Annotated in this window: 55 protein-coding genes, 3 rRNA genes and 1 riboswitch (2 of these 59 running past the window's edge); of the genes, 46 read left to right on the forward strand and 12 right to left on the reverse strand. The window is 47.4% G+C overall.

Annotated features, from left to right (window positions below):
• The 3 genes from guaA to ACYCS5_RS18855 all read left to right on the forward strand — a co-directional run.
• Window positions 1-948, forward strand: the 3' portion of a protein-coding gene (gene guaA, locus ACYCS5_RS18845) for a glutamine-hydrolyzing GMP synthase (protein ID WP_459759942.1). It extends 591 nt beyond the left edge of the window; 948 of the gene's 1539 nt are visible here — the last part of the coding sequence; the start codon falls outside the window, past its left edge; it ends in the stop codon at window positions 946-948.
• Between the two features lie 25 nt (window positions 949-973).
• Window positions 974-1144 carry a hypothetical protein gene (locus ACYCS5_RS18850; protein WP_459759943.1) on the forward strand — a complete coding sequence of 57 codons (171 nt, stop codon included), beginning with the start codon at window positions 974-976 and terminating at the stop codon, window positions 1142-1144.
• Window positions 1145-1341: 197 nt separating this feature from the next.
• Window positions 1342-1959, forward strand: coding sequence for a Type 1 glutamine amidotransferase-like domain-containing protein (locus tag ACYCS5_RS18855; RefSeq protein ID WP_459759944.1), 618 nt, complete (start codon window positions 1342-1344; stop codon window positions 1957-1959).
• 69 nt (window positions 1960-2028) lie between these two features.
• Here ACYCS5_RS18855 and ACYCS5_RS18860 read toward each other — a convergent pair whose 3' ends face one another.
• Complete coding sequence (locus tag ACYCS5_RS18860; RefSeq protein ID WP_459759945.1) at window positions 2029-3159, reverse strand: Gfo/Idh/MocA family protein; 1131 nt, start codon at window positions 3157-3159, stop codon at window positions 2029-2031.
• A 130-nt stretch (window positions 3160-3289) separates the two neighbouring features.
• Here ACYCS5_RS18860 and ACYCS5_RS18865 point away from each other — a divergent pair, with 130 nt between their 5' ends.
• From ACYCS5_RS18865 to ACYCS5_RS18915, 11 genes are all read left to right on the forward strand, one after another.
• On the forward strand, window positions 3290-4135 hold the full coding sequence (locus ACYCS5_RS18865) for a LysR family transcriptional regulator (RefSeq protein ID WP_459759946.1): 846 nt from the start codon (window positions 3290-3292) through the stop codon (window positions 4133-4135).
• Window positions 4136-4249: 114 nt separating this feature from the next.
• On the forward strand, window positions 4250-4720 hold the full coding sequence (locus tag ACYCS5_RS18870) for a MarR family winged helix-turn-helix transcriptional regulator (RefSeq protein ID WP_341038743.1): 471 nt from the start codon (window positions 4250-4252) through the stop codon (window positions 4718-4720).
• A 19-nt stretch (window positions 4721-4739) separates the two neighbouring features.
• A complete protein-coding gene (locus tag ACYCS5_RS18875; RefSeq protein WP_459759947.1) occupies window positions 4740-5678 on the forward strand; it encodes an NADP-dependent oxidoreductase in 939 nt (312 codons plus the stop codon).
• 40 nt (window positions 5679-5718) lie between these two features.
• The gene (locus tag ACYCS5_RS18880; RefSeq protein ID WP_220027006.1) at window positions 5719-6108 is read left to right on the forward strand and encodes a nuclear transport factor 2 family protein; all 390 of its coding nucleotides are present in this window, start codon (window positions 5719-5721) and stop codon (window positions 6106-6108) included.
• Between the two features lie 222 nt (window positions 6109-6330).
• Window positions 6331-7701: an NCS2 family permease gene (locus ACYCS5_RS18885; RefSeq protein WP_023987039.1), complete on the forward strand. Its 1371-nt coding sequence runs from the start codon at window positions 6331-6333 to the stop codon at window positions 7699-7701.
• Window positions 7702-8150: 449 nt separating this feature from the next.
• Window positions 8151-9706: ribosomal RNA gene (locus ACYCS5_RS18890) — 16S ribosomal RNA — on the forward strand.
• Window positions 9707-10109: 403 nt separating this feature from the next.
• Window positions 10110-13038: ribosomal RNA gene (locus ACYCS5_RS18895) — 23S ribosomal RNA — on the forward strand.
• A gap of 144 nt (window positions 13039-13182) precedes the next feature.
• A 5S ribosomal RNA gene (rrf, locus tag ACYCS5_RS18900) occupies window positions 13183-13299 on the forward strand.
• The 16S, 23S and 5S rRNA genes sit together here, the layout of an rRNA operon.
• 212 nt (window positions 13300-13511) lie before the next feature.
• A complete protein-coding gene (locus tag ACYCS5_RS18905; protein ID WP_459759948.1) occupies window positions 13512-14504 on the forward strand; it encodes a beta-ketoacyl-ACP synthase 3 in 993 nt (330 codons plus the stop codon).
• Between the two features lie 129 nt (window positions 14505-14633).
• Window positions 14634-16769, forward strand: coding sequence for a DNA topoisomerase III (locus ACYCS5_RS18910; RefSeq protein WP_459759949.1), 2136 nt, complete (start codon window positions 14634-14636; stop codon window positions 16767-16769).
• A gap of 98 nt (window positions 16770-16867) precedes the next feature.
• Window positions 16868-17005, forward strand: a complete 138-nt coding sequence (locus ACYCS5_RS18915) for a hypothetical protein (RefSeq protein ID WP_016819760.1) — start codon at window positions 16868-16870, stop codon at window positions 17003-17005.
• Window positions 17006-17186: 181 nt separating this feature from the next.
• On the opposite strand, the gene ACYCS5_RS18920 is transcribed toward ACYCS5_RS18915, so the two are convergent.
• Together ACYCS5_RS18920 and ACYCS5_RS18925 are read right to left on the reverse strand one after the other, a co-directional pair.
• Window positions 17187-18347, reverse strand: coding sequence for a type II asparaginase (locus tag ACYCS5_RS18920; protein WP_459759950.1), 1161 nt, complete (start codon window positions 18345-18347; stop codon window positions 17187-17189).
• 414 nt (window positions 18348-18761) lie between these two features.
• Window positions 18762-18890, reverse strand: coding sequence for a DUF4023 family protein (locus ACYCS5_RS18925; protein ID WP_013369463.1), 129 nt, complete (start codon window positions 18888-18890; stop codon window positions 18762-18764).
• Window positions 18891-19083: 193 nt separating this feature from the next.
• On the opposite strand from ACYCS5_RS18925, the gene ACYCS5_RS18930 reads away from it, so the two are divergent.
• From ACYCS5_RS18930 to purF, 11 genes are all read left to right on the forward strand, one after another.
• Window positions 19084-19347 carry a DUF1294 domain-containing protein gene (locus ACYCS5_RS18930; RefSeq protein ID WP_025719814.1) on the forward strand — a complete coding sequence of 88 codons (264 nt, stop codon included), beginning with the start codon at window positions 19084-19086 and terminating at the stop codon, window positions 19345-19347.
• Between the two features lie 147 nt (window positions 19348-19494).
• Window positions 19495-19929, forward strand: coding sequence for a universal stress protein (locus ACYCS5_RS18935; RefSeq protein ID WP_039272354.1), 435 nt, complete (start codon window positions 19495-19497; stop codon window positions 19927-19929).
• Between the two features lie 350 nt (window positions 19930-20279).
• Window positions 20280-20381: riboswitch (purine riboswitch) on the forward strand.
• A gap of 148 nt (window positions 20382-20529) precedes the next feature.
• The gene (purE, locus tag ACYCS5_RS18940) at window positions 20530-21015 is read left to right on the forward strand and encodes a 5-(carboxyamino)imidazole ribonucleotide mutase (protein WP_014279837.1); all 486 of its coding nucleotides are present in this window, start codon (window positions 20530-20532) and stop codon (window positions 21013-21015) included.
• On the forward strand, window positions 21012-22187 hold the full coding sequence (purK, locus tag ACYCS5_RS18945; protein ID WP_459759951.1) for a 5-(carboxyamino)imidazole ribonucleotide synthase: 1176 nt from the start codon (window positions 21012-21014) through the stop codon (window positions 22185-22187). The genes purE and purK overlap by 4 nt, the downstream gene beginning before the upstream one ends.
• Window positions 22188-22189: 2 nt before the next feature.
• Complete coding sequence (gene purB, locus ACYCS5_RS18950) at window positions 22190-23488, forward strand: adenylosuccinate lyase (RefSeq protein WP_340884366.1); 1299 nt, start codon at window positions 22190-22192, stop codon at window positions 23486-23488.
• 16 nt (window positions 23489-23504) lie between these two features.
• Window positions 23505-23969, forward strand: coding sequence for a hypothetical protein (locus tag ACYCS5_RS18955; protein ID WP_459759952.1), 465 nt, complete (start codon window positions 23505-23507; stop codon window positions 23967-23969).
• 240 nt (window positions 23970-24209) lie between these two features.
• The gene (locus ACYCS5_RS18960) at window positions 24210-25091 is read left to right on the forward strand and encodes a phosphoribosylaminoimidazolesuccinocarboxamide synthase (protein ID WP_459759953.1); all 882 of its coding nucleotides are present in this window, start codon (window positions 24210-24212) and stop codon (window positions 25089-25091) included.
• 58 nt (window positions 25092-25149) lie between these two features.
• Window positions 25150-25395: a phosphoribosylformylglycinamidine synthase subunit PurS gene (purS, locus tag ACYCS5_RS18965; RefSeq protein ID WP_013308797.1), complete on the forward strand. Its 246-nt coding sequence runs from the start codon at window positions 25150-25152 to the stop codon at window positions 25393-25395.
• Between the two features lie 4 nt (window positions 25396-25399).
• Window positions 25400-26089, forward strand: coding sequence for a phosphoribosylformylglycinamidine synthase subunit PurQ (gene purQ, locus ACYCS5_RS18970; RefSeq protein ID WP_459759954.1), 690 nt, complete (start codon window positions 25400-25402; stop codon window positions 26087-26089).
• Complete coding sequence (purL, locus tag ACYCS5_RS18975) at window positions 26067-28310, forward strand: phosphoribosylformylglycinamidine synthase subunit PurL (RefSeq protein ID WP_069012415.1); 2244 nt, start codon at window positions 26067-26069, stop codon at window positions 28308-28310. Before purQ ends, purL begins: the two co-directional genes overlap by 23 nt.
• Complete coding sequence (purF, locus tag ACYCS5_RS18980; RefSeq protein ID WP_208332447.1) at window positions 28295-29776, forward strand: amidophosphoribosyltransferase; 1482 nt, start codon at window positions 28295-28297, stop codon at window positions 29774-29776. Before purL ends, purF begins: the two co-directional genes overlap by 16 nt.
• A gap of 300 nt (window positions 29777-30076) precedes the next feature.
• Here the strand turns inward: purF and ACYCS5_RS18985 are convergent, their stop codons facing one another.
• Window positions 30077-30355 carry a hypothetical protein gene (locus ACYCS5_RS18985; protein WP_459759955.1) on the reverse strand — a complete coding sequence of 93 codons (279 nt, stop codon included), beginning with the start codon at window positions 30353-30355 and terminating at the stop codon, window positions 30077-30079.
• Between the two features lie 138 nt (window positions 30356-30493).
• Between ACYCS5_RS18985 and purM the strand changes: the two genes are divergently transcribed.
• The 14 genes from purM (at window position 30494) to ACYCS5_RS19055 (ending at window position 43787) form a co-directional block, all read left to right on the forward strand.
• On the forward strand, window positions 30494-31534 hold the full coding sequence (gene purM / locus ACYCS5_RS18990) for a phosphoribosylformylglycinamidine cyclo-ligase (RefSeq protein ID WP_459759956.1): 1041 nt from the start codon (window positions 30494-30496) through the stop codon (window positions 31532-31534).
• Window positions 31534-32148, forward strand: a complete 615-nt coding sequence (gene purN / locus ACYCS5_RS18995) for a phosphoribosylglycinamide formyltransferase (RefSeq protein WP_209950367.1) — start codon at window positions 31534-31536, stop codon at window positions 32146-32148. The genes purM and purN overlap by 1 nt, the downstream gene beginning before the upstream one ends.
• A 130-nt stretch (window positions 32149-32278) precedes the next feature.
• Window positions 32279-33826, forward strand: coding sequence for a bifunctional phosphoribosylaminoimidazolecarboxamide formyltransferase/IMP cyclohydrolase (gene purH / locus ACYCS5_RS19000; protein ID WP_013308804.1), 1548 nt, complete (start codon window positions 32279-32281; stop codon window positions 33824-33826).
• A 71-nt stretch (window positions 33827-33897) separates the two neighbouring features.
• The gene (gene purD / locus ACYCS5_RS19005) at window positions 33898-35163 is read left to right on the forward strand and encodes a phosphoribosylamine--glycine ligase (RefSeq protein WP_459759957.1); all 1266 of its coding nucleotides are present in this window, start codon (window positions 33898-33900) and stop codon (window positions 35161-35163) included.
• A gap of 435 nt (window positions 35164-35598) precedes the next feature.
• Window positions 35599-36054: a DinB family protein gene (locus ACYCS5_RS19010; protein WP_165150840.1), complete on the forward strand. Its 456-nt coding sequence runs from the start codon at window positions 35599-35601 to the stop codon at window positions 36052-36054.
• A 345-nt stretch (window positions 36055-36399) separates the two neighbouring features.
• Window positions 36400-36810 (forward strand): HAD family hydrolase, encoded by a 411-nt coding sequence (locus ACYCS5_RS19015; protein ID WP_238437971.1) that lies wholly within the window; start codon window positions 36400-36402, stop codon window positions 36808-36810.
• A gap of 175 nt (window positions 36811-36985) precedes the next feature.
• Complete coding sequence (locus ACYCS5_RS19020) at window positions 36986-37732, forward strand: SDR family NAD(P)-dependent oxidoreductase (protein ID WP_165149917.1); 747 nt, start codon at window positions 36986-36988, stop codon at window positions 37730-37732.
• A 160-nt stretch (window positions 37733-37892) separates the two neighbouring features.
• Window positions 37893-38240, forward strand: coding sequence for a winged helix-turn-helix transcriptional regulator (locus ACYCS5_RS19025; RefSeq protein WP_019685981.1), 348 nt, complete (start codon window positions 37893-37895; stop codon window positions 38238-38240).
• A 513-nt stretch (window positions 38241-38753) separates the two neighbouring features.
• Window positions 38754-39431 (forward strand): TetR/AcrR family transcriptional regulator, encoded by a 678-nt coding sequence (locus ACYCS5_RS19030; protein ID WP_459759958.1) that lies wholly within the window; start codon window positions 38754-38756, stop codon window positions 39429-39431.
• 99 nt (window positions 39432-39530) lie between these two features.
• Window positions 39531-40388, forward strand: a complete 858-nt coding sequence (locus tag ACYCS5_RS19035) for a transporter substrate-binding domain-containing protein (protein WP_318628209.1) — start codon at window positions 39531-39533, stop codon at window positions 40386-40388.
• Window positions 40389-40473: 85 nt separating this feature from the next.
• Window positions 40474-41121, forward strand: coding sequence for an amino acid ABC transporter permease (locus ACYCS5_RS19040; RefSeq protein ID WP_459759959.1), 648 nt, complete (start codon window positions 40474-40476; stop codon window positions 41119-41121).
• Window positions 41122-41135: 14 nt separating this feature from the next.
• Window positions 41136-41885, forward strand: a complete 750-nt coding sequence (locus tag ACYCS5_RS19045) for an amino acid ABC transporter ATP-binding protein (RefSeq protein ID WP_459759960.1) — start codon at window positions 41136-41138, stop codon at window positions 41883-41885.
• 54 nt (window positions 41886-41939) lie between these two features.
• The gene (locus ACYCS5_RS19050) at window positions 41940-42365 is read left to right on the forward strand and encodes an OsmC family protein (RefSeq protein ID WP_029517152.1); all 426 of its coding nucleotides are present in this window, start codon (window positions 41940-41942) and stop codon (window positions 42363-42365) included.
• 183 nt (window positions 42366-42548) lie between these two features.
• A complete protein-coding gene (locus ACYCS5_RS19055) occupies window positions 42549-43787 on the forward strand; it encodes a serine hydrolase (RefSeq protein ID WP_069012863.1) in 1239 nt (412 codons plus the stop codon).
• Between the two features lie 64 nt (window positions 43788-43851).
• Here ACYCS5_RS19055 and ACYCS5_RS19060 read toward each other — a convergent pair whose 3' ends face one another.
• The 5 genes from ACYCS5_RS19060 to ACYCS5_RS19080 all read right to left on the reverse strand — a co-directional run bounded on the left by ACYCS5_RS19060 (window position 43852) and on the right by ACYCS5_RS19080 (window position 49406).
• Complete coding sequence (locus tag ACYCS5_RS19060) at window positions 43852-44832, reverse strand: FecCD family ABC transporter permease (RefSeq protein WP_459759961.1); 981 nt, start codon at window positions 44830-44832, stop codon at window positions 43852-43854.
• Entirely contained in the window at window positions 44829-45833 is a 1005-nt protein-coding gene (locus tag ACYCS5_RS19065; RefSeq protein WP_459759962.1) for a FecCD family ABC transporter permease, read from the reverse strand. The genes ACYCS5_RS19060 and ACYCS5_RS19065 overlap by 4 nt, the downstream gene beginning before the upstream one ends.
• Complete coding sequence (locus ACYCS5_RS19070; RefSeq protein WP_459759963.1) at window positions 45830-46810, reverse strand: ABC transporter substrate-binding protein; 981 nt, start codon at window positions 46808-46810, stop codon at window positions 45830-45832. Before ACYCS5_RS19070 ends, ACYCS5_RS19065 begins: the two co-directional genes overlap by 4 nt.
• A 201-nt stretch (window positions 46811-47011) precedes the next feature.
• Window positions 47012-47740, reverse strand: coding sequence for a response regulator (locus ACYCS5_RS19075; RefSeq protein WP_459759964.1), 729 nt, complete (start codon window positions 47738-47740; stop codon window positions 47012-47014).
• Entirely contained in the window at window positions 47733-49406 is a 1674-nt protein-coding gene (locus tag ACYCS5_RS19080) for an ATP-binding protein (protein WP_459759965.1), read from the reverse strand. The genes ACYCS5_RS19075 and ACYCS5_RS19080 overlap by 8 nt, the downstream gene beginning before the upstream one ends.
• Before the next feature lie 161 nt (window positions 49407-49567).
• Between ACYCS5_RS19080 and ACYCS5_RS19085 the strand changes: the two genes are divergently transcribed.
• Together ACYCS5_RS19085 and ACYCS5_RS19090 are read left to right on the forward strand one after the other, a co-directional pair.
• Window positions 49568-49861: a putative quinol monooxygenase gene (locus ACYCS5_RS19085; RefSeq protein WP_013308817.1), complete on the forward strand. Its 294-nt coding sequence runs from the start codon at window positions 49568-49570 to the stop codon at window positions 49859-49861.
• Between the two features lie 44 nt (window positions 49862-49905).
• Window positions 49906-50730: an aldo/keto reductase gene (locus tag ACYCS5_RS19090; RefSeq protein WP_459759966.1), complete on the forward strand. Its 825-nt coding sequence runs from the start codon at window positions 49906-49908 to the stop codon at window positions 50728-50730.
• Window positions 50731-50822: 92 nt separating this feature from the next.
• Here ACYCS5_RS19090 and ACYCS5_RS19095 read toward each other — a convergent pair whose 3' ends face one another.
• Both ACYCS5_RS19095 and ACYCS5_RS19100 read right to left on the reverse strand, forming a co-directional pair.
• Window positions 50823-51476, reverse strand: a complete 654-nt coding sequence (locus ACYCS5_RS19095; RefSeq protein ID WP_459759967.1) for an SdpI family protein — start codon at window positions 51474-51476, stop codon at window positions 50823-50825.
• Window positions 51473-51784, reverse strand: coding sequence for an autorepressor SdpR family transcription factor (locus tag ACYCS5_RS19100; protein WP_029517140.1), 312 nt, complete (start codon window positions 51782-51784; stop codon window positions 51473-51475). The genes ACYCS5_RS19095 and ACYCS5_RS19100 overlap by 4 nt, the downstream gene beginning before the upstream one ends.
• Before the next feature lie 213 nt (window positions 51785-51997).
• Between ACYCS5_RS19100 and ACYCS5_RS19105 the strand changes: the two genes are divergently transcribed.
• Window positions 51998-52624: an alpha/beta hydrolase gene (locus ACYCS5_RS19105; RefSeq protein WP_341038763.1), complete on the forward strand. Its 627-nt coding sequence runs from the start codon at window positions 51998-52000 to the stop codon at window positions 52622-52624.
• A gap of 91 nt (window positions 52625-52715) precedes the next feature.
• Here ACYCS5_RS19105 and ACYCS5_RS19110 read toward each other — a convergent pair whose 3' ends face one another.
• A complete protein-coding gene (locus tag ACYCS5_RS19110; protein WP_165149941.1) occupies window positions 52716-53912 on the reverse strand; it encodes a chromate transporter in 1197 nt (398 codons plus the stop codon).
• Between the two features lie 170 nt (window positions 53913-54082).
• Between ACYCS5_RS19110 and tlp the strand changes: the two genes are divergently transcribed.
• The 4 genes from tlp to ACYCS5_RS19130 all read left to right on the forward strand — a co-directional run.
• Window positions 54083-54307 carry a small acid-soluble spore protein Tlp gene (gene tlp, locus ACYCS5_RS19115; protein WP_250243226.1) on the forward strand — a complete coding sequence of 75 codons (225 nt, stop codon included), beginning with the start codon at window positions 54083-54085 and terminating at the stop codon, window positions 54305-54307.
• Window positions 54308-54547: 240 nt separating this feature from the next.
• Window positions 54548-55840, forward strand: coding sequence for an ABC transporter substrate-binding protein (locus tag ACYCS5_RS19120; protein WP_340931356.1), 1293 nt, complete (start codon window positions 54548-54550; stop codon window positions 55838-55840).
• Window positions 55841-55867: 27 nt separating this feature from the next.
• The gene (locus tag ACYCS5_RS19125; RefSeq protein ID WP_029517137.1) at window positions 55868-56830 is read left to right on the forward strand and encodes a carbohydrate ABC transporter permease; all 963 of its coding nucleotides are present in this window, start codon (window positions 55868-55870) and stop codon (window positions 56828-56830) included.
• 3 nt (window positions 56831-56833) lie between these two features.
• A protein-coding gene (locus ACYCS5_RS19130; protein WP_318628216.1) for a carbohydrate ABC transporter permease crosses the window boundary here: on the forward strand, window positions 56834-57671 show its 5' portion. The gene runs 2 nt beyond the window's last position; 838 of the gene's 840 nt are visible here — the first part of the coding sequence; it begins with the start codon at window positions 56834-56836; only part of the stop codon is in view: it crosses the right edge, with 1 base visible at window position 57671.

Consider the following 57671-nt stretch of genomic DNA (forward strand, 5'->3'; position numbering starts at 1 on the left):
TGGACGATGGAGTCGTTCATTGAAGATCAGATTCGCGAGATTCGTCAACAGGTAGGCGACAAAAAAGTATTGTGTGCTTTAAGTGGTGGCGTGGATTCTTCCGTTGTAGCGATGCTTATTCACAAAGCGATCGGTGACCAACTGACGTGTATGTTCATAGACCATGGATTGCTGCGCAAAGGTGAAGCCGAAAGTGTAATGGAGACGTTCGTTGGTAAATTTGATATGAAAGTTGTCAAAATTGACGCACGTGAGCGCTTCTTGTCCAAGCTGGCAGGAGTCGATGATCCGGAACAAAAACGTAAAATTATCGGTAACGAGTTTATCTATGTGTTCGAGGAAGAATCTTCTCAATTCGACGATTTTACTTTCCTGGCACAAGGTACGCTGTATACGGATATTGTAGAGAGCGGAACTGCAACGGCACAGACCATTAAATCCCATCATAATGTGGGTGGTTTGCCGGAGAACATGAAGTTCAAGCTGATCGAGCCGTTGAATGCCCTGTTCAAGGACGAAGTGCGTAAAGTCGGCGAAGAATGTGGACTGCCAGCTGAGATTGTATGGCGTCAACCATTCCCAGGTCCGGGTCTTGCCATTCGTGTACTGGGCGAAGTGACAGAGGACAAGCTAACCATTGTTCGTGAGTCGGATTACATTTTGCGTGAGGAGATTGCTAAAGCCGGTCTGGACCGGGAAATCTGGCAATACTTCACCGCTTTGCCGAATATGAAGAGTGTTGGCGTTATGGGCGATGCTCGTACGTATTCTTACACCGTAGGTATTCGTGCAGTAACCTCTATCGACGGTATGACCGCCGACTGGGCGCGTATCCCTTGGGATGTGCTGGAGAAAATCTCCGTTCGTATCGTAAACGAAGTGGATAACGTGAATCGTATCGTGTACGATATTACTTCCAAACCACCAGCAACGATTGAGTGGGAATAAGCGTGGAGACTTCCGCGCCGTAACCATGAATCCTTTAAGATTTACCAATACAACATCAGGACTCCTCCGTATCGGCGAAGTATCGCTATGCGGTTGGAGTCTTTTTTACGGGGGCAAGCAAGGACGGGATATGAAGTCATTTGTTGTTGCAAAACGGAATATGAAGTTGAAAAAAGGAGATATTATTCAATGGTAATGTATCTCCTTTTTTATATGGTTTTATTAGATTCAAGCTATAAATAGCTTAAATCAAGTATGAAATTAAACGTTCACCTCTTTTTCATGTCATGCTCTAATGGTGTCATGTTTTGATACTAATATATTTTATAATGTACCTAGATTAAAGTGTTACATATCTCGTTTCATTAAACGTTGTTCTAAGGAGAATAAAGAGTGAAAAAATTATTTCTATCGTCCTCATTTAAGGATGTTGCACCATGCTTAGTCCATTTCGCTGGTGAAAACTTAGAAGGAAAAAAAGTCACCTTCATCCCAACCGCGAGTATTCCAGAGAAAGTTAAGTTTTATGTGAATTCAGGGAAAAAAGCATTAGAGAATTTAGGATTAGTCGTGGATGAAATCGAAATCAGCACAGCACCATTGAATGAAATAGAGAGTAAAATTAGAGGAAATGACTATATTTATATTACCGGAGGCAGCACATTTTATTTACTTCAAGAGTTAAGAAGAACCGGGGCTGACAAAATCATTGCTGATGAAGTTAATGCAGGGAAGTTATACATAGGTGAATCGGCAGGTTCGATGATTTTATCACCGAATATCGAATATGCCCGACTTATGGACAATGTGCAGGAAGCGCCTGCTTTGGATTCCTTTGTTGCGCTCGGGACCATTGAATTCTATCCAGTCCCCCACCATACGAACATCCCGTTTAAAAAAGCGGTGGAGAACATCATTGAGGAATATGGCAGCCAATTAAATTTATATCCAATCAGCAACGCGGAAGTTATTTTGGTTGAAGGTGATAGGATAAAAGTCGAGAATGCATGATTTTAAAAGATCAAGAACATTCAATTCCACATCATCGTGGTACTGAATGTTCTTTTTTATAATTCTACCTTACCATACAATCTTTTTCCCGGTTGCAGCCGATTCCTCGATGCGATCCAGTAGCTGATGCAGCTTTAAGGCATGGTTGAAATCAGGAGCGAGACGGGTGCCCGTCAAAATATCCTCGGCAAATACATGATGAGCCTTGGCTACATTCAGGGTTACCCCTTGTTTTGGAAAATCCAGTCCGCCATCAGGCTCAGCAGTTACACTTATTTGTTCAAACGCCCCATTAGGACCATGACTCTGCGTACTGCTTGGATCGTACGCAAGTTTTTCGAGCGCCAGATTCCCAAATTGAACATGCCCAAGCGAAGGATTCTGTGTCAAACGCAAAATGCCCTTTTTCCCCTGAATCTCTATCTCAAACTTAGAATTCACTCCGCCCTGAATGTGAACGGATATCGGCGCCCCCTTTTCCAATAGTCCGTGAATCAGAATCTGATCGGCTGTATCCTTGGAAATGACTTCACCCGTTTCCTGAATAGTGGCTTCATTATAGCGAGATGATGTGATGGCTGATAGCTCGCGGAATTCGCCAACGATGTATTGCAGCGCATCCAGAGAATGCCCGCCGTTAATCGTTAGTAGATTAGCGCCATTGGCTCTGTTCAGCAAATAAGCAGTGTCCTGATTTACTTGTCCACCTTTGCCGGAAGTAGCTACTTGCATATGGCAGGATAGAATTTCACCAATCTCTCCGCTCTCCACCAACTTTTTCATCGTTTGCACTTCAAGATCTTGCCGTGCCTGCAAGCCGACGGTATGATGAATGCCTGCCAGTGCCGCCGCCTTGACCATTTCAGCAGCTTCTGCAGTGTTTGCCCCCAAGGGCCATTCACAAAAAATATGCTTTCTCTCATGAATTGCCGCCATCACCGCCTCATAATGATGGGGAACTTTTACGCTCACCACGACCATGTCCACATCCTCGGAAGCTGCGAGCTTTTTGACATCATCAAAAGCCAGTGCTGCCCCTACTTCTTCTGCACTTTGTCGTGCACTCTCCATACGGGAGGTACCGACGGCAGTGATATCCAGGTTTGAGTGCTTGAGCAACGCCGGAATATGCGTTTGACTAGCCCATTTATTATTCATCAAACCTCCTACGATACCTGCACGAATCTTCTTTATTACCATGTTGCCATACCTCCTAATTTTTAAATGAGGGTGGAAAGTAGCGTCCAAGGTCAATATAATACACTTAACTCATAAATAATAATGCTTGTTTATGATATAGGTATCATTTTATTTGATGGGAGGTGAAGGGATGGATATTGAAAATATGCAGGCGTTTGTTTCGGTGGCAGAGCTGAGAAGCCTGACAGAAGCTGCCCAAAAGCTGAATCATCTGCAATCGAATATGACGGCTAAAATAAAGAAGCTGGAGGCCCATTACGGCACAGCGCTATTTTACCGAAAGCCCCGGGGTATGGAGCTGACACCTGCAGGAGAAATCCTATATGCTCAGTTCAAGCAAATGTTGTTGCTGTGGCAAGACACGGAGATGAAAATGAGACCGCAGGAAGAAAAGCTGCGCATCGGTACGATGCAGTCCATTGTGGCGGGGGAAACAACGAGGGCGCTCACGAAGGTATATGAGCTGTATCCGCAGGCTTCGGTTACATTAAAAACCGGAACCACCACGGAAATGGAGCGATTGATCCTTGACGGCGAACTCGATATTGCTTTTGTTACAGGGTATCCCGCTAACCCGTATATTCATTATCAAAAAATATGCCGTGAAGATCTGGTACTGGTGGGGAAAGGCATACATGAAGGCTCGGATCTTAAACAGGTACTCCAAGGAGCGTCTATTATCATATTGTCGGATGGCTGCCTGTACCTCACGTATTTAGAGAAGATGTATCAGGACATGCAATTGACCCATGGCGAGGTTGTGGAGGTTGGTGTGTTTGAAACGATGGTACAATTTTCCTTGATGGGAATGGGAATCACCCTCATGTCCAAAAGGCTGGCGCGGCAATTCAAAGTAACATCCTATTTGCCCACTCCCCCAACCTTTGGCTACATGGATACATATTTAATAACCCGGCCAAATCACGAAATGACAGCGATTGAACATAAATTTATCGAAATCAATAATACGATCTAATACAATTCAAGAATGCTCAGGCTATTTGTTTAGCTTGAGTATTCTTGAATTGTAGGATTTGTCTATATAGACTTGTCTCAGGACTTGTTTATTTTTAGTGAGGGTGTATAATACTTGATGTATCAATTGATAGGTCAAGTATTAGGAGGATGGTTTGTCATCGAACATTGCTCTGAAAAAAGTCAGTTGTTTTATCGCATGCATCTTTTGTGTAAAGAAATGAATAACGCTTTTGAAGCACAGTTAAAAACCAGTTTTACCAAGGTTGAAATTTTGTATCATATTGACCATCGTCAGGAACTAAGCCAGCTAGAGCTCCAACATCTGCTCGTTCTGGATGGTGCAGCAGTGACTCGACATCTACGAAGGCTGGAAGAGGAAGGTCTGATTTTACGTAGTAAAAAAGAGCAGGATAAGCGTGTGACCTATATACGTTTGACCGAATTAGGGGTTCAAGAGCTGCAAGTTTTGTCAGAGCAAAGACAAGCCTTCCAGGAAAAGCTGCTATGTAAGTTTACAGATGAGGAAATTGTGGCTTTGACAGATGTACTACAGCGTATGTCTAACAATGTGAAGAATATATAAATGTGAGGAGGAAATGAATATGAAAGCCATCGTTATAGATCAGTATGGAAGCAAGGATGAATTGAAAGAAAGAGAAGTGCCTACTCCTACACCACTGGCTCATCAGGTTGTAGTCAAAGTGGCGGCTACCTCCATCAACCCAATTGACTGGAAGTTGCGTGAAGGTTACTTAAAACAAATGATGGATTGGGAGTTCCCGATTATTTTAGGCTGGGATGTAGCCGGCACTATTTCGGAAGTAGGCAGCGAGGTCACCGATTGGAAAGTGGGAGATGAAGTGTTTGCACGCCCGGACACCACACGGTTCGGTACTTATGCCGAGTATACCTTGGTGGATGATCACCTGTTGGCGCGTAAACCTGCCTCAATTTCTTGGGAGGAAGCCGCTTCTGTACCTTTGGCGGGGTTGACTGCTTGGCAGGCGCTTTTTACACATGGTCAACTGACCAAAGGGGAAAAAGTATTAATCCACGCAGGTGCAGGTGGCGTAGGCATGTTTGCTATCCAGTTTGCCAAACAAGCCGGAGCCTATGTCATTACTACAGCCAGTGAGCGTAATCATGAATTGCTTGCTTCATTGGGAGCCGACCAAATCATTGACTATCACACAACTCGTTTTGAGGAAGTTTTATCTGATGTGGACGTGGTGTTCGATACGATGGGCGGGGATGTTCAGAAGAATAGCTTTAAGGTAATGAAAAGGGGCACTGGACGGATCATATCCATTGTGAGCAATTTTGACGAAGAGCTGGTAAAGGAGTACAACGTAACGGCCAAAAATATATGGCTGGAGCCCAACGGACAGCAACTGCAGGAAATTGCCGACCTGTTGGAGCGAAAGAAAGTAAGATCGGTAGTGGGAGCGACGTTTCCTTTTTCGCAAAAAGGCTTATATGATGCACACGCTTTAAGCGAAACCCACCATGCTGTTGGAAAAATTGCAATAACCTTCTCATAAGGATGAATACACATATACAGCACGAATGGAATTGCGCACGATGAAGATTTTAGAAGATTATTTTCACTACTATGATTTAGCAAAAGATGACGAGAAGAGTAGAGAGCGATTAATTAGCCTTTTTTCTGAGAAGATTGAGTTTGTATTGAATGGTGATCGAAAACAAGGTATGAACAGTTGGAAAAGCTTCTTGAATATGTTCTTTGAGGGATCGCTCGAAATCAAGCATATGTATGAAGGTTGGAAACCTGTACCCAGAGAACCTGATACCTATCAAACCAAATGGGCAGTGTGTGGTAAAAAAGCAACAGGCGAAGTTTATACACTTACTGGAGTGGACAAGGCCCGGCTGGATGCGGAAGGTAAGATCGTTTATCTGGAGAATATCCCAGACACAGCGAATGCATTTGATAAGTACAAAAACATCTGATTCCCTTAAATGATAACCCGTTAGCTGCATAATAGCTTGCGGGTTTTCTGTTTTCCGAACAATACATATATGTTTAATTTGTAACATTCGCTTTTTCTGTTGACAAGCAGTAGGTGAGAGCCTAAAATAACGAATGTAATAATATAGCGCATTGAATGCGAATATTACTTCAAACGAACGACAACAATACGAGTATGCTTTGCGTAGGAGGAATTACGACTCATGGAGCGTTTCTTTAAATTAAAGGAACATGGCACGAACGTCCGCACAGAAATTATAGCGGGGATTACTACTTTTATGACCATGGCTTATATTTTGGTGGTCAACAATACCTTTTTAGGTCCGACTGGAGCAGGTATGCCCAGTGAAGCTGTCTTTTTTGCGACGGCCGTAGGTGCAGGTTTGGTTACCATCCTGATGGGGTTATTCGTTAATGTGCCGATCGGCATGGCGCCGGGTATGGGCTTGAATGCTTATTTTATGACTGTAGTCCTGAGTTCTAATGGCATGATTACTTGGCAAGCGGCACTTGGCGCTGTATTTATATCCGGTATCGTCTTTCTGATTTTAACCGTGACACGAGTAAGACAGATGCTGCTTGTTGCGGTTCCGGAAAATTTAAAGACAGCTATTACAGTGGGTATCGGCTTGTTTATTACGATTGTCGGCTTCAAGCTTTGTAATCTGGTTATGGTGAGTATCGTTCCAGGGACAGATGTTGGTCAACCGGTTCCGGGTCATGCTTTTAATTTGATTTTGGGAAGTCTGGTACATCAAAAGGATGCACTGCTGGCCCTAATCGGATTGCTTATTATCGCAGCACTGATGGTCGTTCGGGTTAAAGGTGCATTGCTGATTGGGATCGTAGCTACTACATTAATCGGTATTCCGATGGGAGTAACGAATCTGAGTAGCTTGACAACAGGCAACTGGATTCCTGATTTCAGTAATTTGGCTGTAGGCCAGTTAGACTTGAAAGCAGCTTTGCATATTGGTCTGTTTGATATCATTTTCATTTTCACATTTGTAGAGTTGTTTGATACGTTCGGTACTTTGGTAGGTACAGCTACTCGCGCGGGTATAATGAAAGATAAGAAAAAAGGCGAGAAAATTATCGGTAAAGCGATGCTGGTGGATGCTGTTGGCGTAAGTACCGGTGCTGTATTGGGTACAAGTACGATTACAGCATTCGTAGAAAGCTCCGCAGGGGTAGAAGAAGGCGGACGTACCGGACTGACTGCTGTAACGACAGGTGTTCTGTTCTTGTTGGCCCTGTTTATTGCACCGTTGGCTCTGGTTGTGCCTTCTGCTGCTACTGCTCCAGCTCTGATTATCGTTGGGGTCCTAATGATGAGTCAGGTTCGCAACATCGACTGGGATAACTTTCTGTTGGCGTTTCCTGCATTTTTGACTATCGTGCTGATGCCTTTCACAGGTGGAATCGCGAATGGTATTTCTGCTGGTATCCTGTCTTACGTTGTACTGGCTGTATTCAGTAATCTATTTACCAGCAATAAAGTTAAAATTCACTGGCTCATGTGGGTGCTTGCTATTATTGTAGTAATCCGCTTTGCCTTTATGGGCTCAGAATAATCAGTAGATATAGAACAAAGAACCTCTTCCTGTTGCTTAAGGGAAGAGGTTCTTTGTTTGTAGTTAGACGCAGATAGATACAACGGAGCTATTATATAGAAGGAAAATGAATAATAAATAAAGTATTATGAATTTCACATAAAAAATGCTTGCAAACGGGATGTGTATATGGTATATTCTAATTCCGGCCAAGAAATACAATATTGCGAGCGAGTGTTACAAAAAAAGTTTTTTTAAAAAATGCTTGCAAAGTTGGTTCGGACATGATATATTATAAGAGTTGACGAGGCGACAAGCTGAATCAATGGATAAAGAATGTTTGATCTTTGAAAACTGAACAACGAGTGAGTAAAACGATTTTGTTCGCAAAATCAAACAAGAGATATTTTTATCTCGTCAGTTTCAACATGAGCTTATCGCTCTTTCTATAAACCAACTTCGGTTGGTCTTTAATGGAGAGTTTGATCCTGGCTCAGGACGAACGCTGGCGGCGTGCCTAATACATGCAAGTCGAGCGAGGTTGTTTAGAAGCTTGCTTCTAAACAACCTAGCGGCGGACGGGTGAGTAACACGTAGGCAACCTGCCCACAAGACAGGGATAACTACCGGAAACGGTAGCTAATACCCGATATATCCTTTTCCTGCATGGGTGAGGGAGGAAAGACGGAGTAATCTGTCACTTGTGGATGGGCCTGCGGCGCATTAGCTAGTTGGTGGGGTAAAGGCCTACCAAGGCGACGATGCGTAGCCGACCTGAGAGGGTGATCGGCCACACTGGGACTGAGACACGGCCCAGACTCCTACGGGAGGCAGCAGTAGGGAATCTTCCGCAATGGGCGAAAGCCTGACGGAGCAACGCCGCGTGAGTGATGAAGGTTTTCGGATCGTAAAGCTCTGTTGCCAGGGAAGAACGTCTTGTAGAGTAACTGCTACAAGAGTGACGGTACCTGAGAAGAAAGCCCCGGCTAACTACGTGCCAGCAGCCGCGGTAATACGTAGGGGGCAAGCGTTGTCCGGAATTATTGGGCGTAAAGCGCGCGCAGGCGGCTCTTTAAGTCTGGTGTTTAATCCCGAGGCTCAACTTCGGGTCGCACTGGAAACTGGGGAGCTTGAGTGCAGAAGAGGAGAGTGGAATTCCACGTGTAGCGGTGAAATGCGTAGAGATGTGGAGGAACACCAGTGGCGAAGGCGACTCTCTGGGCTGTAACTGACGCTGAGGCGCGAAAGCGTGGGGAGCAAACAGGATTAGATACCCTGGTAGTCCACGCCGTAAACGATGAATGCTAGGTGTTAGGGGTTTCGATACCCTTGGTGCCGAAGTTAACACATTAAGCATTCCGCCTGGGGAGTACGGTCGCAAGACTGAAACTCAAAGGAATTGACGGGGACCCGCACAAGCAGTGGAGTATGTGGTTTAATTCGAAGCAACGCGAAGAACCTTACCAGGTCTTGACATCCCTCTGACCGGTCTAGAGATAGGCCTTTCCTTCGGGACAGAGGAGACAGGTGGTGCATGGTTGTCGTCAGCTCGTGTCGTGAGATGTTGGGTTAAGTCCCGCAACGAGCGCAACCCTTATGCTTAGTTGCCAGCAGGTCAAGCTGGGCACTCTAAGCAGACTGCCGGTGACAAACCGGAGGAAGGTGGGGATGACGTCAAATCATCATGCCCCTTATGACCTGGGCTACACACGTACTACAATGGCCGGTACAACGGGAAGCGAAGCCGCGAGGTGGAGCCAATCCTAGAAAAGCCGGTCTCAGTTCGGATTGTAGGCTGCAACTCGCCTACATGAAGTCGGAATTGCTAGTAATCGCGGATCAGCATGCCGCGGTGAATACGTTCCCGGGTCTTGTACACACCGCCCGTCACACCACGAGAGTTTACAACACCCGAAGTCGGTGGGGTAACCCGCAAGGGAGCCAGCCGCCGAAGGTGGGGTAGATGATTGGGGTGAAGTCGTAACAAGGTAGCCGTATCGGAAGGTGCGGCTGGATCACCTCCTTTCTATGGAGAATCGTTTCCTGCGATGGAAACATTCAAATTAGCAGGTATAACGTACCTGCGACCGGATATTCATTTCGGTTCATCACGTTCGTGTGAATGAAATGAATATCCTGAACTTACTCACTCGTTGCTCAGTTTTGAGAGCTCAAACTCTCAAGCTTCGACGAATACTTCATTCACACATTCGTGTGGAACCGAAATATTCATCGGGTTTCGCTTCGATGAAGCGAATTGCACCTTGAAAACTGGATACCGAAACGAAATTGCGTTTTAGAATATTCCTTTAAGCTGATCTTGTGCAAACAAGTGAAATAAAGGTAGCAGGTAAGGAAAGATCTTTTGCTTTTGGCAAAAATCATTCTTTATCGAACATCGACATTTTCTTTTATCAAAGAAAAGTCTAGGTTAAGCTACAAAGAGCACACGGAGGATGCCTAGGCGCCAGGAGCCGACGAAGGACGTGGCGAACAACGATAAGGCCTCGGGGAGCTGTAAGCAAGCTTTGATCCGGGGATGTCCGAATGGGGAAACCCGACTGTCTTCATCGACAGTCACTACTCACTGAATTCATAGGTGAGTGAGAGGCAGACCAGGGGAACTGAAACATCTAAGTACCCTGAGGAAGAGAAAACAATAGTGATTCCGTCAGTAGCGGCGAGCGAACGCGGATTAGCCCAAACCAAGGAGCTTGCTCCTTGGGGTTGTGGGACGTCTCACATGGAGTTACAAAGGAACCGGTTAGATGAAGAGGTCTGGAAAGGCCCGCCAGAGAAGGTAAAAGCCCTGTAGTTCAAAACTTGTTCTCTCCGAGACGGATCCCGAGTAGTGCGGGGCACGTGAAACCCCGTATGAATCCGGCAGGACCATCTGCCAAGGCTAAATACTCCCTGGCGACCGATAGTGAAGCAGTACCGTGAGGGAAAGGTGAAAAGCACCCCGGAAGGGGAGTGAAATAGATCCTGAAACCGTGTGCTTACAAGAAGTCAGAGCCCGATCTAGGGGTGATGGCGTGCCTTTTGTAGAATGAACCGGCGAGTTACGTTCCCGTGCAAGGTTAAGGTGAAGAGCTGAAGCCGCAGCGAAAGCGAGTCTGAATAGGGCGATTTGAGTACGTGGACGTAGACCCGAAACCGGGTGATCTACCCCTGTCCAGGGTGAAGGTGCGGTAACACGCACTGGAGGCCCGAACCCACGCATGTTGAAAAATGCGGGGATGAGGTGGGGGTAGCGGAGAAATTCCAATCGAACCCGGAGATAGCTGGTTCTCCCCGAAATAGCTTTAGGGCTAGCCTCGGAAAGAAGAATCGTGGAGGTAGAGCACTGATTGGGTGCGGGGCCCGCAAGGGTTACCAAGCTCAGTCAAACTCCGAATGCCATAGATTTAGTTCCGGGAGTCAGACAGTGAGTGCTAAGATCCATTGTCGAAAGGGAAACAGCCCAGACCATCAGCTAAGGTCCCCAAGTGTGTGTTAAGTGGGAAAGGATGTGGAGTTGCACAGACAACCAGGATGTTGGCTTAGAAGCAGCCACCATTGAAAGAGTGCGTAATAGCTCACTGGTCGAGTGACTCTGCGCCGAAAATGTAACGGGGCTAAACACACCACCGAAGCTATGGCTTGATGCTTGCATCAGGGGTAGGGGAGCGTTGAATGCGGGTTGAAGGTGTACCGTAAGGAGCGCTGGACTGCATTCAAGTGAGAATGCCGGTATGAGTAACGAAAAGATCTGTGAGAATCAGATCCGCCGAAAGCCTAAGGGTTCCTGAGGAAGGTTCGTCCGCTCAGGGTAAGTCGGGACCTAAGGCGAGGCCGATAGGCGTAGTCGAAGGACAACAGGTCGAAATTCCTGTACCACCGTAATCCGCTATGAGCGATGGGGTGACGCAGTAGGGTAGTGACGCGGACTGATGGATGTCCGTCTAAGCAGTGAGGCTGATGTGTAGGCAAATCCGCACATCGTTAAGGCTGGGCTGTGATGGGGAGCGAAAATTGTAGTAGCGAAGGTCATGATCTCAGACTGCCAAGAAAAGCCTCTAGTCAGGAGAAGGTGCCCGTACCGCAAACCGACACAGGTAGGCGAGAAGAGAATTCTAAGGCGCGCGGAAGAACTCTCGTTAAGGAACTCGGCAAAATGACCCCGTAACTTCGGGAGAAGGGGTGCCTCGGTAGGGTGAATAGCCCGAGGGGGCCGCAGTGAAAAGGCCCAAGCGACTGTTTAGCAAAAACACAGGTCTGTGCGAAGCCGCAAGGCGAAGTATACGGGCTGACGCCTGCCCGGTGCTGGAAGGTTAAGGGGAGTGGTAAGCCCTTCGGGGCGAAGCTATGAACCGAAGCCCCAGTAAACGGCGGCCGTAACTATAACGGTCCTAAGGTAGCGAAATTCCTTGTCAGGTAAATTCTGACCCGCACGAATGGCGTAACGACTTGGGCGCTGTCTCAACGAGAGATCCGGTGAAATTTTAATACCTGTGAAGATGCAGGTTACCCGCGACAAGACGGAAAGACCCCATGGAGCTTTACTGCAGCTTGATATTGAATTTGGGTACGATCTGTACAGGATAGGTGGGAGCCGTAGAACTTTGAGCGCCAGCTTGAAGGGAGGCATCCTTGGGATACCACCCTGATCGTATCTAGGTTCTAACTTGGTACCGTGAACCGGTGCGAGGACAGTGTCAGGTGGGCAGTTTGACTGGGGCGGTCGCCTCCTAAAGAGTAACGGAGGCGCCCCAAGGTTCCCTCAGAATGGTTGGAAATCATTCGAAGAGTGCAAAGGCAGAAGGGAGCTTGACTGCGAGACCTACAAGTCGAGCAGGGACGAAAGTCGGGCTTAGTGATCCGGTGGTACCGCATGGAAGGGCCATCGCTCAACGGATAAAAGCTACCCTGGGGATAACAGGCTTATCTCCCCCAAGAGTCCACATCGACGGGGAGGTTTGGCACCTCGATGTCGGCTCATCGCATCCTGGGGCTGAAGTAGGTCCCAAGGGTTGGGCTGTTCGCCCATTAAAGCGGTACGCGAGCTGGGTTCAGAACGTCGTGAGACAGTTCGGTCCCTATCTGTCGTGGGCGTAGGAAATTTGAGAGGAGCTGTCCTTAGTACGAGAGGACCGGGATGGACGTACCGCTGGTGTACCAGTTGTTCCGCCAGGAGCACCGCTGGGTAGCTATGTACGGAAGGGATAAGCGCTGAAAGCATCTAAGCGTGAAGCCCCCCTCAAGATGAGATTTCCCAATTAGTAAGACCCCTTGAAGACGACGAGGTAGATAGGTTGGGGGTGGAAGTGCAGTAATGCATGGAGCTGACCAATACTAATCGGTCGAGGGCTTATCCTAAGATAAAACGCAATGAGTTTCGGATCCAGTTTTCAGGGTGTAAGTTTTGTATTGTATAAGCACAAGTGGCTTATATGGAACAAGCGAACACACAGCATTTGGCGATGCTGATTCCTGAAAAAGAATTTGCTCAGCAGATTCATGTTTGGTGGCGATAGCGGAGGGGTTCCACACGTACCCATCCCGAACACGACCGTTAAGCCCTCCAGCGCCGATGGTACTTGGACCGCAGGGTCCTGGGAGAGTAGGACGTCGCCAAGCAACAAGCAAAAGAGACTATGATCTTCATAAGATCATGGTCTTTTTTTGCGTTAAAAGGCAGTGGGATTTTATTTAAATTGAGCTTGTTATAAGTTTAACTGGATAAGTGGATATTAACTAGTAATAAGAAGACGGTTTTAAAATAATTTAGTACCAGGTATTAGTATCTGGTGTTATAATGTGAATAAGGATTACAAAGGAGAGTGATCAGATTGTTGAATTCAAAAGCTAAGCTTACGGCCTTTGGCACTTATGTACCTGAACGGATTTTGACGAACGCTGACTTGGAGAAGCTTGTCGATACCAGTAACGAGTGGATTGTACAGAGAACGGGTATGCATGAAAGACGCATTGCGGCTGAAGATCAATATGTATCTGATTTATGCATACAAGCTATTACACGTATGATTAACCTGTATGACGTAAATATAAACGATGTTGAGATGATCATTGTAGCGACGAGTACACCTGATTACTACTTTCCGAGCACGGCTTCACGTATTCAGGCTCATTTTGATATTCCGAATACAGGGTCAATGGATATTAGTGCAGCATGTGCAGGTTTTTCCTATGGACTTCATTTGGCAAATGGCCTTATTACAAGTGGTCTGCATCGTAAGGTGCTAGTAGTGGGAGCCGAAACGTTGTCCAAAATTACAGATTATACGGATCGGACGACGTGTATACTTTTTGGAGATGGTGCAGGAGTTGCACTTGTTGAATATGACGATGATGAAGGATCATTTTTAACTTCAGATATAGGTACCTATGGGCAAGGGGGAGCACATCTTTACCGTGTGGGACTATCTGATCATTTAAATGGAGAGAAGCTGCAAGACCATGGATTTATTGCGCAGAATGGACGTGAGGTTTATAAATGGGCTGTTCGCTCTGTTCCAACTGGAATCGAACGATTATTGGATAAGGCAAATATGAAGAAGGAGGATCTTGACTGGTTTGTACCTCATAGCGCTAATTTGAGAATGATCGAGTCCATATGTGAAAGAAGTACAGTACCTTTGGAAAAAACGCTGACAAGCGTAGAATTGTATGGTAATACATCGGCGGCATCCATCCCGTTGGCTTTGCAGTGTGGTTTGGATGATGGACGTTTACGGTATGGACAACATGTGTTGTTATATGGATTTGGCGGAGGCCTCACCTATGCGGGTCTGCTATTAAAATGGAGTGTGCCTGATTTGTAAGTTATCTTAACCCATGTAAAAGTAATAGCAATAGTATGTACGATCATGTTAATAAGAGCCGTTGGTATTAGAATTTATCGTAAGATGGCAGGATGGTATAATTAACACTATGAGAGAAAGGAGCGTAACATGAAGGTATTGGTATTGGCAGAAAAACCGTCCGTGGCCAGAGAGATTGCACGTGTGATGGGTAGCCGCGAGAAGCATAAAAGTTATATAGAAGGACCCCAGTATGTGGTGACGTGGGCACTGGGACATTTGGTCGGCTTAGCAGAGCCGGAGGATTACGATTCTAAGTATGCGACCTGGAATTTAGAGGACCTGCCTATTCTTCCGAAGAGTTCAAAGTTGAAGGTACTGCGCGAGAGTAATCATCAGTTCAAAGCTGTACAGCAGCTCATGAAGCGGCAGGACATTGGAGAGCTTATCGTGGCAACAGATGCTGCTCGCGAAGGAGAATTGTTGGCACGCTGGATCATCCAAATGGCAAACTGGAAAAAGCCCTTCCGGCGCTTATGGATCTCTTCGCAGACGGACAAGGCGATTAAAGCAGGTTTCGCAAAGCTATTGCCTGGTCAGCAGTTTGATCGTTTATATGAATCGGCTCGCTGTAGAGCTGAAGCAGACTGGATGATTGGTCTCAATGTAACTCGCGCGTTGACTTGTCGTTATAACGCCCAACTTTCGGCGGGAAGAGTCCAAACACCAACGCTGGGGATGATTATGGAGCGTGAGAAAGAAATTACCGAATTCCGTTCTCAGGAATATGATACTTTGACGGCGGACTTCGGCGATTTTCAGGCAACTTGGCGGGCAGAAAGCGGGGATTCACGCATGTTTGACCGCACTCAAGCAGAGGCTTTGCGCCGTAGGCTTGAGGGGGCCAAAGGCACAGTTGCGAGTGTTAAAAAGAGCGAAAAGAACGAGCCTCACCCGCTGGCGTATGATTTAACGGAGCTGCAAAGAGATGCTAACCAACGTTACGGCTTTTCGGCCAAACAGACGTCTAATCTGCTTCAGCGTCTGTATGAACAGCATAAGCTGGTGACCTATCCACGTACGGACAGCCGTTATCTGACATCCGATATGGTGGACACACTTAAGGAAAGGCTCAGTAGTGTAGCAGTAGGCCCGTATGCTTCCTTGGCACGCCCGCTATTGCGTAACAACCTGCCGATCACAAAGCGAATTGTGGATGACAGTAAAGTCACGGATCATCATGCGATTATTCCTACTGAGCAGACATTATTGCTTAATCAGTTGAGCCCAGAGGAACGTAAGCTGTATGATCTGATTGCACGACGGTTTATCAGTCTATTCTATCCACCTGCACGTTATGATGCTGTAGCCGTATCAGTTACGGTGGAGCAGGAGACGTTTCACGTAAAAGGCACAACGGTAAAAGATAGCGGATGGCGTGCTGTATATGACGCGAACCATTATGATATGGATGATGAAGAAGCAGAGGATCGGGAAAACAATGGACGGGGCGTTATTTTACCTGAGCTGCAAAAAGGAGATTCCGTCCGGTTACAGCGTTGTCTTGTACGAGCTGGGCGAACGATGCCGCCGAAGCGGTATACGGAAGCAGCCCTGCTCGCTCAGATGGAAAAGCATGGACTGGGTACTCCTGCTACTCGTGCCGATCTGATTGAAAAGCTTGTCAGCTCGGATACGATTGAGCGTCAGGGGAACGTGATGCATCCAACCGGGAAAGGTAAGCAACTGATTGAACTGGCAGCTCCACAGCTTCGAACGCCTGAGCTGACGGCACGTTGGGAAGCGGAGCTGGAACGGATTGCTCGTGGTCAAGGACAACCGGAACCGTTTTTGAATTCTATTCGTGCTATGGCGAAAGAGCTGGTTTCCACTGTGAAAAATAGCAGTGCGGAGTACAAGCCTCATAATGTGACGAATAGTCATTGTCCAGATTGTGGTACAAAGCTATTGGAGAAGAAGGGTAAGAAAGGCAAGTTCCTTGTATGTCCAAGTGCGGATTGCGGTTACCGTCGTTCAGGGGAAAAACGTTTGTCCAATCGACGTTGCCCGCAGTGTCATAAGAAAATGGAAATGAAAGAGGGCAAAGCAGGATTGTATGTAAGATGCCTGCCCTGCGGCATTACCGAGACGTTGGATAAGGACAAGCAACGGGTAAACAAACGGGAACAGCAAAAGCTAGTAAGACAATTTGAAAAGCAGGAATCTTTTGGCTCCAGTTTGGGTGATTTGCTAAAAGCAGCGATGGAACAAAAGCAGGGCAAATAACGGATGACCAAAAGTGCTGCAGTCAACATAATCAGTAGGTGCATGTCGGTATAAAAACGATCACTCCTTGGCATGGTAATCCGAGGAGGTGAGTATTTATGCCCAAACATAAACCGCTTAAAATCAATAATCAGCAAAATAAATCAAGCATACTGGAGGAGGAAATTGCTGCTCATCCAGAGAAGCAAGCGAAATATCCTCCAAGCTTGAATGGGATTCCCAAACAGCAGTCTTGATGCTGCGTGGGAGGGACGATGGATTACTGTATAGAACCAAGACGATTGGATATTAGATGAAGTAGTTATTAATGCTAGACTTGTCTTGCAAAAAAAAGCAGCAGTTACGGTGATCAACCGTAATCGCTGCTTCTTTTTCATAATAAGGATGTTGTATTTATTTGATTTGGGATAAATGTTCTTAGTATTCATTAAAGAAGGATTGAATTTGGTTAACATCGTGTGTTTGGGTCAAAGCAAGCATGAGCAAAATCCGTGCTTTTTGCGGATTGAGTGAATCGGTCGATACAAAGTTCGATGCCGCGTCTTTTGTTGACGGTGATACCACTCCACTTCCCACTCGGCTGGAGCGGGCAATGATTATTCCTTTTTTACCTGCGGCCTCTGCGCCTTCTGAGGAGGTCTTGGACAAGGAACCATTACCGGAACCAGCTACGACAATACCCTTGGCACCAGCTGCTACGGCTGCATCATACAGATAGCGACCATTGTTTTGATATTCGTATAAAATATCTACTTGTGGCAGTTGAGTCAGGTTAGAGATGTCGAATACAGAAGAAGTCGTATGCTTGTGTGTGGATTTGTTGTAGTAGTACACTTGATCGCCCACAACAGCTCCAAGGTATCCCTGCTCCACAGATTTGAACGTATCGACTGTTGTTGTGTTCGTTTTGGTGATGTATCTTGCTGCACCGATACGGTCGTTCAGCAGGACGAGTACGCCCTGACCTTTAGAGGCCGAAGCCCCGGCGACTTTCACTGCATTATAGAGGTTGAAGGGACCATCGGCACTGATGGCAGTAGCTGGACGCATGGAGCCAACGACAACTACTGGCTTATCGCTTTTGATAACAAGATTGAGGAAATAAGCTGTTTCTTCTAATGTATCTGTACCATGTGTAATGACAATGCCATCTACATCGTCTTTGGCAAGCAGTTCATTGGTGCGCTTGGCAAGTTTTAAGAGGATCTCATTATTAACATCGGGGCTACCTACATTAACAACTTGCTCACCACTGACATTTGCAATACTTTTCATCTCAGGAACGGCATTGATTAGAGTTTCCACTCCCAACGCGCCTGCTTTGTAGCCGGTTGTATCCGTGTTGACGGCAGATGATCCTGCAATGGTCCCTCCCGTGGCAAGTATTTTAATATTGGGTAAATGATTGGTTTGTGGTTTTTCGGATTTGTCCGAAGTTATAGTGGTAGAAGTAGGTGCAGTTGTGCTGGTTGTAGCTGCTGCCGCAGCGTTGGCGGTAAATCCACCACTCCATAAGGTACCTCCGAGAATAAAGCTGGCCAACAGGGGAATCATCGTCATTTTTTTCATGTTAGTCATATAAAGCTCCTCTCCAATCTTAAACCTAATATTAATGATAGATTAACTGACAAATATTTTGTCGAATTACGTTAATATCACGAATTATAGGGTGTAAAATTGTTTTTAGTCAACAGTTATGTTAGGAAATATGACTTTAGAACTTATTTATTATAAATGTAATCGCTTTATTACGTGTGGTAGGTGTATGTAGTAAGATGAACAGTCGGTTGTTTAAGGTAAAGACCACGGCTGAATAAAAAATGTTTGCAAAAACAAAACAACAAGCAGAAATCTCATAAGGAGTCTGCTTGTTGTTTTTGTTGAAAGGTGAACAACTGAGTTTACCTTTAACTTCATTCAATGAGAACGACAAGGTAAAGTTGATATTTTACGTTAATAACATGGTTCTACAGCTGAATGCAGATCCCATGATCAGGGGTTTTTGCTATGCTGTTTTGTCGGCAGGCTGGCGCTGGGAGTTCCTTTTCCTTGTTTACGGTTGCGTTCTGCCTTTTTAGCATTTTCTCGCAGCTTTTCAACGTATTCATGGGTGCTTTCCATTGCAGTTCCTCCTTTAAGACGAAATAGATGCACTCGGGGATCGCCCTTATGCCACCTTACTATTTCCGCAAAAACGCTATCCAAGTCAAGGGAGGCGTTGTTTCTGTAAAAGGGGTGGGGTTATAATGAGGGGAGAACGATATATAAGGCCTAATACCTGAACTTGGTACGGTGTGCAAAAGGGGGAGAGACATTGCAGACAGGCTTGTTGGTATGGCTGCTGTTTATCAATGCAGTAGGCTATCTGGTAATGTCGGAAGATAAAAAGAGAGCACGTAAACATCGTGATCGTGTACCTGAACGGACGTTGTTTTTCCTGGCCCTGATCGGGGGAGCCTTAGGCGTGCTAATAGCCATGTACCGTAAACGCCATAAAACACGGCATATGAGTTTCAGATTAGGTATTCCGGCGTTGCTATTCATGAACGCATTGTTGTATGGTTATTTTTTAAGGTAAGGCGAGGAGTTTAGCTTCTCATAGGGAAGTTTAATGATGAGTGAGAAGACTATTCCAGCCATCCAGTGATGTCATGGAATGAACAACAACAGGAGTACATATTTCAGGCTTTGAATCAACAAACCGAATGAGGAAGAGGTGCGTATTATGCTATTTTCAAAAGTATTGCTTGCTTATGACGGTTCGGATGCATCCAACAAGGCTTTGCTGAAGGCAGCCGAATTAGTCAAGACATCATCGTCCTCGCAGCTTGAGGTGGTAACTGCATTTGATTTTCCGCGGATTTTTATGGGCGAAGGTTTGGCACCAATTCCGGCTTCGATAAATAAAGAATATTACGATTTGGCCGAACAAACTACCGATGAAGTTAAAAAGCGGCTTGCTGAGCAAGGTGTAGATGCCAAGGTGGAGCTCATTCAAGGTTCACCAGCCGAAGTCATTTTGGATTATGCCAATGAGAATGGCTTCGATGTGATTGTGATCGGTAGCCGCGGTTTAGGTGGTATCCGTGAATTTGTATTGGGTAGCGTAAGCCACAATGTGGTGCAGCATGCGCGTATTCCTGTGCTGGTCGTAAAATAACTGAATAAGAAAGTAAAAGTCGGTTTACTGCCTGTATAGGGAGTGCCGACTTTTATTTTTGTCAGTGGAATGCGGTACGCTCGCTGTTATCAGGATAGGTAATAGATAGCTAAACGTAATACAATAGTCCTGACCTGTGGGTATATAAGGGTGTTGATTTTGTTAAACACGAACATTCTATTGCATGATTATTGTAATGTTCGTTTTCGAGTTGACATAAGGTGTAGGGAATTGTTAAACTAGGAAGTGTATTGTCGATAAAAAATGAACTTTAGGTACAATTTAATAAGGTACACATGTTTGAGCCGAAACAGACCGCGATCATACTTGTAAAGAATATCGTCGGGTATGGAATAGGCACAATGCTAACTCGTATAATGCCGGGGATATGGCCCGGAAGTTTCTACCTGGAAACCTTAAATTTCCGGACTACGGGAGACATACGGCTGAAGCCGCATTGGATGCGGTGGAAGAGGCTTGCTTTTGGCTTGCCTTTAAGAGGCTCTGTCGTTTGTTTTTTCGTAGTCCGGTGTCTTGAAAATAACGTTATTTTCGAGTGCCGGATTTTTGGCGCTTATTGATAAACAGGGAGTGAAGGACATGTCAGTGCAGGTCGCTGTCATTATGGGCAGCACATCAGACTGGGACACCATGCAGCATGCATGTGCTGTGCTGGACGAGCTTGAAATCGGATATGAGAAAAAGGTAGTTTCAGCCCATCGTACACCGGATTTAATGTTTCGTTTTGCAGAAGAGGCCGCCGGGCGTGGATTAAAGGTCATTATTGCTGGAGCGGGTGGGGCAGCGCATTTGCCAGGGATGGTGGCTGCGAAGACATCCTTGCCAGTCATTGGTGTGCCTGTCCAGTCGAAGGCTCTGAATGGTCTAGACTCCTTGCTCTCCATTGTGCAGATGCCGGGTGGTATTCCGGTTGCCACTGTGGCAATCGGTAAGGCAGGCGCTACGAATGCAGGGCTGCTGGCCGCACAAATATTAGGCGCTTTTGACGAAAAGATAAGTCAGCGGGTTGTGGCAAGACGCGACCGTATCCGTGATGAGGTGCTGGAAGGCAGTGACTCACTATGAATGAGGCATGTGAATCTGCAGGTCGCATCCGTCCTCCAGGTACAACGATTGGACTTCTAGGAGGCGGACAGCTGGGCAGAATGCTTGTGCTAGCAGGGACAAACCTAGGATATCGTTTTGTGACGCTGGACCCTGCACCTGATAGCCCGTGTGGACAGGTGTCAGAACAAATCCGTGCTGCCTATGATGATGAGCTTGCGGCCAGAGAGTTGGCTGGTCGGTGCGATGTGATCACGTATGAGTTTGAAAATGTGGACGCAGATGTGGCTGCACTTTTGGAACAGGAATCCAGCGTGCCGCAAGGCAGCAGTCTTTTGTACACAACACAGCATCGTCTTCGTGAAAAGCGTTCTATTGAAGCTGCTGGTGTCCCTGTCGCTCCGTATCGTGAAATTAGTAGTCCTGCGGATATGGCCCAAGCGGTAGCTGAACTGGGTGTACCGTGTGTGCTCAAGACAGCAGTCGGTGGTTATGATGGCAAGGGACAAGTGGTCATTCGCCAACCGGAGGAAGCCTTAGCTGCCTACGAACAATTGGCAGGAGACGGTGCGGAACTGGTATTGGAACAGTTCATTCGTTTTCGCTGCGAAATCTCGGTGATTGTAGCTCGCAGCACGAACGGTGAAGCTAAAGCCTTTCCACCTGCGGAAAACATTCACGTGAACAATATTTTGCACACGTCGATTGTACCTGCGCGCGTGCCAGAACCTGTTCAGGAGGAAGCGCGAAAGTTAGCGCTGGCTGTGGCAGAGTCGCTGGGTGCGATGGGACTGCTCGCTGTGGAGATGTTTGTCACCGAAGACGGACAGTTATACGTTAATGAGTTGGCACCACGACCGCATAACTCCGGTCATTACACGATGGAGGCATGCGCCACGTCGCAATTCGAGCAGCACATACGTGCGATTTGCGGTTTACCCTTGGGCAGCACGAAGCTGCTGACTTCCGTCGTGATGGTCAATGTGCTAGGTGAGCATTTGGAGGATGTGGTTCGGCGGTTTGCGCAATCGGATGTTGAAGCTGAAAGGTTGGATGTTGTACCTAAGCTGCATTTGTATGGAAAAAGTGAAGCCAAGCCAGGCCGAAAGATGGGACATATTAATCTATTGTGCCAGGATGCGGAACAAGCGCTGGAATGGATTGAACAAACCAATATTTGGGGGGGTAAATAGTCATGATCGAACGCTATAGCAGACCGGAAATGAGAGCGATTTGGACGGAAGAAAATAAATTTAAAGCGTGGCTGGAAGTAGAGCTGTGTGCCTGTGAAGCTTGGGCGGAATTAGGGGTTATTCCAAAAGAGGATACTGTGGCTCTACGTAAGAATGCAAGTTTTGATATTGAACGGATATATGAAATTGAGCAGGAGACAAGACATGATGTCATTGCTTTTACTCGCACGGTGTCTGAAAGTCTTGGAGATGAGCGCAAATGGGTACATTACGGTCTAACCTCTACAGACGTAGTTGATACGGCACTGGGCTACCTGTTAAAGCAGGCGAATGAAATCCTGGAACGCGATATCTTGAATTTTATTGAAATTTTGAAGGAAAAGGCATTGGCTTACAAGCATACACCAATGATGGGACGTACACATGGAGTGCATGCCGAGCCGACCACATTCGGACTGAAGATGGGATTGTGGTACGAGGAAATGAAGCGCAATCTGGAACGCTTTCGTTTTGCCGCTGACCAAGTACAATACGGTAAAATGTCCGGTGCAGTTGGGACATACGCCAACATTGACCCGTCTGTAGAAGAATTTGTATGCCGCAAGCTGGGTACCAAGCCTGCACCGATTTCTACACAGACGCTACAGCGCGACCGTCATGCCGAATACATGGCAACGTTAGCGTTGATCGCCACATCGTTGGACAAATTTGCTACAGAAGTCCGTGCTCTGCAAAAGAGTGAATTCCGTGAGGTGGAGGAAGCCTTTGCCAAGGGTCAAAAAGGATCTTCCGCGATGCCGCATAAACGCAATCCGATCGGAAGCGAAAACATCTCCGGTCTGGCACGTGTGATTCGCGGGCATATGGTATCGGCGTATGAGAACGTAACCCTATGGCATGAACGCGACATTTCGCATTCTTCCGTAGAACGCATTATTCTGCCGGATGCCACGATGCTGTTGAACTACATGCTGAACCGCTTTGGCAATATCGTGAAAAATCTGACGGTCTTCCCTGAAAATATGAAGCGCAATATGGCGCGTACGTACGGCGTACCGTTCTCCGGTCGTATTATGACGAAGCTGATCGATAAAGGCTTTAGTCGTGAAAAAGCCTACGATACCGTGCAGCCGCGTGCTATGCAGGCGTGGGAAGAGCAACGCCAGTTCCGCGATATCGTCGAGGCGACCCCGGAAATTACTGCCGTGCTCAGCGCAGACGAAATCGAGGATGCTTTTAACCCAGCCTGGCATCTGAAGAACGTGGATACGATCTTCAAAAAGCTGGGATTAGGGGAGTAGGAGGGAAGGTTGCTGCGTGGTGAGGCCGCTCTGCGAACGGATCATTCTTCCGATTGCTGTTGCCCCTGGATTCCTGAATTGGAAAACCTGCAAAGGTTGGAATCCAGAGGCAAAGGCAAGCGCTAATGCTTCTCCAGAACGATTCCGTCCGCTCCGCTGCTTCCAGCACCAACCTTCGTATGGGAGCAGAACTTGGGAAGGTGCGGCACATAAGATGCCGCACCACCCCAAGAGCGATGGAAAAGCGTGTTCCACTGCTTTTGCTATCGCTGAGCAACGTTCTCGGGAGGGCTGCCGAATTTGCGCAGCAAACAGCCCGCTGCCCTCCCGAGAACGCGCAGGCTCAAGAAGTGAAGCCTTGAGCCACCGTATCCGTGCGCAGCGTAACACATGCGCACAACTGGGCGAAGCCCAATGCTCGCTGCACGGCATGTCGTGCTACGGCCACGGGCCGAATGGTATTACGGCGTCATGTGCGTAAAAGCATCGTTCTGCACCAACGTAAAAGCGTTGCTGGATGAAGCTTGTGCCAACAAGCCTCATCCAGCAAAACGCGCTCACCCCATCGTAGCGACAAAATAGACGCCCTCACCCTGCTCACCAGCCAACCCTTGCGGGAGTCCCGAGGGCAGCAGCCCTGGGGGTCCTCCCTGGGGGGAGGATTTAGGAGGGGCAAAGGTTGATTTAGGAGGGGCAACTTCTATGAAAGAGGTGTAATTAAATGTCATTGTCTACTGCCGAAGGTCTGATTCATGCGCCGCTCTTGTACAAAGGCAAAGTGCGTGAACTGTATGATCTCGGAGAACATTTTCTGATTGTCGTGACGGACCGGATTTCGGCTTTTGATTATGTGTTGGAGCCGCCCGTACCGGAAAAAGGAAATGTATTGAACAAGCTCAGTGCTTTCTGGTTTGAACAGACGAAAGACCTGCTGGAAAACCATGTCGTGCATACCGATGTAGATAAGCTCGGGCATGTGATCGACGAACAGAATAAAGAGTTGCTGAAGGACCGGATCATGGTCACGCTGAAGGCTGAACGCATCGACATTGAGTGTGTGGTGCGCGGATATATTACCGGAGGCGGCTGGCGTCAGTATGAGCAGAACGGTGAGGTGAACGGCATTCCATTGCCAGAGGGGCTACGTAAAAATGAGCGCTTTCCCAAGCCTTTATTTACACCAGCTGCAAAAAATGATGTTGGACACGACGAGGACATTTCCCTTCATCAAATGAAAGAACTGGTCGGGGTGGAACTAACAGGTGAGCTTGAGGAAAAGAGCTTGGCGTTGTACGAATTTGCACGTGCTTTCTGCGAGAAGCGGGGGATTATTTTAGCCGATTGCAAGTTTGAGTTTGGTCTTGTTAACGGTAAGGTGATTCTGATTGACGAGATTTTCACGCCAGATTCATCCCGTTTTTGGGCCCAGGAAAAGTATGAGCTGGATGTTGAGATTGACAGCATGGACAAGGAGCCGGTACGAAGCTATTTGGCATCATCTGGTTGGGACAAGAATAGCGAGCCCGATCCATTGCCTGCTGAGGTCGTAGAAGAAACAACTGCAAGATATACGGATATTTGGCGGCGTCTGACGGCACAGTAAATAGTAATCATAATTCAACCAATAGGATTCACTCATTCGGAGGAGGAACTGAAGGAACATGATGAAAGCAACAGTCTATGTCACGATTAAGCAAAGCGTTTTGGACCCGCAGGGGGTTGCGGTGCAAGGCGCACTGCATTCTATGGGTTTCGGAGAAGTGGACAGCGTCAGAATTGGTAAGTATATGGAATTGAATCTGGATACAACAGACCGCGAGAGTGCTGAAAAGCGCATCATTGAGATGTGCGAAAAGCTGTTGGCCAACACGGTCATTGAAGACTACCGCTACGAACTGGAGGGCTGATTCCATGAAATTTGCAGTTCTGGTTTTTCCGGGCTCCAACTGTGATATTGACTGCTATAAGGCGGTAGAGGACACGGTCGGTGAACCTGTCGATTATGTTTGGCATACTGCGACGGATCTGTCGCCTTATGATTGTATTCTTGTTCCAGGAGGCTTCTCCTACGGGGATTATCTGCGGTGCGGTGCGATTTCCCGGTTTGCCCCGGTGATGAAGGAAGTAGCCAAAGCGGCTGCTGAAGGCAAATATATTTTGGGGATTTGCAACGGTTTTCAAATTTTGACCGAAGCCGGGCTGTTGCCAGGAGCTTTGCGCCGTAATCTGTCGATGAAATTCCTTTGCCGGGATACGGTGTTGCAGGTTGCGAATAACCAGACACCTTTTACTAAAGATTACGCTGCTGGTGAAGAGATCGTCATTCCGATCGCCCACGGCGAAGGCAACTATTACTGTGATGATGAGACGCTGGCTCGTTTGCAGGCGAACAATCAGATTGTATTTACGTATAAAGATAATCCAAACGGTTCCATGACGAATATCGCAGGGATTTGTAATGAGCAAGGTAATGTGCTGGGCATGATGCCCCACCCGGAACGCGCGGTGGACGCATTGCTTGGGACAGATGACGGCAAACGTATGTTTACATCTATTTTGAACGCTTGGAGGGATCGACATGGCGCAGCAAGTGTCCGCTAAGGAACCGACGGCAGAGCAGGTTGCCGAACATAAACTGTATCAGCAGATGGGTGTATCGGACAGTGAATATGCGTTGATCTGTGAATTCATGGGACGTCAGCCAAATTATACGGAGATTGGCGTATTCAGTGTCATGTGGTCAGAGCATTGTGCTTACAAAAACTCCAAGCCGTTGCTGCGTCGTTTTCCAACGAGCGGTCCGCGAGTTCTGATGGGACCCGGTGAGGGCGCAGGCATTGTAGATATTGGTGACAACCAAGCGGTTGTATTTAAAATCGAAAGCCATAACCATCCGTCAGCTGTGGAGCCTTTTCAAGGGGCAGCGACTGGGGTAGGAGGTATCATCCGTGATATTTTCTCCATGGGTGCAAGACCTGTTGCGGTGTTGAACTCTCTGCGTTTTGGCAAGCTGGAGAGCGACCGTGTGAAATATTTGTTCGAGCATGTGGTATCTGGTATTGCGGGCTACGGGAACTGTATCGGTATTCCGACTGTAGGTGGCGAGGTTGTATTTGATGAAAGCTACGAAGGCAACCCGCTCGTTAATGCAATGTGTGTCGGACTGATTGACCATGATAAAATCCAGCGTGGTGTTGCTAAAGGGGTCGGTAACCCGGTGTTCTATGTGGGCCCACCGACAGGTCGTGATGGGATTCACGGAGCGACATTCGCATCGGTTGAGCTGACAGAAGAATCTGAAGCGAATCGGACTGCGGTTCAAGTAGGCGATCCTTTTATGGAGAAGCTGGTTATGGAATCATGTCTGGAATTGATCGACAGCGGTATTGTGCTGGGTATTCAGGATATGGGTGCCGCAGGACTCACCTGCTCCAGCGCGGAGATGGCGAGTAAGGCTGGCAACGGTCTGGAGCTGTATCTGGATCAGGTACCGCAGCGTGAAGAAGGCATGACACCTTATGAAATGATGCTGTCCGAATCACAGGAACGGATGCTGTTCGTAGTAGAGCCTAAGGATGAAGCACAGGCACTGGAAATTTTCGAGCGTTGGGGTGTTATTTGTGCCAAGGTTGGTAAAGTGACGGATGACGGTCGTTTGCGTTTGTTCCATCACAATGAAGTGGTCGGGGATATGCCAGTGACGGCGCTGGTCGACGAGTGTCCGATTTATGACAAGCCTTCCGAAGTCCCTGCTTATTATGAGCAAAATGCTGCTATTGACACACTTCGTTATGCAGAAGTGACGGATTTGAACGGTGCGCTGAAAAAGGTGCTGTCATCACCAAGTGTAGCCAGTAAGAAATGGGTATACGAGCAGTATGACTACATGGTTCGCACGAGTACAGCCGTTCGTCCGGGATCGGATGCAGCTGTAGTAACCGTGCGTGGAACTCGTAAGGGGCTCGCCATGACGACAGATTGTAACGGACGTTATGTATACCTGGATCCAGAGGTAGGCGGACGGATTGCAGTTAGCGAAGCAGCACGTAACATTGTATGTTCTGGCGGCGAGCCTTTGGCGATTACAGATAACCTGAACTTCGGTAACCCTGAAAAGCCGGATATTTTCTGGCAAATGGAAAAAGCCGTAGATGGTATGGCTGAAGCTTGCCGTGTACTGGATACACCTGTTATCGGGGGTAATGTCAGCTTGTACAACGAAAATACCAAAGGCTCCATCTATCCGACGCCTGTTGTTGGTATGGTAGGTCTGGTACATGATACAGATCATATTACGACACAAGGCTTCAAAGCCGAGGGTGATGTGATTTTCCTGGTGGGGGAAACGAAGGCCGAGCTGGGAGGCAGCGAGTTCCAAGCTGTCGTACACGGTGTATCCGAGGGACGCCCGCCTGAGCTGGATTTGAACGTAGAGAAAAAACTGCTGACTGCGGTACTGGGAGCGATTCAGGGAGGATTGGTACAATCTGCGCATGATTTGGCAGAGGGCGGATTGGCTGTAGCGCTTGCGGAATCCGGGATTAGCGGCGGATTGGGAGCACAGGTCAACGTAGAAACGACTTTGCGTCCTGACCATGCTTTGTTTAGCGAAAGCCAATCCCGTATTTTGTTATCTGCATCGCCGGATAAAGCGTCTGCGCTGGAAGCACATCTACGTGGTTTGGAAGTGCCAGTTACCGTATTAGGAAAAGTTGAAGGATCACAATTGACAGTTGAGGTGAACGGACAACCCGCTTTGAACGAGGCAGTCGCCAGTTTGAAGCAAATCTGGGAGGATGTCATTCCATGTCTGATGAAATAACAGCACGGACGTTGTGGACTGGAGATTATTATAATGAAGGCTCTGGTAAAGAGGGGCTGTTTGATAAATTAAAAGAGGAGTGCGGCGTATTCGGTGTGTATAGACACTCCGATGCCGCTTCCCTAGCATATTACGGATTGCATGCGCTCCAGCATCGTGGGGAGGAAAGTGCAGGCATCTGTGTGAGCAGTGGTGACGAGTTCCATTATCATCGTGGTATGGGTCTTGTAAAAGAAGTATTCAATAAAGATTTGATGGCTTCGCTGACAGGCGATATTGCCATAGGACATGTGCGCTACTCGACAAGTGGAGATAGTAAGCTAACGAATGCACAGCCTTTGGTGTTCAAGTATCGTGATGGCGATCTAGCAGTAGCTACGAACGGGAATATCGTGAATGCTTTGCAAATCCGGCATGAGCTGGAGCAGGGCGGGTCTATTTTTCAAACGACCAGCGATACAGAAGTAGTAGCACATTTGATCGCACGATCGTCCAAGGATTTGGTGGAGGCCGCTAAGGATGCATTGAAGCGTATTGTCGGCGGGTTTGCTTTCCTTATTATGACCAACGACAAGCTGCTCGTGGCTTCCGACCCCAATGGTCTGCGTCCAATCACGATGGGCAGACTGGGAGATGCTTATCTGTTCGCATCCGAGTCTTGTGCCCTGGAAACGATTGGTGCAGAACTGCTGCGCGATATCGAGCCGGGTGAACTGCTGGTGCTGGATAAAAACGGCTTGCATGAAGATCGGTACACGGAAGATAAGCACCGTAAAGCGTTATGTGCGATGGAGTATATTTATTTTGCTCGTCCTGACAGTGACTTGAATGGTTCTAATCTTCATGCTGCACGCAAAAGAATGGGTAGCCAGATGGCGCTGGAGGCTTTTGTCGATGCGGATCTGGTGACAGGAGTGCCGGATTCCAGTATTTCGGCTGCGATTGGTTATGCAGAGCAGACAGGTATTCCTTATGAGCTGGGCATGATTAAAAATAAATACACTGGACGTACCTTCATTCAGCCGAGTCAGGAGCTACGCGAGCAGGGTGTGAAAATGAAGCTGAGCGCTGTACGCCGTGTTGTTGAAGGTAAACGGGTCATTATGATCGACGATTCTATCGTCCGAGGTACTACTTCCCGTCGAATCGTAAATATGCTGCGTGATGCGGGAGCGTTGGAAGTACATGTACGTATTACCTCGCCGCCTTTCAAAAACCCGTGCTTCTATGGTATTGACACGCCGGATCGCCGGGAACTGATTGCTTCATCCAAAACCGTCGAGGAAATTCGTGAGGAAATTAACGCCGATTCGCTTTACTTTATGAGCGCCGAGGGTTTGATTGCCGCTGTAGGTGGATATAACGAACAGGATTACAAAGGCGGCTTGTGCCTAGCTTGTTTCGATAATGATTACCCGACTCAGGTAGATTTCAAAGGAGAAGAGAAGTTCGGATGTAGTTGTTAGTATAGGGAACAAAAGAGGTACTAGCGCCATATAATGCGGTTCTGAGGGGGCTACTCCGCGTGTGGAAGGTTCTTACGATCGCTGTTGCCGCTGGATTCCTGGATTGAAATAATCCCTTACAGGGTTGGAATCCAGCTGCAAAGGCGAACGCTTTCGCTTCTCCAGAATCCTTCCACCCGCTGCGTTTCTCAGGTATGCAGCATTATTGCAGCAGTGCCTGTACCTCTTTGGTTCCCACCAAGAAGAGGATAGGTAAGGACGTTAAAAACTCATGGCATAACTATTTCATGCCATGAGTTTTTAACGGAGCGGTGACTCGTAAAAAGTCACCCTGCTCTTGTAAGGTTGAGCCGCGAAGCGAAGCTCAATAGCAGGCAAGGCAAAGCTGCCTGCCTCAAAGGGCAAAGAAGTAAGCCGCCCGTTGGCGCTGCTCACTTCTTTGCCCGGCACGTCCCCGCCTTTGCGAAGCAAACAGCCCGGGACGTGCCCCCGCCGCCGTGAAGGCGGCAACGCACCAAAGCGTGTCCTTGTGAATTGCGGGAATGCCCCGCAATTCACAAAGGAAAGCACGCGACTCACAGCACGAACCATACACCAAGCAGCACCCAACCCTACGCATCTGACCGACTCTTGAGAGGTCCAGGGGGAGCAGCCCCATGGAATCCTCCCTGTTAGGGAGGACTTAGGAGGGTCAATCATTTGAAGGAGTGTTCATGAATGTCCGAAGCATACAAAAATGCAGGGGTAGATATCGCTGCCGGTAATGAAGCAGTAGAACGGATGAAAAAGCACGTTAAACGTACCTTCCGTCCCGAAGTGCTGACGGACTTGGGCGGATTCGGTGCGTTGTTCGGCCTGAATAAGGATAAGTACGAGGAGCCTGTACTCGTTTCCGGTACCGATGGTGTCGGCACGAAGCTGAAGCTTGCTTTCGCAATGGATCGTCATGACACCATTGGTATCGACGCGGTTGCGATGTGTGTAAACGACATTGTCGTCGGGGGCGCGGAGCCACTCTTTTTTCTGGATTACCTCGCTTGTGACAAGGTTGTGCCCGAGAAAATTGAAGCTATAGTCGCTGGAATCGCAGAGGGATGCCATCAATCGGGCTGTGCGCTGGTCGGCGGTGAAACCGCAGAAATGCCAGGGATGTATAGCGAGGGTGAATATGATATTGCCGGATTCACGGTAGGGATTGTAGATAAAAGTAAAATCATCAACGGCAGCTCCGTTGCCCCTGGAGATACCGTTATTGGGCTGGCCTCCAGTGGAGTTCACAGTAATGGCTTCTCACTGGTTCGCAAGCTGTTATTGGAACAGCAGGGCTATGATTTGTATGATGAAATCGAAGGCTTAAACGGCAAACTGGGCGATGTACTGCTGGAGCCGACGAAAATTTACGTGAAATCCGTTTTGGCATTGCTGGACAAGGTAAAAGTAAAAGGTATGGCGCATATCACAGGTGGTGGTTTTATTGAAAATATCCCAAGAGTGTTACCGGATCACGTCAATGTGGATATTGAATACGGCACTTGGCCGATTTTGCCAATCTTCCAGCTCATGCAGGAAAAAGGTGCAATCTCCAACAGAGACATGTTCACAACCTTTAATATGGGGATTGGCATGGTAATCGTTGTAGACGAAGAGCATGCACAGACTGCACTGGAAGTTCTGAAGGAACAGGGCGAAGCTGCCTATGTGATCGGAAAAGTAACGGAAGGCAGTTCTATCGTGACCTTTACGGGAGCCGAGGTGTAATGAACGAGTACCGGATTGCTGTTTTTGCATCAGGCGAAGGGACGAATTTTCAGTCATTGGTGGATGCCGCTGCGCGAGGAGAACTGGGCGATGCCTCGGTAGAATTGCTCATCTGTGACAAGCCTGCGGCTCCTGCCGTAGCTAGAGCACAGAAAGCTGGAGTTGCGTGCCATACCTTTCGACCCAAGGAATATCCTTCTCGAGAAGACTATGAGCGTGAACTGGTGGCTTTACTGGAGCAGAAATCAATTGATCTCATCGTGTTAGCTGGCTACATGCGTTTGCTATCCAGCGTCATGGTCGATGCCTACGCAGGAAAAATCATTAATATTCATCCGTCACTACTTCCGGCATTTCCAGGGAAAGATGCTGTTGGACAGGCATTGACCTATGGTGTCAAGGTAAGTGGCGTCACCGTTCATTTTGTGGACGGGGGCATGGATACGGGAGCTATTATTGCCCAGCGTGTCGTGGAGGTTAGCGACCATGATACTGCGGAATCCTTATCCGCAGCCATTCAATCCGTAGAACGTCAGCTATATCCAGAAGTAGTTGGAAAATTAGCCCAAGGCAAAATCCAATTAAATGGTCGCAAAGTGATTTCACTTCTCTAAGAATGATTGTAATTTGTCATATCATTGTTATATCAAGGATGCTGTACAGGCATTTTCCGATATTTCTCGGGAAATAAAATGATAAAAGAGAATTTTGCAAAATTCTGAAAGAGCTAAAGGAGGAGACAGGGTGAGTATTAAAAGAGCGCTCGTCAGCGTATCGGATAAGCGAGGGATCGTGGAATTTTGCCGCGAGTTGTCCAAATTGGGTGTGGAGATCGTTTCGACAGGGGGAACGAGCAGCTTGTTGTCGAAGGAGGGCATTCCTGTCATCGGCATTTCCGAGGTAACGGGTTTTCCTGAAATTATGGATGGACGTGTTAAAACACTCCACCCTGCGGTACACAGCGGCTTGCTGGCTGTTCGGGATAATGAAGAGCATCAGCGTCAGATGAAAGAGCTTGGATTGGGTTATATTGATCTGGTCGTTGTGAATCTGTATCCTTTTGCGGAAACGATTGCCAAACCCGGTGTAACTTATGAGGACGCGATTGAAAATATCGACATCGGCGGGCCAACGATGCTTCGTTCTGCGGCAAAAAATCATGCTTTTGTCAGTGTGGTGGTTGATGCTGATGACTATAGCACAGTGTTGGAGGAAATTCGTAAGGATGGCGATACGGAGCTGAATACCCGTAAGCGTTTGGCTGCAAAAGTGTTCCGCCATACGGCGTCATACGACGCTTTGATATCCGATTATTTGTCGAATGTGACAGGTGAGCCGTTGCCTGAGCGTTACACTGTAACCTATGAAAAAATCCAGGATTTGCGTTATGGCGAAAATCCGCATCAGCAGGCGGCATTTTACCGTGAGCCATTGGCGGCAAAGGGTACACTGACAACAGCGAAACAACTTCACGGCAAAGAGCTGTCTTACAATAACATCAATGATGCTAATGCAGCTTTGCAAATTGTCAAAGAATTCAGCGAACCTACAGTAGTAGCAGTTAAGCATATGAATCCTTGCGGTGTGGGAATTGGCGGCAGTATTTATGAAGCGTACAGTAAGGCGTATGCAGCTGATCCAACCTCGATTTTTGGCGGCATCGTAGCGGCTAACCGGATTATTGACGGTGATACAGCAAATAAGCTGAGTGAGATCTTTTTGGAAATTGTACTGGCACCGGGATTTACGAAAGAAGCATTGGAGATTTTAACGAAAAAGAAAAATATTCGTTTGCTTGATCTGGGTGAGCTTTCCCGGTCTGAACAGGCAGAAAGCCGTTTCGTCGTGACTTCCATTGAAGGCGGCATGGTCGTTCAGCAAAATGACATTCACGCTGTAGACTCGGATGCACTTACAGTTGTAACGGAGCGGGCACCATCCGAGGAAGAACTGAAACAGCTTTTGTTTAGCTGGAAAGTGGTTAAGCATGTAAAATCCAACGCCATCGTACTGGCGGCAGATAATATGACCATTGGCGTAGGCGCTGGACAAATGAACCGTGTCGGTGCGGCCAAGATTGCTATCGAGCAGGCCGGTGACAAAGCAAAAGGTGCCGTACTGGCATCCGATGCATTTTTCCCGATGGGCGATACGTTGGAGTTGGCGGCTAAAGCAGGCATCACGGCAGTTATTCAGCCCGGCGGCTCCATCAAAGACGAAGAGTCCATCAAGGTTGCTAACGAATACGGCATTGCCATGGTCTTTACAGGCGTACGTCATTTCAAGCACTAACTTGTATGAGTTGAGGATGCAGCAGCATTTTCACCTGAACAATCTTAATGGGAGCGGGAGGAATCACCTGAATGGATATTTTGGTTATCGGAGGGGGAGGTCGCGAGCATGCAATTGTGTGGGCGCTGAAGAAAAGCCCCAAGGCCGGGCAAATCTATTGCGCACCAGGCAATGCTGGTATCGGACAGTTAGCGGAGTGTGTGCCGATTCCGGTGAGTGACTTTGACGCGCTGACAGAACTGGCGGAATCCAAAAAGGTCGGACTTGTCGTGGTTGGCCCCGATGATCCGCTGGCAGATGGCATTGTGGATGCTTTTGAAGCGAAAGGCATTCCCGTATTCGGACCGCGTAAAAATGCAGCGGAAATTGAAGGTAGCAAAATCTTCATGAAGGATTTGCTCCATAAATATCATATTCCAACAGCCACCTATCGCAAGTTTTATACTTACGAGGAAGCACATGCATACTTGAAGGAGCAACCGATCCCGGTCGTCATTAAGGCAGACGGACTGGCGGCAGGCAAAGGGGTAACGGTCGCTTACTCGATGGAGGAAGCGGAAAAGGCTCTCTCTGACATTATGGTGGCCAAGGTGTTTGGCGAAGCCGGGGCACAAGTCGTGATTGAGGAGTTTCTGGCTGGTCAGGAAATGTCGATTCTCTCCTTTGTCGATGGTGAAACGGTTCGTCCGATGGCCGCGGCGCAAGACCACAAGCCTATTTTTGATGGTGACAAAGGGCCAAATACAGGTGGCATGGGTACGTATTCTCCATTGCCTCACATAGCCAATTCCATTATTGAGGAAGCTATTGAGACGATTATTAAACCGACGGCCAAGGCCATGGTTGCTGAAGGGCGTCCATTCCGAGGTGTATTATTTGCCGGATTGATGATTTCGCCGGACGGCAAGCCGAAGACCATTGAGTTTAATGCACGTTTCGGGGATCCGGAAACTCAAGTGGTTCTGCCTCGTTTGAAATCCGATCTGCTCGATATTTTTCTCGCTGCTGTAAATGGCACGCTGGATCAGGTGGAGATCGAGTGGAAGGACGAAGCGGCAGTGTGCGTGGTGCTGGCATCCGGAGGTTATCCTGCAGCTTACGCCAAAGGCGTACCTATCCACGGATTGGAACAGGTAGACGAAGCTATTGTATTCCATGCTGGAACGGGCATCAACGAACAGGGCGAGTGGGTAACGAACGGCGGACGTGTATTAGGTGTGGTCGGCTTGGGACGTGATATTGCCGGGGCACGTGACAAAGCTTACGAACAGGCGGATCGTATTACCTTTGAAGGTAAACAAAACCGTACGGATATTGCGGCAAAAGCATTGCTGTAGCAGCAACATATAGGATAAAGAGAACCTCTGTGGAGGTTCTCTTTTTGTTTAAAGAAAATAAAGTTGTAGACTGAGCAAATAAAGCGTTTTCTTAGTGCTTGGATTAATATAAGGCTCCTTTAGAAGCACTACATGCTACCCGCGTATGTTCTTTAATTAATATTTGGCGCTGGAGCTTCCTTTTTTATTGAACTCCCATGAAAGTTAAAGCAGCTAAAAACCCGAAAAAGACAATAACAAAATAGACCTAGCCAAATGATTTTTTTTAAAAAAGGCACTGCCTGAGAAGAGTTATGAAATTAAAGTATCAAAGATTTTTCAAGGCTGAACGTAAAAATGAGGCTGGTGTAAAGGTTGTTTTAGTTCATTTAAATGCTTAAACTAACGGTTAATAGTAGGTTCAAGTAATCGATGAGACGAAGAGGGGAAACCGAAATGAAGACGATCAAGTGCATGATGGACCACCTGTACTGGGCGGACGGACGCATCCTGGACGCGCTCGAGAAGAGTGAGACGAAGAACAAGGACCTTCTGAAGCTGGTTCGGCACGTCGCGGTCGCGGAACGAGTCTGGCTGTCCCGATTGCCGGGCAAGGGCAGCGCCCAATATTCGTTGTGGGAGGAAGCAGAAGACCTGACGGCGATCCGGACGATGTTCGAAGAAAACGCCGAGCAATATCGCGTCTATATCGAAGGACTTGAGGAATCCGAGTTGGACGAGATGATCGACTATGCGAATCAGAGCGGGGTTCCGTTCCAAACGTCCGTCCGGGACATCCTGTCACAGGTCCTCTTACATGGGCAATATCACCGGGGACAGATCAACCGGGCGCTTCGGATCGAATCGGTAGAGCCTGTCCAAGTCGATTACATCACGTTCGCGAGGCTCTAACAGGGCCTAATAATCACCATTATTCGGAATGGGATTGGCATTGAACGACGGGTACGATATCTCAACAAATTGCTTTTACCATATAAGAGCAACATGCTAATGTATATTAGCAGACGATGATGTTTTATAAGTGATAAGAACCTACACTGCCTTATTTAGGATCAAAGAGAGCCCATACCCTTATAAATTGGAAAATTCATTTGCTTCCAAATACGGTTATGGGCTTATTTACTTTTCATAAGCACTACACCACATTAGACTGCCGGTACTTGTTTAAGCTAACGGGCAGGATAGTTCAAATACGTGGTATCATGTGGTGAGTAATTAATGGAGCCCTCTTTTACAATGTTGAGAATGAGGGAAATCGTGGTCGGCTTGGAATGGGAAGGTTTGTATAGAGAATTGTTGGGAGATGGAAACCAATTGCTTATGGAAGGCGCAATGGATGTCTGTCATCGCTTATCAAAGACCCATCGAATGTTCGTAATCACGAATGGTATCACTCACACGCAAATCAAACGCTTGAAGCAGTCTGGGCTATATAAGTTTTTCGAGGATATCTTTGATTCGCAAAGCATTGGTTATCAAAAACCGAAGGGAGAATTTTTCAATTACGTCATAAGTCATATTTCAGATGGTGGTCTTCAGTCGGGCATTGACACCTGTTGGGTCAACAGAACCGGACAAAGAAGTCCGGCAGAAATTAAAAGCACATATACAATCTCAAACTTAATGGAGCTCACTTCCATCTGTTAGGCTGTAAAAACAAACGCTTGTGCCGCCTCAATTATCACTTTTTGGTGACTATATCACAAAAAAGTGGGTACTGTTTTTCTTGTAACTTTTCCCCCATACTATCGTTCATAGGAGGTTCATGAAGCAGACAGAGCATCCTATACCATATAAATCATTATAAAAGGAGTGTAATAGAATGGGGAAATTTGACGGGAAGGTAGCAGTTGTAACCGGAGGTACAAGCGGCATCGGTCTCGCGTCGGCACAACAGTTCGTAAAAGAAGGGGCTTACGTTTTTATCACGGGACGCAGACAACGTGAACTGGATGAAGCAGTAAAGCAGATCGGAAAGAATGTTACAGGTGTCCGAGGTGACATATCTAAATCGGAAGATCTAGATATATTATTTGAAACAGTTAAGCGAGAAAAGGGACACTTGGACATTCTCTTTGCAAATGCCGGACTAGGGTCATTGCTTCCATTAGGAGAAATTACAGAAGCACAATACTACAAGACTTTCGATGTCAACGTGAAAGGAACCATCTTTACAGTACAAAAGGCATTAGCTTTGTTTCCAAATAAAAGAGGTTCGATTATTCTAACGGGATCCACTGCTGGCTCGACGGGGATGCCAGCGTTTAGTATCTATGGTGCATCCAAGGCAGCGATCAGACAGCTCGTCCGCAGCTGGATTCTTGATATGAGAGGGACCGAAATTCGTATAAACATCCTTAGTCCGGGAACAATCGTAACGCCGGCGTACGATGAGTTATTTGGCTCTGAACTAGATCATTTACTGGAACAGGCAAAAAATGATATTCCGCTCGGCAGAGTGGGGCAGGTTGAAGAGATCTCCAATGCTGTCATGTTCCTAGCCTCTAATGAAAGCAGCTATATGAACGGCGTTGAATTATTCGTAGATGGCGGAGTAGCTCAAGTTTAACCAGGACATAGTAATTTTCAAACGACAAAGATTTTTAAATCAACTTAAAGGCGATTGTATTATCCCCTCCATGTAACGTTCAATTTTTCCTTCAGTGATCCTTGAAGGATCAAGCGATACATGAAGGGGATATTCTTAGATCGGGAGATGGTGTATTGATATGAAAACATTTTTCTGTGAACTGGAAGTTACACTAGAGGTTATCGGAGGAAAGTGGAAGGGGCTTGTTCTGTACTATTTAATAAAAGGACCTAAACGGACGGGAGAGCTTAAGCGACTCGTTCATAATATATCGCAAAAGATGCTGATTCAAACTCTTCGGGAACTGGAAACAGACGGATTAATTCGCAGAAAGATGTACAATCAGGTACCGCCTAAGGTGGAATATTCAACGACGGAACTGGGTCAATCACTTGAACCCATTTTGAGATCGCTTTGTGATTGGGGGGGGAATTACGCAGAGCAATCCTTCGCTCCGGGCGAGATTGAGATTTTGTATCTGGATTAACTGTCGGGGGACAAGAGCATAGTCCCATTTGAAGTCGCTATTTTAGCGGCTTTTTTGTTTTATCGTTTTACGTTGATGTTTTCGAGTGATGAGCAATATTCTAGTACAGGTTACTTCGTAATTAACAAGGTGCACTACAAAACTAAGGACACAAAACTTGTCTCAGAGATTAATAAGTACGTCTTGGATTATGGCAAAAGCATCATGCCCCAGCTGTTGCCAGGAGTCTGAGCAAACAAGTAAGCGGTTGAGGCTAATGACAATGAACCCATTACGCTAACGAGAAACGTTAGTTTAATAAAACAGCGGTAGTCTGAGACTGCCGCTGTCTTTTTTGTTGGCGCCAGTCTAATACTTATTTTATGGGATCTGTCGGTTTTTAAAATTTAAAAGCCGCTTGGAGCAGCAAAACTTTATTTTCTTCTGACACTTTTTTCTTTGACAAAAGTATACTTATCCTATAGGATTAAAAATACAAAACTGACTGACTGATCAATCGGGAGGAGGAAATCCATGCAGCCACGGAAGGCGAAGCAGTCCGAGATTGACTCAAATGACCAACCTGCTGAGCATGCGGGAGAAGAAACAGACCGCAGAACACAGCTTCTTCACATTGCATTAAAGCGGTTCGCCGAGCAGGGTTACCACCAAACGAAGATTTCAGATATCGTGGTAGAGGCGGGAGTAGCCCAAGGCACGTTTTATTGGCATTTTAAAAGCAAAGAGGCACTGGCGATGGAGATTATCGCCACCGGTCGTGAACAACTACTGTCAGCGATTGGACAGGGATATCGCCGTGATGCGGGAACGCTGGCTGATATGGTTAAGGCTTCGGAAGCGCTGTTTGTTCGATTATTTGATTTTGCATTGGAGAACCGCTATCTGATGGGGTTGCTGCTGATCGGCAGCGGTGTCGATGAACCGGTGCGCCAGAGTATCCGAGAGACAAGGGCTGCGATGGAGCTGGCATTCCGGCGCAATATGGAAAGAGCGATCGAGCTGAACATGTTGCCTGCTGAATTGGATGTCGAATTAAGGGCGGCACTACTCATGAGCATGATCGAAGGTGTCATTACACGCTGGCTATTCGGTTCAGAGGGAACACATGACCACATCACGCAGATAACTGCTAAAAGATTGGCAGAAGAAGCGGCTAATTTTGAATTTTACGGATTATTAGGTCAAAGCTAGAGGGTCAACATCGCATGAATGGGTAGTTGGCAACAAATAATATAGCCAAATCACATATATGAACTCAATCATTTACATCCAGACAGGAGAGAAGGATACATGAAAACACGTAAAAAAGGGTTCTTGGTAACTATACTTATGGCTCTGGCATTGTTCAGCCTTGTGCTGAGCGCTTGCGGTACTAAGCCAGAAGCTTCTAATACTAGCAATGGAGCGGGTAGCAGTAATGTGGCAGCGAGTAACCAGCTCGAAGCAATCAAAAAGGCTGGTGTAATGAAGGTAGGCATGATGGGTACCTATCCGCCGTACAATTTCTTGAACGATAACAAGGAATTGGACGGATTTGATGTGGATATCGCCAAAGAATTGGCGAAGCGGATTGGAGTGAAACCGGAGTTCACGGCACAAGAATTTTCGGGACTGGTTCCAAGTTTGCAAAAGAAAAAATTCGATGCAGTGATTAGTCAGGTGACGATTACAGAGGATCGTAAGAAGGCCATTGACTTCACAGAGCCTTATATCACAAACAATGTAAACATTATCGTAAACAGCAAAACAAATGATATTACCAAGCTGGAGGACTTTAAAGGCAAAACCATTGGTGTCGGCTTGGGAACGAATGATGAATCTTATCTGCGGAATGAAGTACTGCCGAAGGTAGGCGATTTTGAGATTAAAACATATGATGATGTCATTACTTCCTTAAAGGATCTAAACTCTGGACGTATTGACGCAACAATCAACAATCTGTATGCTCTCAAGCCCATTATCGATAAAAACGGGTTCCGAATTAAAGCCGTAGGCGAGCCGATTAAATCGGATCAAGCGGGTGTAGCCATTAACCAGAAAACTCCTGAGCTCAAAGAAGCCTTGAACAAGGCTTTGAAGGAAATGAAGGAAGACGGCACTTACAAAACAATTTTCAAAAAATGGTTTGGCGAGGAGCCAAAAGAATAACGTAAGCCTGTTAGAGGCGTCTGGCTCCAGTCTTGGCTTTTATGCTGACATGGGGCCACTCGTCTGAAAGAAGGGGATATAACCAATGCTTGAATTAATGTGGGAGAACGTCCCTTTTTTATTAAAGGGTGCTTATTATACGCTATATATTACGATTGTCTCTATGTTTTTTGGTCTAATCATTGGTTTGGTTGTAGCGGTGGCCCGGTTGAAGGGGAATCGACCCGTTCGATGGCTGGCGCGCATGTATGTATCGATCATTCGGGGGACGCCGGTTTTGGTGCAGATTGCAGTCATTTATTATGGACTGGATGATTATGGAGTATCATTCGGATCGCTGACGGCTGCTTGTCTGGCACTCAGTATTAATACAGGGGCGTACTTATCGGAGACGTTCCGTGGAGCTATTTTGGCCGTACCCCAGGGACAGACCGAGGCAGCTTATGCGACGGGAATGTCGGCCGGTCAAACGATGTGGCGTATTATTCTTCCTCAGGCGGTACGCATTGCAATTGCACCGATGGGGAATACATTTGTGGGTATGCTTAAAGAAACATCGCTGGTGTCGGTGATCGGGGTCAGTGAATTGATGCGACAGGCACAGCTTTTACAAGCACAGTATTTGCGCTACATGCCGTTTCTGCTCGAAATTGGCCTGATGTACTGGATTATGAGCATTGGATTCTCCGCTATACTGGAGCGGGTGGAAAAGCGTCTGGCTCGAGCTTATTAAGGTGGAGATGATAGATGATGATAACAACAAGCGGATTAGGTAAACGATTCGGACAGGTAGAGGTTCTGAAAAGCATTGATTTTCAGGTTGCCGCTCGTGAAATCGTCGTATTACTCGGCCCGAGCGGCTCAGGTAAAAGTACCTTGCTGCGCTGCCTGAACGGTCTGGAAGAGCTGTCTTCCGGCAAGTTTGAGGTAAATGGGATTGAGGTCGATGCTACAGCTCCCGTTCGTGTCCGCCAAGCAGCCATTCGTGATATTCGCAAACAGACGGGGATGGTGTTCCAGCAATTCAATCTGTATCCGCACAAAACCGCCATCGGCAATGTCATTGAAGGACTGCTGACCGTAAAAAAAATGCCGCGCGACAAGGCTATGTCCATCGGACAACGGTTGTTGGAGCGGGTGGGGTTATCGGACAAGCAGGATGTACATCCTTCACGTCTGTCCGGTGGACAGCAGCAACGGGTAGCCATTGCGCGTGCGCTGGCGATGGACCCGACGATTATGCTGTTCGACGAGCCGACATCGGCGCTTGATCCCGAGCTGGTAGGGGAAGTGCTGGGTGTTATGCGAGAATTGGCTCAAGACGGGATGACGATGGTCGTGGTTACCCATGAGATGAAATTTGCTCGTGAGGTGGCGGACAAGGTCGTATTTATGGCAGATGGTATCATTTTGGAGGAGGCAGCGCCACAGGCGTTTTTTGATACTCCCCAGCATGAGAGAACACAGAAATTTTTACGCCAAATCAGTGAATTTTAAAATAAGATCGAGGATGAATCATAGATTATTAAAATGGAAAGAAGGCCTTTGAACATGAAAGTATCTACAACTTGGCACGGCAAACGCGCGTTTACTTCGGAGGGACCATCCGGTTATTCTGTAGGGATGGATGCTACGGCGGCTTATGGCGGTGATGGTAAAGGAATGACACCCATGGAACTGCTATTGGCAGGTCTGGCAGGATGTATGGGTATCGATATCACAATGATTTTGGATCGTTTCTTGTCAGACATTACTCGCATTGATATTGACGCAGAAGGTACGCGCAAGGAAGAAACGCCGACAGGCTTTACAGCGATTGATCTGACATTCCACGTAGATGGAGATATTCCGGATTACCGCGTATGGAAAGCAATTCAGATGGGTAAGGAAAAATATTGTGCCGTATCCGATTCCTTAAAAGCGGAAATTCGAATGCACCTCATTTTGAATGGAACCGAAGTACCCTATCCAGCATAAGTGTTGAAGAATAATGAAAGAGAGTCAGCCTGTGTTATATACAGGAGACTCTCTTTTTTATGTTATTTGAAAATATGACACGTAATGAAACTTTTTGTACTGTGTTTTCGTTTAAAATAGAAATTGAAATATAAAAATGGGAAAATAAACCTATGTATGAAATGCATACAGGGGGAGGTTATAGTGAAACGAAAGTGCCTTATCATAATAGCAACTATTGTGGCTACAGTGCTCATCGTTATGGGTGTGACAACAGGATTACTATCTTTCGTGCAGAATCAAGTGGCTAATCCCCCGAATACCGTCCGACCCACAACTGCGATTGCAGCTGACGTTAAGGAAGAAACGAAGGAACAGGATGCTGCCACGCGTTTACTTCATTTTGTGGAGGCGAATGCAGAAAAGGTTTCGATTACGATTCTGAGAGATGGAAAAAAGCTGGCAGGCCAAGAAGAGAACCGTATGATGCCTTTGGCGAGCACCGTCAAAACGATCATTGCGATTGAATATGCCAAGCAAGCGGCGGTGGGTCAGATTAACCCGGATAAGAGAGTGAAGCTGATTTCGCTGGAAAGGTTTTATTTGCCGGGTTTGGATGGTGGTGCTCATGCGGCGTGGCTACAGGATATGGAAGCTAAAGGGCGGATACAGAATGAAACTGTATCTGTACGCGAGGTTGCCAAGGGGATGATTCAATTCAGTTCCAACGCCAATGCGGAGTATTTAATGGACAAACTGGGGTTGGAAGCGATCAATCGGACGAGAGCCAACTTGGGTTTGCAAAATCATGATCCTATTTATCCTTTTGTATCCTCTATTCTGATTCCTTACGAACGTATGAAGGAGAGCCAAGGTGAGAATTGGAATAATACAAAGAATAATATTTCTGCCAAAGAAGCCATCCAGGCGATGTCTGGCACGGAGTTTCGCCGATATGCCCGTGTGATTCATAACAAGCTGCGCCGTGATGTGAGTGGTTCTTACAAGAGAAACGCAGATATTAAGAACTGGTATGACCAGGATTATGACCGTATCAATACGGATCGTTTTATAGCTTCAACGACAGCCGATTATGCCTTTTTAATGAGTAAGCTGAACCGCCGTCAAGGGTTCACAAAAGTTGAGCAAAAGTTATTGTCCGAGGTCATGGAGAAACCACTTATGGTTCTTCCTGAAAACCAGCAATTTTTGAAACATACTGGGCAAAAAGGTGGCTCCACAGCTTACGTTTTGACACTGACAATGTATGCAACAGATAAGGAAGGGCATTTGACAGAGCTAGCTGTCTTTTTTAACGATTTGGATCCTAACACAAATGCCAGCTTGCCTGAAATGATAAATGATTTTAAAAAGAGATTACTACATGATAAATCGTTTACAAAAGAAATTAATCAGCGTATCGGTGTACAGGTGAGAAGGTAACGCAGCTAAACGCTACGGTATAATGCAGCGTTTAACTGCGATGCGCAACTCCTTATCCTTATCCTTATCCTATCCGCTGCCTTTCTGTGCGTTCCCGCAGTAATAGATACAAAAAATATGGCGCGCCAATGACGGCTGTCACGATGCCAGCGGGAATTTCGAGCGGCGGCTTCAGACCCCGTCCGAGCGCGTCGGAGAGGACGAGAATCAGCGCGCCGATCATCGCCGAGCCGGGCAATAGATAGCGGTGGCGATTGCCAAATAACCGTCGTGCCAGATGCGGTGCCAGCAGTCCGATAAATCCGATGGAGCCGATGGCAGCGACACAGGAGGCAGCCAAGGCGACTGACACGGCTAGCAGTCCTGTACGCACACGCTTCACGCTAAGTCCCAGCCCAGCAGAGCTTTCCTCATCTAGGCTCATAATATCCAGCTTGCGCTGTAGTGCATAGGCGAGAGGTAGTAACACGATTAACCACGGCAGTAGCCCATACACTTCGTCCCAGCCTTTGCCCCACAGACTTCCAGCTAGCCAAGTGAGCGTGTCGCTGGCTTCGAGTGGATACTTGACCAGTATATAGTCGGTCGCAGCCTGAAAAATAGCGCCCACCGCCAGTCCGGTCAAGGCTAGCATGTTGGGACGCATGCCTCCCTTCATCGAAAGCTGTACGAGCAACAGTGCTGCTAGCCCGGCACCGACAAAGGCGGCTACAGGCAACAGCGCCACTGGGGATGAGGGGAGCAGTACGATGACGAGAACCGCCGCAAAGCCAGCCCCCTTGGATACACCTACCACATCTGGCGAGGCTAGCGGGTTGCGGATCATACCTTGCAGCAGAACACCGGCTACTGCCAGCCCAGCTCCTGCCATGATGGCCAGTAGGCCGCGCGGCAGCCGATAATGGTGAACAATGAACCAGGAAGAAGCATTCCGGTCAGTCAGAGCCGCGATCAGCTCAGAGGGCGTAATGTAGGTGCTGCCCACGCCTATAGCTATAAAAGCAACACTCAGCATGAGCGCGAGTAAAATCCACAGTTTTTTCATCGTGAAGCCCTCCCGTTCTTATGCGCTAGATATAAAAAGAAGGGCGCACCCACCAGCGCGGTTACAATGCCAACGGGCGATTCATAAGGAAAGGCAATAAATCGTCCAAGCACGTCTGCATAGGTCAGCAGAAGACCTCCGCAGATTGCAGACAGGGGGATGATCCGTCTGTAATTGTCGCCTGTAAACATCTTGATGATATTCGGTACCATCAGGCCCAAAAAGCCGATGGACCCGGCTACCGCTATGGCAGAGCCTGCCAGCATAATCACTGAGGCCGAGGCCAGTAGACGGACAAGACGTACGTTTTGTCCCAATCCCTGTGCGACCTCCGTCCCGAGGCTCAGCACAGATAGCGAAGGGGCTAGCGCCAGTGCAAGAATCATACCCACGGCAAACCATGGCAGCACCAGACGCGTGTCGGCCCATGTGGACCCGTCGATGGCTCCGGCGAGCCAATACAGCACATCAGATATTTGCTCGTTAAACACGAGCAGTCCCTGGGTGATGGAGGCCAGCAGCAGATGCACGGCCATCCCGGCTAGGGCCAGCTTGACCGGCGTCATGCCCGCCGTTCCGGCCAGCGCATATACGAAGGAGCCGCCTGCGATGGCCCCGGCGAAAGCAAAATAAATGCTGCCGGACGATCCGATATTCGGCAGCAGCACGACGGACAGCACGACAGCCAGCGAAGCGCCTGAGCTGACCCCGAATACCTGCGGCGAAGCCAGCGGGTTGCGTGTGATGGCCTGCATCAGCGCTCCGGCCACGGCAAGCCCGGCGCCGACGATCAGGCCAATGACGGCACGTGGTAGGCGTATCGTCAAGATAATGAGCTGATCCTTGGACGGGTGCTCGGTGAACAGCGCAGTCAGCATGGTGGGGATGTCCATCCTGACTGGGCCAATCGCCACGCTGAGTAGCAATCCAGCCAGCAACGCAGCGATAAGTGCAAAGAAGACCGGCTTATTCAGCCGGTCGCGTGAGGCTTGTCCGATCAATGGGAGCCGTCTCCTTTACTTTGCGCGGGATACAGAAGCGAAATGGCTTGCTCCAGTATTTTCTCGGCTGAGCCGAGTCCACGGTACCGGGTCCATAGTGCCCGGTTTACTTCGTAAACTTCCCCTTTTTTGACGGCTGTAATGTTTTGCCAAAGCGGGTTTTGCTTCCATTCCGCAATCAGCTTCTCGTCGGCTTCCACCAAAAAGATCACATCAGGATCCGCTTGTGAAATCTGTTCCAGTGTCAGCTTGACAGTAGGCTCGGTTGTATTTTGAAGGGCGTTGTGGATACCTGCTTGCTCCAGCAGTTGTCCATCAAAGGATGAAGCGCCGTGAGCCGATAGTGAATCAGAACGGAATACCCCTAGCAATACGCTGCGTGGCTCACCCGCTTGGATGCCTTCTTTCAACTTTTTCATTGTAGTTTTATGCGCCGCGAGAATTTGCTCGCCTTTTTCCTTCTCACCCAACGCATCGGCGATAACACCGAAGGATGCTAGGTTTTGTTCATAGGAGGAATTGCGGCTCTTTAGAACAATGGTCGGAGCAATCTCACTTAGTTCTTTGTATATGCTTTTATGACGATTCAGATCGGCAATAATCAAATCCGGCTTCAAGGAGCTGATCGTTTCCAGGTTTGGCTGTTTGCGTGTGCCTACTGGTGTGAAGTCGATTTTCTTGCCCAGCAGCCCATCAATATCATCGTCATTTTCCTGAGCTATACCGACAGGAGTTACGCCCAGCTGGGTTGTGGCATCGACAAAAGAGAATTCCAGGGTTACGATTCTTTTGGGTGTACCTGTAACTTTGGTTTCTCCCATCTCATGTTTAATCATTCGAGTGTCGCCTGTTGCTTGAGGTGCTGCTGCGCTGTTATCTTGTGACTGGCTTCCACATCCCGCCATAATGACCGTCAGTAGTGCCAGGATCGCTGCAAGCAGCATGCCTGTGCGCAGTGGTTGTTTCGGTGTTGCCATATGTTATCCCCCGTTCCAGTATGATTATCAGAGAAACTGATAATCATTATCAATTAACCAACTGATGATCATTCTAGCAATCGGGAAGGAGGACGTAAATAATGTGGTCATTTAAACCGTTTTGATCGATTAAATGAATTAAATTCATTAAAATTACGAATGGGAGGAGGGGGAAGTACCAGGACATCAGAGATGGAGGGATTATTCATCCCCCCGCTGTCGGCGATAGATACGCTCTGGTCTGCCAACGGTTCCGTACACCTGATCGTGGTGCGCATCGCCACTTTCCACTAAGTACTCCAGATACCTTCTGGCTGTAGAACGGCTCATACCCAGCTCAATTCCCACTGTACCTGTAGTCACCTCACCCCGTCGATTCAGGAGATCTAGCACTTTGTCGCAAGTCACTTTATCGATGCCTTTGGCCCATAGTTCTCCAACTCCGTTCCCTGCCATCCGACCGGTGCCCGCGCTTTGAAGCAAACTGTCAATTTCCGATTGCTCCACCGTGGATTGTTCTTCCTGCCATGTTGTGACTTGTCGCCGAAACCGGGCGTATTCCTTCAAGGTAGCACGCAATCTCTCAAATACAAGCGGCTTCACGATAAAATCAAACACACCTGCACGAACGGCTTGTACCACTGTTTCAGCTTCTTTGGCGGCAGTCAGCATAATAACATCTGTACCCGGATAGTGTTGCTTGATGAACGAAAGCAGGGTTAGACCATCCGTATCAGGAAAATAAACATCCAGCACGACTAGAGGAGGACGGAGCACGTCCAGTTGAAGTTTTGCCTCAAATTCGTTTGTCGCGATTGCACATACGGTGAACCCGTCCACCTTTTCAATAAATCGGCGGTTAATCTCCGCAATTCGTGGATCATCTTCAATAATAAGAACCTCAATGTCCGATAAAACCCGCTCATTCATGGGCATAATCTCCTTTTGCATCATTACTCGTATCAGTTCTTTGTAAAGGAATGTATACCTCAAAAATACTTCCACCACCAGGCCGTTCGTGTACTTCTATAGAGCCGCCCATTCGTTCAGTGTACTCCAGCACGAGAGCAAGGCCATATCCATGTCCAGCTTCTGCTTTGGTCGAAGCTCCTCTGACAAACAGCTTTTCTTGGATATCGTCCGAAATTCCCGATCCGTTATCTGCAACTTCGACGATGATGGCTTCAGTCGTTTCTTCAAGCCGGAACCAGACCTGTCCGTCAGAGATGGAGGACATCGCAACAGCTTCCATGGCATTGTCCAGCAGGTTTCCGACTATGGAAGCGAGAAAGGACCACTCCAACGTAGGAGACTGGGTTGAGAATGCTCCTTTAATATCAGAATGGAGTAAGATCCCTTTTTCCAGCGCCTGTTTCTTCTTGCCGATCAGTAGGCTGGCGATGATTGAATCGGGCAGGAGAGCAGTGGCAATCGGCCTGTGTACACGATATTCCTCTGATTCCTGGGTGATAAAGTCCACCGCTTCGTCATAACACTCCAACTGAATCAGGCCGGATATGAGATACAGCCGATTGGCGTATTCGTGTGTTTGTGATCGCAGTACTTCCGCATAATCTTTGACCTCTGTCAACTGTTGTGTCATTCGGAGCAGTTCGGTCTTGTCACGCAGACTGGCAACTGTTCCCATGATGCGACCGGAACGATCCTGGATCGGCACACGGCTGACGACTACAGTTCGCTGCTGGACCTCAATTTCCTTATTCCATATGTACTGTCCCTGATCTGGCCCCATCGTTGAATGCTCTACTGTGTAATCGGCAACAAGCATATCAACCAGTACATCCGGAACACCAGTCAAGTGACGAAGGTCGCATCCGTAGATAGAGGTTTCCGGCGGGAGTCCGATCAAACGAGCTGCCTGTGGATTGGCAAGTGTGATTTGTCCGTTACTATTAACCGCGATAATCCCTTCGCCGATGGACTCAATAATGGCTTGCTTTTCCTGGTACAACCGTCCGATCTCCACTGGCTCCAGTCCATGCAGTGCGCGGCGTACCCGTTGCGCTATAATCAGGCTTCCCAATATGCCGATCATCAGAGCACCCACCATTAACCAGAGCCATGCATATGTGTATGTACGAATATTTTGCTGCACATCTGTCATTAAAAAACCTACAGAGACGAGCCCGATGGCCTTACCTTGCTGATCATAAACGGCTGTTTTGGCGCGTATTGACGGTCCCAGAGAGCCCGTCGATTCAGTGATCAAGGACTGCCCTTGCAGTACCTTATCATTCATGGGGTCTATCATAGGCGTGCCGATGCGCTCCGGGTTTACATGCCACTGCCGGATGAGATGGCGATCAGCAATAGTAATAAAATCAGCTCCGCTGCTGGCTTGGACGGGCTTTATGGCCTCGTTGATACGCGAACGCAATTGCGTCGTCTCGGTCCGCTCCAGAGCGTCTCTGACCTGCGCATCTACGGCGAGGGTATTGGCGACGGTTAGCGCCCTTTTTCCGATTTCATCATATAGAGCGGAGGTGATCATATATCGAAAGGATAATCCCAACAGCCCGGTAACTACCAGTACTAAAAGGGATATAAATACTATTAGTTTTGTCTGAAAACGCACATGCCTTCACCGCCGTTAAACAAAATATAGGAGGAACGAATCAGCCGATAATCTCCTCCATACGATCCATTTTACTGCATTACAGAAACGCCCGCACTTTTATTCTATCGAAAGAATGGTCTATAATAGAAATAGTTACATAATACGAGGAGGAACATAATATGATTATTATTCATGCCGATATGAAAGTTTTACCTGAGAAAAGAGAAACTTTTTTGCAACAAACCCAAGGGCTGATCAGCGCATCCCAAGCTGAAGAAGGCAATGTACGTTACACGTTAATGCAGGATCTGAATGATCCTAACGCATTTACGATGGTTGAAGAGTGGAAAGATGCTGCTGCTGTAGATTTCCATAATAATTCTGCCCATTTCCAGGCATTTGTTGCCGCCGCTAAAGAATTGTTGGCTGCTCCGCTTCAAGTGAATGCTTTTCAGGATGCAACTAAACTGTAACCATCCCGTTGGATAATTCATAATCAGGAACAGGAGGAATAGACATGGGGAACATTGCAGATACAACTGTACTGAATAACGGAGTTCAGATGCCTTGGCTTGGTTTTGGTACCTACAAGGCGGAAGGTAATGAGGTCTACGAAGCGGTCAAAACAGCTATTGAGGTCGGTTACCGTCACATTGATACAGCGGCGATCTACGGCAACGAGGAACTGGTTGGACAAGCCATTCGTGATAGTGGAGCGGCTAGAGAAAATCTGTTTGTAACCACCAAGCTATGGAATCAGGATCAGGGCTACGATTCAACACTGCGTGCCTTTGAGGAAAGTCGTAAACGGCTGGGTCTGGATATCATTGATCTGTATCTCATTCATTGGCCTGGTAAGGATAAGTACAAGGAAACCTGGAAAGCATTTGAACGCTTGTATGAAGAAGGAAGCGTACGCGCTATCGGCGTTAGTAACTTCCAAGTTCACCATCTCGAAGACCTCCTCCAAGATAGCAACATGGTTCCTGTCATCAATCAAGTGGAGCTTCACCCACGTCTGACACAACAAGAGCTGCATCAATACTGCCGGGAGCACCAGATTCAGCTAGAATCGTGGAGCCCGCTGATGAAGGGGAAATTAACCGAGCAAGCGGACATCGTTGAGATTGCTGCCAAATACGGTAAAACCTCTTCGCAGGTCATTTTGCGTTGGCATCTGGATCGGGGGATTGTGACGATTCCCAAATCGGTAACCGCGCATCGTATTCGCGAAAATGCTGATTTATTCGATTTTGCATTGACGGCTGAGGATATTGACCGAATCAATGGTCTTCATCTGGATGAGCGTGTAGGCACCCATCCCGATAAACTGTTGTTTTAAATAAATATTCACTTGTAAAAAAGAACCTCCCATTCTGCGTTTATCGCGGTTTGGGAGGTTCCTTTTTTAGGTTCAGGTGTGGCTTTGTCTATTTACTTGCTTAGCTTACGATACAACAAGTAAGAATAGAGTACAGGAGAGATAACGGATATGATCAGTACGGTTAGGAAAATGACTACTCCCGCCATTCCACCGATCCATGCCGCCACCAACGCTGAAGCACCGCCAAGCATCATCATAGGCCCCCCGAAACGGTGCGTTTTACGCCACACCTCGGGATTAGACAGAGTCCACGGCGTGCGGATACCGAACGTATAGTTCGGCTGTACCTGAGTCATATAATTCCCCATCACCATCAGCATCAGGCCTATTAATCCTAAAATTATAGCATTCATTTGCAGTCGTATATTCAGGTTATACAGCAGCATTCCCCAACCGGCTATAGCGAGAATGAGCGAAGTGCCTACACGCGTAACCTCATAGGCTTTTGAAAATTTCTCATAATTAGCTCTGTTGGGGTCCATGTGGCGTGCCAATCGAATGACCAGCGGGACTAGGCCCAACAACACGAGCATGATAATAGAACCACTTTTGCTCGTATACCCGTCTGCTGTATTGTTAAAGTTAATATGCGAGACTAGAACATTGGGAAGCCGGTCGTACAGCAGTATAGCGCCTATGGCGGGTGATAAGGCAATCAAAGTTGTCAAAACATCCGTCAAGCTCCAAGGTGTTCGAAATTTCATTCAGATTCCTCCCCATCCTTAATATGATTCACATTTTTCCTCGCAGGGGTATCGGAGTGGGCTATACTGAACATCCAACCGATGACATCCGCCACAACCGTTGTATGCAGGGTGTATATAATGTTTTGCCCCTGTCGTTCATCCAGCACCAGCCCAGCCTGCTTTAGGATATTGAGATGGTGGGAGATGCTGGGTTTGCTAATTTGAAAATGTTCAGCTACTTCGCCTGCGCTCATGCTTTTTTCCTTTAAAAGCTGCAAGATTGTACGCCGGGTCGGATCAGCCAAAGCTTTGAAGGCATCGTTCAAAATACATTTCCTCCTTTAGATATTTAGATAATATTCTAAATATCTAACACCATAGTAAAATACAGCTATACTACATGTCAATGGAACAGGACATCATTTTAGAAAAAATGAACGAGGTCAATTATGTTTGTATAAAGTAGTGAAATGGACTATAATCAATTTATACAAAAAATAAGATTCTTAATTTAAAGTTAATTAGAGGAGGGAATAGATATGAAACACGTCTTTCGTAAAGGAAATGGTCCGCAAGCCCCGGTTATTTTGCTGTTGCATGGTACAGGTGGGAATGAACAAGACCTAATACCTTTGGCTGAGATGGTAGCACCGGGAGCTTCTGTGTTAGGCGTAAGAGGAAATGTGCTGGAAAATGGAATGCCGCGCTTCTTTCGCCGTTTGGCAGAAGGAGTGTTCGACATTGAGGATCTCGTATTTCGTACCAAAGAACTGAGCGAATTTGTGGACACAGCTGCAGAGCAATACGATTTTGACCGTAATAACGTGGTGGCTCTGGGCTATTCCAATGGTGCAAACATAGCCGCCAGCATGCTCTTTCACGATGCAAAAGCGTTACGCGGAGCTATTTTGCACCATGCAATGGTGCCGTTGCGTGGGCTGGACTTGCCTGAATTGAACGGTGTCCCTGTATTTCTGTCTTCCGGTGAAAATGACCCGATTGTTCCGGCTTCGGAATCCCGGGAGCTGCAAGCATTATTGGAGGGAGCCGGAGCGCAGGTGGAAGCATATTGGGAACGCAATGGTCATCAATTGACCCGTACAGAAGCTGCCGCCGCAGGCCAATGGTTTGGAGAGCATTTTAATCTGAGTGGAGAGCAGATTTAAATACCGGATAAGTTAAAATGTTGAGGATAGGGCGAGTAACCTGGTTAAAATCATTGCCCAAAAGAGTCGACTGCTTGTAGGCTGTCGGCTCTTATCCTAGCAGCATTCCTCCAGTTGCCCCCACAAGAACTACCACCCAGGGCGGCAGCTTCCAAAAAACAAGCATCACAAACAAAATGACCGCCAGAGCAAAGTCTATTGGCTTCAGGATGGCGGTAGTCCAAAGCGGATCATACAGCGCAGCCAGCAAAATACCAACCACAGCTGCATTCACTCCTACCAAAGCCCTTTGGATTTTCGGACTGTTTCTTAATTTATTCCAGAACGGAAGTACGCCGACAACAAGAAGAAATGCTGGCAAAAAAATGGCGAGAGTAGCAATCATCGCTCCTGGTAACCCCCAGGCCATAGCTCCAAGGTAACCTGCAAAGGTGAATAACGGCCCTGGAACGGCTTGCGTAGCTCCGTAACCTGCCAAGAAATTCTCTCGGCTAACCCATCCAGTTGGAACAACTTCCCTCTCCAAAAGCGGCAATACCACGTGTCCCCCACCAAATACCAAAGAGCCTGAACGAAAAAAGCTATCGAACAGCGTTAACCATCCCACTTCCTCTGAGGATCTAAGAAGCGGAAGTGCCACAAGCATTGCAACAAATACAATCAAGGAGCAGACCGCAAAAGTTCGGCTAATCGCAATTTGAAGATTGGACGTAATCTCCGCCTCTTGCTTTCGAAAAAGCCATAACCCGATAACACCAGCAGTAACAATGATTAGAATTTGACTGTAAGCTGTATGCCAGGACAACGTAATCACGGCGGAAATCACGGCAATTGTCGCCCTATCCCGATCAGGCGTCAGCTTCTGTCCCATACCTAGAATAGCATGGGCCACAATCGCAACAGCTACGATCTTTAATCCGTGAATCCACCCCGCACTCGCTATATCGTATCCTTGAAGCAAGAAAGCAAACGCAACTAACACAAGAAACGACGGCAGTGTGAAACCAATCCAGGCAGCAAGTCCTCCAAGTAATCCTGCTCTTACAACCCCAATTCCAATGCCAACCTGACTACTGGAAGGACCAGGGAGAAACTGGCAGAGGGCTACAAGATCGGCGTAACTTGCTTCATCCATCCACTTTCGGCGACGTATGTATTCATCATGGAAGTATCCTATATGTGCAATCGGTCCTCCAAAGGAAGTGAGTCCTAATTTTGCGGACACCATCAGCACTTGAAGAAGAGTGGCTAATTGTCCCCTTAGCGGCTCTTGCTTATTCGTTTCCATAAACGGGGCTCCTTTTCTCATATCTTCTAACTTTAATATAACTGAATAATGTAATCTAAATTACTCCATTTTATTAATTTGGCTCAGGCATGCATAAAATGATCCGATAGCGATCAAGCTACGGATTAGCGCTCTACTGAGCGACCCCATGATTAGGAGGCGACAAAGGAATGGCAAAACCAGATAATCGAGCCGATAATGTTGAACATTTGCAACAAAGTATTCAGAACACACAGCAGAACCTGCATGAAGCTGAAGGATATCTGAACGAATTTTCCTCTGAAATCAGCAACGAGGAGCGTCAGCAGATCGAAGAAAAAAATAATCGTCGTAAAGAAAGTATTAGATCATTTCGCGAAGAAGTGAAGGACGAAGCAGCTCATTCCCAAGAGTAGTAAAAATAGAGAGGCCCAACTTCGAGTTTTAATTCGGGTGGGGCCTCTTTTTTATGCAAAAATCATCATAACTGCATTCATTTCAATTGCCCCCTATAATGCAGTGGAGACGCTAATCTTCGTTGAAAATAAAAATTTTATAAATAATGTTGTTGTAAACTAATTTGTATTGATGTTAAATAATAAAAGAAAGCGCAATCATTTATGAATTAGGATTTCATCATGCGAAGGGGGAAGGATATGCTGCTGCGAAGAAAAAGCATGGCTTTGATACTTATGGCGGTGGTTTTGATGGCTGGACTGCTGCAAGGCTGTTCTTTCAAGACCGATGAAAAGGAAGGGCCGGGAACAGAACTTGTATTATGGACGTTCAATGAACTGCATGAGAAGTTTTTTCTGCAAATGGCTGACCAATGGAACCAACAGCACCCTGATGAATTGATTAATTTGAAAGCGAATACATTTCCTTATGACAACCATCACAGCAAGCTGTCGATTGCGCTGCAATCGGGGGTGGGAGCGCCGGATATCGCGGATATCGAGGTGAACAAGATCGGTAATTTCCTCAAAGGGATACCGCAACTGGTCCCGCTCAATCCGGTGATTGACCCCGAGATCAATAACATTGTACCTTCCAGAGTACAGATTTACGGCAAAGACGGTAAATATTACGGCATTGACTTCCACGTTGGAGCCGAAGTGATGTATTACAATAAAGAGATTATGGACCAGGCGGGGGTAAACCCGGATTCCATCGTCACCTGGGCAGACTATGCTGCTGCAGGCAAGCAAGTACTTGCGAAAACAGGCAAGCCAATGGCGACCTTAGAAACGAATGACCTGTGGAGCTATTGGCCGATGATCTCCCAGCAAAATTCAGATTTTCTGGATGACAAGGGCGAGTTGACGTTGGATAACGAAACCAATATTAAAACACTTGAGTTTCTTCAACAGATGGTAAAAGACAAAGTCGCTATTCCCTCACCGGGCGGCGGGCATCATATGGAGGAATACTACGGGTTTATGAACAAAGGCGGGGCTGCTTCGGTATGGATGCCGATGTGGTACATGGGGCGTTTTACGGATTACATGCCTGACCTGAAAGGTAAAATTATCATCAGACCCATGCCGGCGTGGGAAAAAGGCGGCTATCGCTCAGCGGGTATGGGCGGAACCGGAACGGTAGTCACGAACCAATCAGAGCACCAGGATCTGGCGATGCGTTTTCTAGCCTTTGCCAAGCTGTCCAAGCAAGGGAATGTGGAGATTTGGAAGCAGCTAGGGTTTGATCCCATCCGCAGTGAAGTGTGGACAATGCCGGAAGCCAAAGCCAAAAACAAATTTACGGAGTATTTCGGAACAAATATTTTTGACACGCTGATCGAAGTCAAAGATGAGATCAATGCGGTGCATATTGGACCGAAAACGCCTGACATCGCCAGTGCTGTACGCAATAAAATACTTTATCGGACACTACAGAGTGGCGAAGATCCAGCCACGGTGCTGCATGAGCTAGCAGATGAACTGAGATAGACCCCAACAGGAAAGGGAGTGAGATTCATGGCAACGCCCGTTCATACGAACGCTAATGTACCGACAGGTCAGCCGCCAAAAACTCAGCGTCCGGCCAGAAGCCAATGGAGCCGATTTATTCATTCCAGTCGTACGGCACCGTATGTGTTTGTCCTTCCATTTTTACTGTCCTTTGCGTTATTTTTTGCCTATCCGGTCATCTCGACGGTCATTATGAGCTTCCAGGAAGTCCTGCCAGGGATAACAACTTATGTTGGACTGGAAAATTATAAGGACTTAATCAATCCTACGTTTGGAAAGGCGATATTGAATAGCGTCCTGTACACGCTGCTTACACTGGTCGTGCTGATTCCTCTGCCGCTGGTATTGGCAGTATTGCTGAATTCGCCTAAAATGCCGGGCAGAGGGTTGTTTCGCTCCGTGATGTTTATACCTGCACTAACCTCGGTGGTGGTAGCAGGAACGATCTTCCGCCTCATGTTCGGGGAATTGGATGGTTCGCTGATGAACTCCCTATTGGGGGTCTTCGGTCTGGAGCCGTATAAATGGCTAATGAACGCCAACACCGGCTTTTTAGCGTTGATCGTGCTGGCCTTGTGGAGATGGTTGGGCGTAAATATGCTGTACTACATGTCGGGACTCCAGAACATTCCCCCCGAGTTGTATGAAGCTGCGCAGATTGATGGAGCCAGTCGATTCGATTCATTTTGGCGGATTACGATTCCTATGCTGAAACCAGTGACGATCTACGTATTTACGATTAGCATTTATGCGGGGTTGTCCATGTTCACGGAAAGCTACATGTTGTGGAACGGAAATAACTCCCCGAACGATATTGGTTTAACGATTGTTGGCTATCTCTATCGCCAAGGTCTGGAGCAGAACAGTATGGGCTTCGGAGCTGCGGTGGGCATTGTATTGCTCGTATTTACACTCGTGCTGAACCTGATCCAGCTCAAATTTTTCGGCATGTTCCGGAAGGAGGATTAAGCGATGGCTCAGAAACAAAAAGGCTCATTATCCGCATTGCTCGTTGTCCTGTTCATTCTGTTTGCCGGGTTTGCCCTGTTTCCGCTATTTGCCGTGACGCTTGCCTCGTTCAAGCCATCGACGGAGCTGTTGCGCTACGGCTTGAATCTTAAGCTGGAGTGGGACATCATGTCCTTGAAAAACTATGCGTTCATCTTTCAGGGGACGACGGATTATTTTCAATGGTACTGGAACAGTATTGTTATTACCGTCTTGTTTACGGTGTTATGTCTGATATTGTCCGCGATGGTGGGCTATGGTCTGGAGATGTACCGTTTTAAATTGAAAAATGTGATTTTCACACTGGTGCTGGTTGTAATGATGATTCCGGTAGAAATTATCATGCTGCCGCTCTACAAGCTAATGATCGGCATGAAGCTGATTAATACAGTATGGGGTGTAATTCTACCCTTCGTCGTCGCGCCGATCCCAATCTTTTTCTTCCGTCAATATTTGAGTGGAGTACCCAAGGATTTTATGGATGCTGCGCGGGTTGACGGCTGCTCAGAATATGGCATTTTCGTACGCATTATGATGCCTCTAATGGCGCCTGCATTTGCGGCAATGGCTATTTTGCAGGCGATGAACAGTTGGAATAACTTCCTGTGGCCGATGATTGTATTGCGGACCAACGACATGCTGACACTGCCCATTGGACTGTCCAGTCTGCTGACGCCATATGGCAACAATTATGATGTGCTGATTGCGGGCTCCGTTTTGGCTATTTTACCGATTCTGGTCGTGTTTCTATTCTTCCAGCGTTACTTTATTGAAGGAATGACGGCAGGTGGAGTAAAAGGGT

Source organism: Paenibacillus sp. SEL3, assembly GCF_054602585.1.

Coding starts and splice junctions, on each gene's coding strand:
- ACYCS5_RS18850 (WP_459759943.1), top strand. CDS start 974: ATGAATCCTTTAAGATTTACCAATACAACATCAGGACTCCTCCGTATC.
- ACYCS5_RS18860 (WP_459759945.1), bottom strand. CDS start 3,159: ATGGTAATAAAGAAGATTCGTGCAGGTATCGTAGGAGGTTTGATGAAT.
- ACYCS5_RS18865 (WP_459759946.1), top strand. CDS start 3,290: ATGGATATTGAAAATATGCAGGCGTTTGTTTCGGTGGCAGAGCTGAGA.
- ACYCS5_RS18875 (WP_459759947.1), top strand. CDS start 4,740: ATGAAAGCCATCGTTATAGATCAGTATGGAAGCAAGGATGAATTGAAA.
- ACYCS5_RS18880 (WP_220027006.1), top strand. CDS start 5,719: ATGAAGATTTTAGAAGATTATTTTCACTACTATGATTTAGCAAAAGAT.
- ACYCS5_RS18885 (WP_023987039.1), top strand. CDS start 6,331: ATGGAGCGTTTCTTTAAATTAAAGGAACATGGCACGAACGTCCGCACA.
- ACYCS5_RS18910 (WP_459759949.1), top strand. CDS start 14,634: ATGAAGGTATTGGTATTGGCAGAAAAACCGTCCGTGGCCAGAGAGATT.
- ACYCS5_RS18915 (WP_016819760.1), top strand. CDS start 16,868: ATGCCCAAACATAAACCGCTTAAAATCAATAATCAGCAAAATAAATCA.
- ACYCS5_RS18920 (WP_459759950.1), bottom strand. CDS start 18,347: ATGACTAACATGAAAAAAATGACGATGATTCCCCTGTTGGCCAGCTTT.
- ACYCS5_RS18925 (WP_013369463.1), bottom strand. CDS start 18,890: ATGGAAAGCACCCATGAATACGTTGAAAAGCTGCGAGAAAATGCTAAA.
- ACYCS5_RS18935 (WP_039272354.1), top strand. CDS start 19,495: ATGCTATTTTCAAAAGTATTGCTTGCTTATGACGGTTCGGATGCATCC.
- purE (WP_014279837.1), top strand. CDS start 20,530: ATGTCAGTGCAGGTCGCTGTCATTATGGGCAGCACATCAGACTGGGAC.
- purK (WP_459759951.1), top strand. CDS start 21,012: ATGAATGAGGCATGTGAATCTGCAGGTCGCATCCGTCCTCCAGGTACA.
- purB (WP_340884366.1), top strand. CDS start 22,190: ATGATCGAACGCTATAGCAGACCGGAAATGAGAGCGATTTGGACGGAA.
- ACYCS5_RS18960 (WP_459759953.1), top strand. CDS start 24,210: ATGTCATTGTCTACTGCCGAAGGTCTGATTCATGCGCCGCTCTTGTAC.
- purS (WP_013308797.1), top strand. CDS start 25,150: ATGATGAAAGCAACAGTCTATGTCACGATTAAGCAAAGCGTTTTGGAC.
- purQ (WP_459759954.1), top strand. CDS start 25,400: ATGAAATTTGCAGTTCTGGTTTTTCCGGGCTCCAACTGTGATATTGAC.
- purL (WP_069012415.1), top strand. CDS start 26,067: ATGGCGCAGCAAGTGTCCGCTAAGGAACCGACGGCAGAGCAGGTTGCC.
- purF (WP_208332447.1), top strand. CDS start 28,295: ATGTCTGATGAAATAACAGCACGGACGTTGTGGACTGGAGATTATTAT.
- purM (WP_459759956.1), top strand. CDS start 30,494: ATGTCCGAAGCATACAAAAATGCAGGGGTAGATATCGCTGCCGGTAAT.
- purN (WP_209950367.1), top strand. CDS start 31,534: ATGAACGAGTACCGGATTGCTGTTTTTGCATCAGGCGAAGGGACGAAT.
- purD (WP_459759957.1), top strand. CDS start 33,898: ATGGATATTTTGGTTATCGGAGGGGGAGGTCGCGAGCATGCAATTGTG.
- ACYCS5_RS19010 (WP_165150840.1), top strand. CDS start 35,599: ATGAAGACGATCAAGTGCATGATGGACCACCTGTACTGGGCGGACGGA.
- ACYCS5_RS19015 (WP_238437971.1), top strand. CDS start 36,400: ATGTTGAGAATGAGGGAAATCGTGGTCGGCTTGGAATGGGAAGGTTTG.
- ACYCS5_RS19020 (WP_165149917.1), top strand. CDS start 36,986: ATGGGGAAATTTGACGGGAAGGTAGCAGTTGTAACCGGAGGTACAAGC.
- ACYCS5_RS19025 (WP_019685981.1), top strand. CDS start 37,893: ATGAAAACATTTTTCTGTGAACTGGAAGTTACACTAGAGGTTATCGGA.
- ACYCS5_RS19030 (WP_459759958.1), top strand. CDS start 38,754: ATGCAGCCACGGAAGGCGAAGCAGTCCGAGATTGACTCAAATGACCAA.
- ACYCS5_RS19035 (WP_318628209.1), top strand. CDS start 39,531: ATGAAAACACGTAAAAAAGGGTTCTTGGTAACTATACTTATGGCTCTG.
- ACYCS5_RS19040 (WP_459759959.1), top strand. CDS start 40,474: ATGCTTGAATTAATGTGGGAGAACGTCCCTTTTTTATTAAAGGGTGCT.
- ACYCS5_RS19045 (WP_459759960.1), top strand. CDS start 41,136: ATGATGATAACAACAAGCGGATTAGGTAAACGATTCGGACAGGTAGAG.
- ACYCS5_RS19050 (WP_029517152.1), top strand. CDS start 41,940: ATGAAAGTATCTACAACTTGGCACGGCAAACGCGCGTTTACTTCGGAG.
- ACYCS5_RS19060 (WP_459759961.1), bottom strand. CDS start 44,832: ATGAAAAAACTGTGGATTTTACTCGCGCTCATGCTGAGTGTTGCTTTT.
- ACYCS5_RS19070 (WP_459759963.1), bottom strand. CDS start 46,810: ATGGCAACACCGAAACAACCACTGCGCACAGGCATGCTGCTTGCAGCG.
- ACYCS5_RS19075 (WP_459759964.1), bottom strand. CDS start 47,740: ATGAATGAGCGGGTTTTATCGGACATTGAGGTTCTTATTATTGAAGAT.
- ACYCS5_RS19085 (WP_013308817.1), top strand. CDS start 49,568: ATGATTATTATTCATGCCGATATGAAAGTTTTACCTGAGAAAAGAGAA.
- ACYCS5_RS19090 (WP_459759966.1), top strand. CDS start 49,906: ATGGGGAACATTGCAGATACAACTGTACTGAATAACGGAGTTCAGATG.
- ACYCS5_RS19095 (WP_459759967.1), bottom strand. CDS start 51,476: ATGAAATTTCGAACACCTTGGAGCTTGACGGATGTTTTGACAACTTTG.
- ACYCS5_RS19105 (WP_341038763.1), top strand. CDS start 51,998: ATGAAACACGTCTTTCGTAAAGGAAATGGTCCGCAAGCCCCGGTTATT.
- ACYCS5_RS19110 (WP_165149941.1), bottom strand. CDS start 53,912: ATGGAAACGAATAAGCAAGAGCCGCTAAGGGGACAATTAGCCACTCTT.
- tlp (WP_250243226.1), top strand. CDS start 54,083: ATGGCAAAACCAGATAATCGAGCCGATAATGTTGAACATTTGCAACAA.
- ACYCS5_RS19120 (WP_340931356.1), top strand. CDS start 54,548: ATGCTGCTGCGAAGAAAAAGCATGGCTTTGATACTTATGGCGGTGGTT.
- ACYCS5_RS19125 (WP_029517137.1), top strand. CDS start 55,868: ATGGCAACGCCCGTTCATACGAACGCTAATGTACCGACAGGTCAGCCG.